General features: G+C 59.8%; 60 protein-coding genes (1 of these 60 cut by a window edge). 32 read left to right on the forward strand and 28 right to left on the reverse strand.

The window, feature by feature from the left end; all coding sequences use genetic code 11:
* The 7 genes in view from AEYBE204_RS25125 to AEYBE204_RS25155 are tightly spaced (at most 55 nt apart) and all read left to right on the forward strand, a layout consistent with a single transcriptional unit that may run on beyond the window.
* Nucleotides 1-517, forward strand: partial view of a hypothetical protein gene (locus AEYBE204_RS25125; protein WP_155908242.1) — the 3' portion only. Its footprint begins 230 nt before the window's first position; only the last 517 of its 747 coding nucleotides appear in the window; the start codon falls outside the window, past its left edge; its stop codon occupies nucleotides 515-517.
* On the forward strand, nucleotides 517-1,365 hold the full coding sequence (locus AEYBE204_RS25130) for a M23 family metallopeptidase (protein ID WP_023461175.1): 849 nt from the start codon (nucleotides 517-519) through the stop codon (nucleotides 1,363-1,365). Before AEYBE204_RS25125 ends, AEYBE204_RS25130 begins: the two co-directional genes overlap by 1 nt.
* 55 nt (nucleotides 1,366-1,420) lie before the next feature.
* On the forward strand, nucleotides 1,421-1,930 hold the full coding sequence (locus AEYBE204_RS25135; RefSeq protein WP_023461176.1) for a DUF805 domain-containing protein: 510 nt from the start codon (nucleotides 1,421-1,423) through the stop codon (nucleotides 1,928-1,930).
* A 7-nt stretch (nucleotides 1,931-1,937) separates the two neighbouring features.
* Nucleotides 1,938-2,435 (forward strand): DUF805 domain-containing protein, encoded by a 498-nt coding sequence (locus AEYBE204_RS25140; RefSeq protein WP_023461177.1) that lies wholly within the window; start codon nucleotides 1,938-1,940, stop codon nucleotides 2,433-2,435.
* 6 nt (nucleotides 2,436-2,441) lie between these two features.
* Nucleotides 2,442-2,927: a DUF805 domain-containing protein gene (locus AEYBE204_RS25145; protein ID WP_023461178.1), complete on the forward strand. Its 486-nt coding sequence runs from the start codon at nucleotides 2,442-2,444 to the stop codon at nucleotides 2,925-2,927.
* A gap of 36 nt (nucleotides 2,928-2,963) precedes the next feature.
* Nucleotides 2,964-3,611 carry a TIGR02466 family protein gene (locus AEYBE204_RS25150; RefSeq protein ID WP_023461179.1) on the forward strand — a complete coding sequence of 216 codons (648 nt, stop codon included), beginning with the start codon at nucleotides 2,964-2,966 and terminating at the stop codon, nucleotides 3,609-3,611.
* A gap of 7 nt (nucleotides 3,612-3,618) precedes the next feature.
* Nucleotides 3,619-4,647 carry an oxidoreductase gene (locus AEYBE204_RS25155; protein ID WP_023461180.1) on the forward strand — a complete coding sequence of 343 codons (1,029 nt, stop codon included), beginning with the start codon at nucleotides 3,619-3,621 and terminating at the stop codon, nucleotides 4,645-4,647.
* 51 nt (nucleotides 4,648-4,698) lie between these two features.
* Here the strand turns inward: AEYBE204_RS25155 and AEYBE204_RS25160 are convergent, their stop codons facing one another.
* From AEYBE204_RS25160 to AEYBE204_RS25180, 5 genes are all read right to left on the reverse strand, one after another.
* Entirely contained in the window at nucleotides 4,699-5,310 is a 612-nt protein-coding gene (locus tag AEYBE204_RS25160) for a DUF1134 domain-containing protein (RefSeq protein ID WP_023461181.1), read from the reverse strand.
* 181 nt (nucleotides 5,311-5,491) lie between these two features.
* A complete protein-coding gene (gene map / locus AEYBE204_RS25165) occupies nucleotides 5,492-6,262 on the reverse strand; it encodes a type I methionyl aminopeptidase (RefSeq protein ID WP_023461182.1) in 771 nt (256 codons plus the stop codon).
* Nucleotides 6,259-6,471, reverse strand: coding sequence for a ParD-like family protein (locus AEYBE204_RS25170; protein WP_023461183.1), 213 nt, complete (start codon nucleotides 6,469-6,471; stop codon nucleotides 6,259-6,261). Before AEYBE204_RS25170 ends, map begins: the two co-directional genes overlap by 4 nt.
* 63 nt (nucleotides 6,472-6,534) lie before the next feature.
* Nucleotides 6,535-7,203, reverse strand: a complete 669-nt coding sequence (locus AEYBE204_RS25175) for a hypothetical protein (protein ID WP_155908244.1) — start codon at nucleotides 7,201-7,203, stop codon at nucleotides 6,535-6,537.
* 277 nt (nucleotides 7,204-7,480) lie between these two features.
* Nucleotides 7,481-7,819 carry an MmcQ/YjbR family DNA-binding protein gene (locus tag AEYBE204_RS25180; RefSeq protein WP_023461186.1) on the reverse strand — a complete coding sequence of 113 codons (339 nt, stop codon included), beginning with the start codon at nucleotides 7,817-7,819 and terminating at the stop codon, nucleotides 7,481-7,483.
* Between the two features lie 68 nt (nucleotides 7,820-7,887).
* Here AEYBE204_RS25180 and AEYBE204_RS25185 point away from each other — a divergent pair, with 68 nt between their 5' ends.
* Nucleotides 7,888-8,805 carry an oxygenase MpaB family protein gene (locus AEYBE204_RS25185; RefSeq protein ID WP_023461187.1) on the forward strand — a complete coding sequence of 306 codons (918 nt, stop codon included), beginning with the start codon at nucleotides 7,888-7,890 and terminating at the stop codon, nucleotides 8,803-8,805.
* Between the two features lie 7 nt (nucleotides 8,806-8,812).
* Here the strand turns inward: AEYBE204_RS25185 and AEYBE204_RS25190 are convergent, their stop codons facing one another.
* Nucleotides 8,813-9,691, reverse strand: a complete 879-nt coding sequence (locus AEYBE204_RS25190; protein WP_023461188.1) for a hypothetical protein — start codon at nucleotides 9,689-9,691, stop codon at nucleotides 8,813-8,815.
* Between the two features lie 113 nt (nucleotides 9,692-9,804).
* Here AEYBE204_RS25190 and AEYBE204_RS25195 point away from each other — a divergent pair, with 113 nt between their 5' ends.
* Entirely contained in the window at nucleotides 9,805-11,064 is a 1,260-nt protein-coding gene (locus tag AEYBE204_RS25195; protein ID WP_023461189.1) for an SGNH/GDSL hydrolase family protein, read from the forward strand.
* Here AEYBE204_RS25195 and AEYBE204_RS25200 read toward each other — a convergent pair whose 3' ends face one another.
* The gene (locus AEYBE204_RS25200) at nucleotides 11,065-12,705 is read right to left on the reverse strand and encodes a M28 family metallopeptidase (RefSeq protein WP_023461190.1); all 1,641 of its coding nucleotides are present in this window, start codon (nucleotides 12,703-12,705) and stop codon (nucleotides 11,065-11,067) included.
* 205 nt (nucleotides 12,706-12,910) lie between these two features.
* On the opposite strand from AEYBE204_RS25200, the gene AEYBE204_RS25205 reads away from it, so the two are divergent.
* Nucleotides 12,911-13,549 (forward strand): fasciclin domain-containing protein, encoded by a 639-nt coding sequence (locus tag AEYBE204_RS25205; protein WP_023461191.1) that lies wholly within the window; start codon nucleotides 12,911-12,913, stop codon nucleotides 13,547-13,549.
* A 66-nt stretch (nucleotides 13,550-13,615) separates the two neighbouring features.
* Here the strand turns inward: AEYBE204_RS25205 and AEYBE204_RS25210 are convergent, their stop codons facing one another.
* Complete coding sequence (locus AEYBE204_RS25210; protein WP_023461192.1) at nucleotides 13,616-13,999, reverse strand: hypothetical protein; 384 nt, start codon at nucleotides 13,997-13,999, stop codon at nucleotides 13,616-13,618.
* Between the two features lie 168 nt (nucleotides 14,000-14,167).
* Between AEYBE204_RS25210 and lepA the strand changes: the two genes are divergently transcribed.
* Entirely contained in the window at nucleotides 14,168-15,970 is a 1,803-nt protein-coding gene (lepA, locus tag AEYBE204_RS25215; protein ID WP_023461193.1) for a translation elongation factor 4, read from the forward strand.
* Between the two features lie 49 nt (nucleotides 15,971-16,019).
* On the opposite strand, the gene AEYBE204_RS25220 is transcribed toward lepA, so the two are convergent.
* Together AEYBE204_RS25220 and AEYBE204_RS25225 are read right to left on the reverse strand one after the other, a co-directional pair.
* Nucleotides 16,020-16,430: a hypothetical protein gene (locus AEYBE204_RS25220; RefSeq protein ID WP_155908246.1), complete on the reverse strand. Its 411-nt coding sequence runs from the start codon at nucleotides 16,428-16,430 to the stop codon at nucleotides 16,020-16,022.
* A 21-nt stretch (nucleotides 16,431-16,451) separates the two neighbouring features.
* Nucleotides 16,452-16,922 (reverse strand): hypothetical protein, encoded by a 471-nt coding sequence (locus AEYBE204_RS25225; protein ID WP_155908248.1) that lies wholly within the window; start codon nucleotides 16,920-16,922, stop codon nucleotides 16,452-16,454.
* A gap of 188 nt (nucleotides 16,923-17,110) precedes the next feature.
* Here AEYBE204_RS25225 and AEYBE204_RS39355 point away from each other — a divergent pair, with 188 nt between their 5' ends.
* Entirely contained in the window at nucleotides 17,111-17,890 is a 780-nt protein-coding gene (locus tag AEYBE204_RS39355) for a response regulator (RefSeq protein ID WP_023461196.1), read from the forward strand.
* On the opposite strand, the gene AEYBE204_RS25230 is transcribed toward AEYBE204_RS39355, so the two are convergent.
* Nucleotides 17,887-18,312, reverse strand: coding sequence for a hypothetical protein (locus tag AEYBE204_RS25230; protein ID WP_023461197.1), 426 nt, complete (start codon nucleotides 18,310-18,312; stop codon nucleotides 17,887-17,889). The two genes, AEYBE204_RS39355 and AEYBE204_RS25230, sit on opposite strands and share 4 nt — an antisense overlap.
* 217 nt (nucleotides 18,313-18,529) lie before the next feature.
* On the opposite strand from AEYBE204_RS25230, the gene AEYBE204_RS25235 reads away from it, so the two are divergent.
* Nucleotides 18,530-18,937: a response regulator gene (locus tag AEYBE204_RS25235; RefSeq protein WP_023461198.1), complete on the forward strand. Its 408-nt coding sequence runs from the start codon at nucleotides 18,530-18,532 to the stop codon at nucleotides 18,935-18,937.
* Here the strand turns inward: AEYBE204_RS25235 and AEYBE204_RS0119925 are convergent.
* From AEYBE204_RS0119925 to AEYBE204_RS25280, 10 genes are all read right to left on the reverse strand, one after another.
* A complete protein-coding gene (locus AEYBE204_RS0119925) occupies nucleotides 18,934-19,320 on the reverse strand; it encodes a DUF6491 family protein (RefSeq protein WP_023461199.1) in 387 nt (128 codons plus the stop codon). The two genes, AEYBE204_RS25235 and AEYBE204_RS0119925, sit on opposite strands and share 4 nt — an antisense overlap.
* Complete coding sequence (locus AEYBE204_RS25240; protein WP_023461200.1) at nucleotides 19,317-19,760, reverse strand: DUF6491 family protein; 444 nt, start codon at nucleotides 19,758-19,760, stop codon at nucleotides 19,317-19,319. Before AEYBE204_RS25240 ends, AEYBE204_RS0119925 begins: the two co-directional genes overlap by 4 nt.
* A gap of 90 nt (nucleotides 19,761-19,850) precedes the next feature.
* Nucleotides 19,851-21,557 (reverse strand): tRNA (5-methylaminomethyl-2-thiouridine)(34)-methyltransferase MnmD, encoded by a 1,707-nt coding sequence (gene mnmD / locus AEYBE204_RS25245; RefSeq protein ID WP_023461201.1) that lies wholly within the window; start codon nucleotides 21,555-21,557, stop codon nucleotides 19,851-19,853.
* 79 nt (nucleotides 21,558-21,636) lie between these two features.
* Nucleotides 21,637-21,855, reverse strand: coding sequence for a hypothetical protein (locus tag AEYBE204_RS25250; protein WP_023461202.1), 219 nt, complete (start codon nucleotides 21,853-21,855; stop codon nucleotides 21,637-21,639).
* A 305-nt stretch (nucleotides 21,856-22,160) separates the two neighbouring features.
* Nucleotides 22,161-23,027, reverse strand: a complete 867-nt coding sequence (motA, locus tag AEYBE204_RS25255; protein WP_023461203.1) for a flagellar motor stator protein MotA — start codon at nucleotides 23,025-23,027, stop codon at nucleotides 22,161-22,163.
* 93 nt (nucleotides 23,028-23,120) lie between these two features.
* Nucleotides 23,121-23,624, reverse strand: coding sequence for a hypothetical protein (locus tag AEYBE204_RS25260; RefSeq protein WP_023461204.1), 504 nt, complete (start codon nucleotides 23,622-23,624; stop codon nucleotides 23,121-23,123).
* The gene (locus tag AEYBE204_RS25265; protein ID WP_023461205.1) at nucleotides 23,624-24,949 is read right to left on the reverse strand and encodes a lytic murein transglycosylase; all 1,326 of its coding nucleotides are present in this window, start codon (nucleotides 24,947-24,949) and stop codon (nucleotides 23,624-23,626) included. Before AEYBE204_RS25265 ends, AEYBE204_RS25260 begins: the two co-directional genes overlap by 1 nt.
* A 92-nt stretch (nucleotides 24,950-25,041) precedes the next feature.
* Nucleotides 25,042-25,341, reverse strand: coding sequence for a transcriptional regulator (locus tag AEYBE204_RS25270; RefSeq protein WP_023461206.1), 300 nt, complete (start codon nucleotides 25,339-25,341; stop codon nucleotides 25,042-25,044).
* A 2-nt stretch (nucleotides 25,342-25,343) separates the two neighbouring features.
* Nucleotides 25,344-25,973 carry a hypothetical protein gene (locus AEYBE204_RS25275; RefSeq protein WP_023461207.1) on the reverse strand — a complete coding sequence of 210 codons (630 nt, stop codon included), beginning with the start codon at nucleotides 25,971-25,973 and terminating at the stop codon, nucleotides 25,344-25,346.
* Nucleotides 25,970-27,181: an acyltransferase family protein gene (locus AEYBE204_RS25280; RefSeq protein ID WP_023461208.1), complete on the reverse strand. Its 1,212-nt coding sequence runs from the start codon at nucleotides 27,179-27,181 to the stop codon at nucleotides 25,970-25,972. The genes AEYBE204_RS25275 and AEYBE204_RS25280 overlap by 4 nt, the downstream gene beginning before the upstream one ends.
* A gap of 266 nt (nucleotides 27,182-27,447) precedes the next feature.
* Between AEYBE204_RS25280 and ykgO the strand changes: the two genes are divergently transcribed.
* The 5 genes from ykgO (at nucleotide 27,448) to AEYBE204_RS25305 (ending at nucleotide 30,178) form a co-directional block, all read left to right on the forward strand.
* Nucleotides 27,448-27,573, forward strand: coding sequence for a type B 50S ribosomal protein L36 (gene ykgO / locus AEYBE204_RS25285; protein WP_013479043.1), 126 nt, complete (start codon nucleotides 27,448-27,450; stop codon nucleotides 27,571-27,573).
* A gap of 191 nt (nucleotides 27,574-27,764) precedes the next feature.
* On the forward strand, nucleotides 27,765-28,028 hold the full coding sequence (locus AEYBE204_RS25290) for a DUF2312 domain-containing protein (protein ID WP_023461209.1): 264 nt from the start codon (nucleotides 27,765-27,767) through the stop codon (nucleotides 28,026-28,028).
* Nucleotides 28,029-28,138: 110 nt separating this feature from the next.
* Entirely contained in the window at nucleotides 28,139-28,552 is a 414-nt protein-coding gene (locus tag AEYBE204_RS25295; RefSeq protein WP_023461210.1) for a hypothetical protein, read from the forward strand.
* A 74-nt stretch (nucleotides 28,553-28,626) separates the two neighbouring features.
* On the forward strand, nucleotides 28,627-29,316 hold the full coding sequence (locus AEYBE204_RS25300) for a hypothetical protein (protein ID WP_023461211.1): 690 nt from the start codon (nucleotides 28,627-28,629) through the stop codon (nucleotides 29,314-29,316).
* A 283-nt stretch (nucleotides 29,317-29,599) separates the two neighbouring features.
* On the forward strand, nucleotides 29,600-30,178 hold the full coding sequence (locus tag AEYBE204_RS25305; protein WP_023461212.1) for a DUF3833 family protein: 579 nt from the start codon (nucleotides 29,600-29,602) through the stop codon (nucleotides 30,176-30,178).
* Here the strand turns inward: AEYBE204_RS25305 and AEYBE204_RS25310 are convergent.
* Together AEYBE204_RS25310 and AEYBE204_RS25315 are read right to left on the reverse strand one after the other, a co-directional pair.
* Complete coding sequence (locus AEYBE204_RS25310) at nucleotides 30,175-31,659, reverse strand: sigma-54 dependent transcriptional regulator (protein WP_023461213.1); 1,485 nt, start codon at nucleotides 31,657-31,659, stop codon at nucleotides 30,175-30,177. The genes AEYBE204_RS25305 and AEYBE204_RS25310 overlap by 4 nt on opposite strands.
* A gap of 148 nt (nucleotides 31,660-31,807) precedes the next feature.
* Nucleotides 31,808-34,195, reverse strand: coding sequence for a hypothetical protein (locus AEYBE204_RS25315; protein WP_023461214.1), 2,388 nt, complete (start codon nucleotides 34,193-34,195; stop codon nucleotides 31,808-31,810).
* A gap of 218 nt (nucleotides 34,196-34,413) precedes the next feature.
* Between AEYBE204_RS25315 and AEYBE204_RS25320 the strand changes: the two genes are divergently transcribed.
* Together AEYBE204_RS25320 and AEYBE204_RS25325 are read left to right on the forward strand one after the other, a co-directional pair.
* A complete protein-coding gene (locus AEYBE204_RS25320) occupies nucleotides 34,414-36,465 on the forward strand; it encodes an AsmA family protein (RefSeq protein ID WP_023461215.1) in 2,052 nt (683 codons plus the stop codon).
* Nucleotides 36,466-36,714: 249 nt separating this feature from the next.
* Complete coding sequence (locus AEYBE204_RS25325) at nucleotides 36,715-38,523, forward strand: M3 family oligoendopeptidase (RefSeq protein ID WP_023461216.1); 1,809 nt, start codon at nucleotides 36,715-36,717, stop codon at nucleotides 38,521-38,523.
* A 31-nt stretch (nucleotides 38,524-38,554) separates the two neighbouring features.
* On the opposite strand, the gene AEYBE204_RS25330 is transcribed toward AEYBE204_RS25325, so the two are convergent.
* Nucleotides 38,555-39,211 (reverse strand): YitT family protein, encoded by a 657-nt coding sequence (locus AEYBE204_RS25330; protein WP_023461217.1) that lies wholly within the window; start codon nucleotides 39,209-39,211, stop codon nucleotides 38,555-38,557.
* A gap of 182 nt (nucleotides 39,212-39,393) precedes the next feature.
* Between AEYBE204_RS25330 and AEYBE204_RS25335 the strand changes: the two genes are divergently transcribed.
* From AEYBE204_RS25335 to AEYBE204_RS25370, 9 genes are all read left to right on the forward strand, one after another.
* Nucleotides 39,394-39,636 (forward strand): aa3-type cytochrome c oxidase subunit IV, encoded by a 243-nt coding sequence (locus AEYBE204_RS25335; protein WP_023461218.1) that lies wholly within the window; start codon nucleotides 39,394-39,396, stop codon nucleotides 39,634-39,636.
* A gap of 53 nt (nucleotides 39,637-39,689) precedes the next feature.
* Nucleotides 39,690-40,496 carry a DUF817 domain-containing protein gene (locus AEYBE204_RS25340; protein WP_031229913.1) on the forward strand — a complete coding sequence of 269 codons (807 nt, stop codon included), beginning with the start codon at nucleotides 39,690-39,692 and terminating at the stop codon, nucleotides 40,494-40,496.
* 90 nt (nucleotides 40,497-40,586) lie between these two features.
* On the forward strand, nucleotides 40,587-41,156 hold the full coding sequence (locus tag AEYBE204_RS25345; protein ID WP_031229915.1) for a DUF4287 domain-containing protein: 570 nt from the start codon (nucleotides 40,587-40,589) through the stop codon (nucleotides 41,154-41,156).
* Nucleotides 41,157-41,317: 161 nt separating this feature from the next.
* Complete coding sequence (locus AEYBE204_RS25350) at nucleotides 41,318-42,448, forward strand: Re/Si-specific NAD(P)(+) transhydrogenase subunit alpha (protein WP_031229917.1); 1,131 nt, start codon at nucleotides 41,318-41,320, stop codon at nucleotides 42,446-42,448.
* Nucleotides 42,445-42,855 (forward strand): nuclear transport factor 2 family protein, encoded by a 411-nt coding sequence (locus AEYBE204_RS25355; protein WP_023461222.1) that lies wholly within the window; start codon nucleotides 42,445-42,447, stop codon nucleotides 42,853-42,855. Before AEYBE204_RS25350 ends, AEYBE204_RS25355 begins: the two co-directional genes overlap by 4 nt.
* Nucleotides 42,842-43,177 carry a proton-translocating transhydrogenase family protein gene (locus AEYBE204_RS25360; RefSeq protein WP_023461223.1) on the forward strand — a complete coding sequence of 112 codons (336 nt, stop codon included), beginning with the start codon at nucleotides 42,842-42,844 and terminating at the stop codon, nucleotides 43,175-43,177. The genes AEYBE204_RS25355 and AEYBE204_RS25360 overlap by 14 nt, the downstream gene beginning before the upstream one ends.
* Nucleotides 43,177-44,595, forward strand: coding sequence for an NAD(P)(+) transhydrogenase (Re/Si-specific) subunit beta (locus AEYBE204_RS25365; RefSeq protein WP_023461224.1), 1,419 nt, complete (start codon nucleotides 43,177-43,179; stop codon nucleotides 44,593-44,595). Before AEYBE204_RS25360 ends, AEYBE204_RS25365 begins: the two co-directional genes overlap by 1 nt.
* 79 nt (nucleotides 44,596-44,674) lie before the next feature.
* On the forward strand, nucleotides 44,675-45,430 hold the full coding sequence (locus AEYBE204_RS39830; protein WP_081724575.1) for an endonuclease NucS domain-containing protein: 756 nt from the start codon (nucleotides 44,675-44,677) through the stop codon (nucleotides 45,428-45,430).
* A gap of 172 nt (nucleotides 45,431-45,602) precedes the next feature.
* Nucleotides 45,603-46,010 carry a hypothetical protein gene (locus tag AEYBE204_RS25370; RefSeq protein WP_023461226.1) on the forward strand — a complete coding sequence of 136 codons (408 nt, stop codon included), beginning with the start codon at nucleotides 45,603-45,605 and terminating at the stop codon, nucleotides 46,008-46,010.
* A gap of 386 nt (nucleotides 46,011-46,396) precedes the next feature.
* Here the strand turns inward: AEYBE204_RS25370 and AEYBE204_RS25375 are convergent, their stop codons facing one another.
* From AEYBE204_RS25375 to typA, 4 genes are all read right to left on the reverse strand, one after another.
* Complete coding sequence (locus AEYBE204_RS25375) at nucleotides 46,397-48,220, reverse strand: DUF885 family protein (RefSeq protein ID WP_023461228.1); 1,824 nt, start codon at nucleotides 48,218-48,220, stop codon at nucleotides 46,397-46,399.
* Nucleotides 48,221-48,336: 116 nt separating this feature from the next.
* Nucleotides 48,337-48,879, reverse strand: a complete 543-nt coding sequence (locus tag AEYBE204_RS25380; protein WP_023461229.1) for an OmpA family protein — start codon at nucleotides 48,877-48,879, stop codon at nucleotides 48,337-48,339.
* Nucleotides 48,880-48,980: 101 nt separating this feature from the next.
* A complete protein-coding gene (locus AEYBE204_RS25385) occupies nucleotides 48,981-49,370 on the reverse strand; it encodes a VOC family protein (protein ID WP_023461230.1) in 390 nt (129 codons plus the stop codon).
* Nucleotides 49,371-49,459: 89 nt separating this feature from the next.
* Complete coding sequence (typA, locus tag AEYBE204_RS25390; protein WP_023461231.1) at nucleotides 49,460-51,295, reverse strand: translational GTPase TypA; 1,836 nt, start codon at nucleotides 51,293-51,295, stop codon at nucleotides 49,460-49,462.
* A gap of 351 nt (nucleotides 51,296-51,646) precedes the next feature.
* Between typA and AEYBE204_RS39835 the strand changes: the two genes are divergently transcribed.
* From AEYBE204_RS39835 to AEYBE204_RS25395, 3 genes are all read left to right on the forward strand, one after another.
* The gene (locus AEYBE204_RS39835) at nucleotides 51,647-52,873 is read left to right on the forward strand and encodes a DUF262 domain-containing protein (protein WP_081724576.1); all 1,227 of its coding nucleotides are present in this window, start codon (nucleotides 51,647-51,649) and stop codon (nucleotides 52,871-52,873) included.
* Nucleotides 52,857-53,489 carry a HEPN domain-containing protein gene (locus AEYBE204_RS40230; RefSeq protein ID WP_155908250.1) on the forward strand — a complete coding sequence of 211 codons (633 nt, stop codon included), beginning with the start codon at nucleotides 52,857-52,859 and terminating at the stop codon, nucleotides 53,487-53,489. The genes AEYBE204_RS39835 and AEYBE204_RS40230 overlap by 17 nt, the downstream gene beginning before the upstream one ends.
* Nucleotides 53,490-53,742: 253 nt before the next feature.
* The gene (locus AEYBE204_RS25395) at nucleotides 53,743-53,967 is read left to right on the forward strand and encodes a nucleotidyltransferase family protein (protein ID WP_023461232.1); all 225 of its coding nucleotides are present in this window, start codon (nucleotides 53,743-53,745) and stop codon (nucleotides 53,965-53,967) included.
* Nucleotides 53,968-54,105 lie beyond the last annotated feature (138 nt).

The following is a 54,105-nucleotide window of genomic DNA, read 5'->3' on the forward strand; positions in this document are numbered from 1 at the left end:
CGCCGCGCCGATCAATACGCTCAACCTCAAGGCCGCGCGCGATCCGAAAGCGCCGACGATCCAGCCGCTCGCCGCGCGTTTGCCACGTCAGGAACTCGACAAGACGCGCCTGCCCATGCTGATGCCGAAGACCGGTGGGATGATCAAGATCGACAAGGCCAAGGTCGTCTCCTTCGGCGACGCCTATTCGCTGAACCTGCCGCAGGACAAGGGGATGCAACTGACCCTGATGGGCAACCGCTCGATGATCAAGGCCGACCGCGGCATGATCTCGGCCAAGGCCCGCGCCAAGGTCAACGGCGTCGCCGAGACCGTGCGCATCACCAAGCTCGAGGACGGCTGGACGGCCAGCTTCCGCCGTTACGGCGTCCTCTATACGGTCGACCTTCTATGCGAAGACCTGCAAAGCGCGTCTTGCGCCACCGACGGTTATCTGCGCGCCGCCATCGCCGACATCAGCGAAGTCAGTCTGGGGGCCGAAGCGATGAAAGAGGCTCAGGCCGCGGGGGTCAAGTGATGAAACGTCTTGTCCTCATCCCCCTGCTTCTCCTCGCGGCCTGCGATCAGACCGGGACCGGTGGCGGCACGTCGTCGTCTTCCGCCTCGTCGTCCTCCTCCGAAAGCAGTGCCGCGTCGTCCTCAAGCGCGTCCTCATCATCAGAGTCCTCGTCGTCCATTGCTCTGCCCGACTTCCCGCACGACCCGGCCACGCAACTGGCGGCCGGTTCGGGTTCCGGCTACGCAGACCTGTCGAACTGGGCACCCGGCATTTGCTTCCCGCTGGCCGACACCCCGGCCTACGCCAATTCGCAGGTCTATCGCCCTGGCGGTAGCGCCCGCCCCTCCGAGCCCAGCCAGTGCGCGGCGGAGAATTACAGCTACCCTTGGCAGGATAATTTCTGCGAAAGCCGCAGCTGGTCGAACCCGCTATGTAATTCAGGCCAGGGCCATCAGGGGCAGGACATCCGCCCGAAAACCTGTAAATCGAACCTCTACTGGGCCGTGGCTCCCGAAGACGGCGTGGTCACGCAGATGGGCTCGATGACGGTGGCCATTACCGGCAATGCCCCGCCGCACCGCGTCTATCGCTACCTGCACATGCAGAGATCGAGCCTGCGCGTGGCTCTGCACGACACCGTCGTGCGCGGTCAGAAACTGGGGCTGGTCTCCAACAATCTCGGCGTGAATTCGCAGGGCCAGCAGCAATATACGACCATCCACCTGCATTTCGAGATCCGCGTGGGCCAGACCGAAACCCTGTCGGACGGCACGGTTTTGAGCGCCGACGATTTCGTGCCGCCCTATACGGCGCTGGTCGATTCCTATCAGCGCAAGCTGGCCGGCGACTGCCCGACGGTGGAATAGCCTGTAGCCAAAGCGCAGGGTTGCCTTTAGGTTGATCCCAAACGGGGGATTAATCATGCTTGATAAGCTTGTGTCGACCAAAGGGCGTCTGGCGCGTTCGCCCTATGCCCTGTTCGTTTTTTGCCTGACCGTCGCCACCTTCATTTCGGCTCAGCTTTCCGACGCCCTGACCCTCAACATTTTAGGCGTTTCCCCCACTCAGGCGTCCCTTGCCATGACGCTGGCGGCCCTGTTCGAACTGGCCTTTGTCTGGCTGATTTATGCGGCGACGGTGCGCCGGTTGAACGATATGGACGGTCCGCGCTGGCCCGTCTGGTTGTTCCTGTTGCCTTTTCTTCCCGTCGGCGTCAGCCTTTTCCTACCTTGGGTATTTCCGCCCTTTTATAAGGACGGTTTCGAATTTAATCAGGACTTTCTGACGTATAGCTCTGCGCTACAAACGATCTCGGTCATCCTAAGTACAGCCAAGCTGATCACGGCACTTGTCGTTAGTCTTATCCCCGGCACCAAGGGTGATAACCGCTTCGGCCCCTCCGGCCGTCAGCCCGCTGAGATTTTCGAATAGGTTCACCATGCTCAAATTTCTCTTCTCGACCAAAGGCCGCACCCGGCGCATTCCTTATGCTGCGTTTGTCGTGCCACCGATCATCGTTATTTGGGGCATCGGTGAAGTCCTTGCTGGATTAGCCTCCACCATGCACATGCCCGCCTACAGCCTGTCCTTGATGAGCCTGGGTGTCGCACAACTTCTGCTGGTCTGGCCGACCTATACCCTGTCGATCAGACGTCTTCACGATCTGAACTGGCCGGAGTTTCCCGCCCTGCTCATTCTGTCGTCGCTTGTCATGGCTGTTTTATACCTGCTCACGCCGCTCGTGGTTCCGATGGTTGAACTGGAAACGGGGGTGTTCAGCGAAGGCTATCGAACGGCGAAGGCGGGTCTGGACACGATAGGCAAGGCGTTATGGGCCGCGCGGTTGGCCTTTATAGTCGTTCTCTGCCTGATTCCCGGTACCAAAGGCCCCAACCGCTTCGATCCGGTGCAACCCGACGACAGCGTTTTTGAATAGCCCGCCATGCTGAAATTCATTTTCTCGCTGCAAGGTCGGATCGCACGCCTTTCCTTTCTGTGGGGCATGTTAGCCGCCTATGGCTTTATGATCTTCGCCTTCGGCAGCCTCTATTATTTCGTAGGCACACTCGACATAGACATCGATCTGTACATGGATGTGATGCCCGGCATAATGATCGGGTTCGGCTTCCTCATGTGCTGGGTGTTCTTTTGTCTGACGTCGAAACGATTACACGATGTCGGCGCTCCGGGATGGCCTGCCGTTTTGCTGTTTGCGCCGGTCGCTTCCGCGCTTTTTATGTATGGACGCCACTATTTAGGCATGGGAGTGACATCACCCACGACAAGCCAGGTTTTTCAGAGCGTATATAATGGCCTGTGGGCATTGGGCTTTCTGATACTTCTGTTTTGGCCCGGTCAGAAACGCGCCAATCGCTACGGTCCGCCGCCGGGGCAGAGGCCGATGACGGACGTGGCGGTCTTCGAATAGGCTTGCCCCCATCCCGCCTTTGCGCGACAAGAGCGCATGAACACCACGCCCAAAGCCGCTAACGACGCTTCCGTCACGTCCCTGTTCGTGTCGGAGGTTTATCGCGCCGACCTGAGCGCCATCCCCGATTTCGAGACCCTGCTCGAAGACCTCGACGACACCTGCCGCGCCTTCGCCGATGAGGACGAGGCCGGTCAGAACTGGTCGCAGCAGAAGGCCTATCTTGGCTATACCTCCTATGGCTCGCTCAACGACCTGCCGCTGCTGGCCAGCGTGTTCGAAGACCTGAAAACCCACCTCGACGCCCACGCCGCGCGCTTTGCCGAGGCGCTGGAATACGACCTGCCCGATGGTGCGCTCAAGCTCGACAATATGTGGATCAACATCCTTGAGCCGATGGGCACGCATTCCGGCCACATCCACCCGCACAGCCTGATTTCAGGCACCTTCTACGTCCATGTCCCCGACGGGGCCAGCGCGCTGAAATTCGAAGACCCACGCCTGACCTCGTTCATGAACGCCCCACCCCGCAAGGCGGGAGCCCGCCGCGACCATCAGGCCTTCGTCTACGAAGCGCCGCAGCCCGGCACGCTCCTTATGTGGGAAAGCTGGCTGCGCCACGAAGTTCCGATAAACTTAAGTGAAGATGTCCGCATAAGCATCAGTTTTAATTACAGTTGGTGAGGAAACCATGACGCCTGTCAATACCGCACTCATAGGCTTCGGTCCGGCGGGGAAAATCCTGCATACACCTTTGATCAAAGCCGCCGGGCTTAACCTAAGCACCGTCGTGTCCAGCCGCCCCGACGACGTCCATGCCGACCTGCCCGGCGTCAAGGTCTGCGATTTTGACACCCTGCTGGCCGATCCGGCAGTCGAACTGGTCGTCGTCGCCACGCCCAACGATCTGCACGCGCCGCAGGCCATCGCCGCACTAAAAGCCGGTAAGCACGTCGTCATCGACAAGCCCTTCGGCACCAGTATAGTCGAGGCCGAAAGCGTCGTCGCCACGGCCAAGGCCGCCAACCGTCTGGTCACCGTGTTCCATAACCGCCGCTGGGACGGCGATTTCCTGACGGTCAAAACCCTCGTCGAAAGCGGTACTCTGGGCGAGGTTTCGTTGCTGATTTCGCGCTTCGACCGCTTCCGCCCAATCTTGCGCAACCGCTGGCGCGAAGAGCCTGCACCGGGTGCGGGCGTATGGTACGATCTGGGGCCGCACCTGGGGGATCAGGCCCTGACCCTGTTCGGTCAGCCCGACGCCGTCTCCGCCGACATGGTGGCGCAACGTGATGGATCACAGGTCACTGATTATTTCCATGTCACGCTGCATTACGGGGCGCGCCGGGTCCGCCTGCAAGGTACCTGCCTGACCCCGGCCCCGGGACCGCGTTTCGAGGTCCACGGGAATCTGGGCAGCTACGTCAAGTACGGCCTGGATGCGCAGGAGGACCATCTGCGCGCCGGGATCGCCATCGGCGACGAACGCTGGGGCGTCAACAGCGACGGGGTGCTGACGCCGGTGTCGGGGATCGATCCGCAAGCGTCGCAATCCTATCCGACCGAACGCGGCCGATGGACGACCTTTTACGAAGGCGTCGCCGCGGCCGTGCGCGGGGTGGCGCCCCTGCCCGTCCTCCCCGAAGAAGCGCTCAACGTCATGCGCCTGCTCGATACCGCACGCGAAAGCGCCGAACAGGGCCGGGTGATCCGGTTATAAAAAAAAACGCTGCGGTTGTAGCCGCAGCGTTTTAGACATCGTGGGTGCGGATCAGGCCGGGAACCACTTGCGCGTCTTGGAATAGGCCAGATAACCGACGCTGGCCCCCAGACGGAAGCCGACACCGGCGCGGATCGGGGCGACGATCAGGTCGTCGGTCTGCTGGTAGTTCACACCCAGACCACCGACGAAATAGGCCGAGCCTTCGACGCCGGGGATACGCTGGTAAATCTCTTGCAGATCGGTCAGCTGATAGACCAGCGCAAAGACGCGCGAGGCGTTGCCGCCGGTATCGAACCCGACCGACGGGCCGCGCCAGAAGATCTTTTCCGGGCTGGCCAACGACTTCATGTGGATAAGGCCCTTGCCGTAACGCAGACCCACAACGACGGCACCCGACACTTCTTCACCGGCGATATAGGCGGTCGGACGGTCACCGTAGTCGGCAAAAATCTTCTCGATGGCCCCGCCGAGCGCCTCGACCGTCACACCGAGGAAGTCCGACCCGGCGCGCAAAATCTCATCGCGTTGATAGGTCGAATCGGTCGGCGCAGGGGTTTTCGCGGTCGTAGCGGCGGCCTGCGCGATAGACGGGATCAACGAGGTGACGAGCGGCGCGGCGGCGGTCGAGGCTGCGCCCAGAAGGAAGTGGCGGCGTTCCATGATGTAAGCACTCCGGCAAAAGCAAAACTGTGGTCGCGATATCGCGCTATAAGGCTTTATTAACCCTAAAGGCATGACCAAAGTCTTACCGTCCGCGTCAGCCCCGGTTCAGAGTCCCACGCACCGGTGACCGGATTGCGGCGAATTTGCGCCCGCTTTTGCCATACAGATGAAACAATGATTACCGGCCCCGCCCCTGCTCTTCATGGCGCAGAGTCAACACCTTTACACCCTGCCTTGTCACGGCGACCGTGTGTTCCCACTGTGCCGACAACTTGCCGTCCTTGGTGACCACCGTCCATTCGTCGTCGAGCGTCACGCCCTTGGCCGTCCCCTGATTGATCATCGGCTCGATGGTAAAGGTCATACCTTCCTTGAGGATATCGCCCGTGCCTTGCCGCCCGAAATGCAGGACCTGCGGCGCTTCATGCATTTCCCGACCGATGCCGTGACCGCAAAAATCGCGCACCACCGCGTAACCATGCGCCTTGGCGTGCTTTTCGATAGCGTAGCCGACATCGCCCAGACGCGCGCCGGGTTTGACCTGGGCTATGCCCTTCCACATCGCCTCATAGGTGACGCGCACCAGCCGACGCGCGGCTGCCGGCACATTACCGATGAGATAGGTCTTGCTCGAATCGGCGATGAAACCGTCGTTTTCCAGCGTGATATCGAGATTGACGATATCGCCGTCTTTCAGGATCTGCGTCGCCGACGGCACGCCGTGACAGATGACCTCGTTGATCGAGCTGTTCAGCGCGAATTCATAGCCGTACTGCCCCTTGCTGGCCGGTCGCGATTTCAGGTCTTCGCTGATGAACCGATCGACCAGATCGTTGATGGCCATTGTGGACATGCCCATCAGCGGCACGGTGTCGAGCTTATGAAACACCAAAGCCAGCAGACTCCCGGAATGCGCCATCTTTTGCAGTTCGTCGTCGGTTTTGATCACGACGGCACCCGCATGTAGGTTTTCGCGTCCATCCCTGCCTCTGCGAACTGCCGCTGGACGATCTCGTTGAAGCTCAGGGTCGGATTGGATTCGGCGATCATGCCGATCTTCATCCAGAACTCCGCCTGCGCGTTGATCGAGCGGCACATGATACGTCCGGCCTTGCGCACCTCCTCGTGGAGCGCGTCGTCTATGTTCACGATACCCATGAGCACACCATATGAAAAATATATGATTCATATACGATACATATAGTCCCCACGGCAAGCGGGTTATTCGTCGTCGTCCCAGCCCTGACGGCATTTTTTCTTGCCACTGATCATGTCGCCCAGCCCCGGATAGGCTCCGGTGCCGTTACGATATTTATCCCACTGGCGTTCGCGCTCGGCCAGACACAGCTTGGTTGGGCGTTTCTCCGGCGGCTTAAGCGGCAGGTTGAGGTCCTTGGGCGGCGAGACCGGGCAATCCTTGTCCATAACCTTGCCCGCATTGCGCTGCTGAATGCACAGATCGCGCTTAAGCAGCGCCCGGGTCAGGCTGGCGCGGCCTTTGTCGCCACCTTCGGGATAGGCGCGCGGCGTCACACCGGCACTGCCCGTGCCGGTCTCAGCCATGGGCGGCGCTGGCGGTGCGGGCGGGGATGGGGCGATCGGCAACGGATCCGGGGCCGGTCGGTCGATCACGTGGACCGGGTTGACAACGGCCTGCCGAGGCCGGACCTTTGCGGGGGACGGCGTCTCGGATTCGACTGGCGCTGCCTCCGGTTTCGGCTGGGTCTCCAGCCGCGGCAGATACCACAGTTCGACCGCAACGGGTTCCGGCAAGACCTCGTGCGGCGGCGGCGCACTCAGCCAAAGGACCAGCAGGAAAAGGCCGTGGACGCCCAGCGCCACGCCTGTGCCCCCTATCAAACGTCCTGTTCCGGCCTTGCGTCGCGTCATCGGCGGCACTTAGGCAGGCCACCGTGTCGGCATTGCGGCAGCGGCAAACCCATACAGGAATAATTCCGGCGCCTTCACGACAAGGTGTAGGTGTGTCCACCCCGTAAGGGCGTATAATTACAGCGTTATCACATCGGGAAGGAGGTGCATTTCAATGCGTATCCTAAAAAGGCACCCCAGGGCCGAGTCCATCATGGACGACGTCGTGTCTCTGGCGCTCGCCGGCACCATGCTGGCGGCCTTCGTGGCGGCGGTTATCGCGCTGGTCTGAAAGGCTTTATCTGGCGTCCCAGGCCTTTAAAGTCGTCTTCTTGACCTGGGCGCGCCAGACGCGCTCGATATTAGCCTTGACCCAGTCGATGTCGACCTTGTCGGGCCGTGCCAGTATCAGCGGCCACGGCTTGTGATGATCGGTGGTGAAGAAGGTTTCGGGATCGACCTCCAGCAGGAAGTCGCGTTCTTCATACGGCACCTTGAATACCGGACAATCATGAGTCGGATTCCAGAAAAACATGACCTTCTTGTTGACCTTGAACGAGCGGGCGTCCCACGACATCGTCTCTTCCGTGTCGGGATAGGCAAGCGTGATGTCGCGCAACATTTCAAAGGTCAGCATGACGGTCTCCGTGACGCCTCATCCTATCACGGATTCAAAACTTATGCCCAGACCGGCATTCTGAACCTATGCCCACGCCCCTGTCCTTGCCTGAGTTCATTGGCCGCCGCATCGATTCAGCGGCTGGAGATTTATTCCGCGCCGAAGGGGCCTATGCCGCGATCGACTTTACACAGCCACCGGGCGAAGCCGCCCTGGTGCCACCCGATTCGCTGTCGTGGCGAATTTTCAAGAACCCGGTCAGTCTTTACATCGGCGGCGTGGCGGCGGTGATTCTGGAACTGGCCGAACCCGGTGTCCGGACCGGCGTGTGGGAGCATTCGAGCTTTCGTACGCAACCCGTTCAGCGCCTGAAACGTACGGGTCTGGCGGCCATGATCACCGTGTATGGGGCGAAAAGCGTGGCAACGCGGATGATCGAAGGCGTCGTGCGGCGGCATGATCGCGTGACCGGCCAGACCCCCGACGGCAAGCCCTATCATGCTAATGATCCCCATCTTCTCGACTGGGTTCAGGCGACAGCGTCGTTCGGATTTGCCGAAGCCTACAGCCGCTACGTATCGCCGCTGTCGCACAGCGAGTTCGACCGGCTTTACACCGAATCCGCACCCGCCGCACAGGCCTATGGCGCCGTCGGCGCGCCGACATCTCAAACCGAAATGGAAGCCATTTTCGCGCGGATGGCGGCACGGCTTGAGCCCTCGCCCATCGTGTTCGAATTCCTCGACATCATGCGCGAAGCCCCCGCCTTTCCGGGTCTGTTGCAAACGCTTCAGCCGATGCTGATCCGCGCCGCCGTATCGATGACACCGGAGGGGATACGTGACCGGTTAGGTCTTGGCGCGGTTCAGGGTTTAAGGGCGTGGGAAGCGCCGCTGGTCCGGCAGGCGGGCGCCTTGAGCGATCGCATCGTCATCCGCTCAAGCCCCGCCGGTCAGGCCTGCCGCCGGATGGGACTGCCCGAAGACTATCTCTATCGCTCTTAAAAACACGTCAGGTCGCGCGCCCAAGCCAGCGCGCGGCATTGCGCGCGAAGGTTTCATTATCGAGCCCGGCGACGTTCATGCCCATCTCTATCCGCCCGCCGTCCGGGCGATTGATGACCTGAGCCGACAACATGCCCGCCTCGCCCTGCCCGATCAGCCGCCCCTGACCGTAGTCCATAGCAAAGCCCTGATAGCGGTCCGTAAGCACCGGCAAGCCACGGTCGCCGATCTGATCCGGCGTTGCGGCTTCTCGCGCCTCCGGCCCCAGTTTCAGCAGGCCCGTTGCGCCTTTGGGCAAGGTCAGCGATTGTCCGGTAAAGGCGCGCACCCGTTTCAGGCCTTGCGTGATCGGATGCGGCATAAGACCCGTCGCGGACGTATAGTCGATCACGCTGGGATTATTTCGACCCGGCTCGAAAACCCAGCCCTTGCCCATTTCGAAACCGAAGGCCTGTGCCAGAGACGCGGCGGCGGCCCCAAACGGCGCATGGTCGGCGATAAGCCACAAAGCGCCGCCGCTGCGCACCCACTGCGTCAGGACGTCGCCTTCTTCGGGCGTAAAGGCGGGCTTGCCGTTCTGACCGGCATTGGCGATGACCAGCAAACGCACACCGCTGAGGCTCTCCGCCGTGAACGAAACCGTCCCGGTCTGAACGTCCCAGCCGTCCGCGGCCATGACCGCCGCAAAGGGGGCATAACGACCGTCGCGGGTGTGGAAATTGCCATGCGCCTGATCGATCACCAGACGCGGGCGGTCCGTGAACGCCGGGGTCACAGGCTGAGGTTTGAAGCGCGGATCGCTGGTCTGAACCTGAGCCGCCGCGCCGCTGGCCAAGGTCAGACCGGTCAGAGCGGCGGCACCGGTCATCATGTCGCGTCGGTTCATCGTAATTCTCCGTGGGTTCAGAGGCTCCTATCATTATTCACGCGTCCGGGCATCTCATACTTGACATCCCGCCGTTTGCCTCGAAGGTGAGCCCGCACAACCGGAACCCAGCCATGCGCCCTATGATATCTCTCGACCGCCGCGCCCTGCTGGGCGGACTGATTTCTACCGCCGCCATAAGCGCCCTTCCGGCCTCCGCCGACGCCATGTCTTTCGGCAGATGGGTGGGGGCGTGGGCGGCGTCGCAGATGGTGCCCAATCCGGACACGACCCTGCCGCCCGACATCGCCGCTGACGTGACGGTTCGCCAGATTGTCCGCCTGACTCAGGGCGGTCGGCAGTTCCGCGTGCGGCTTTCCAACGTCTGTGGCACGAAACCGCTGCGGATCGGCGCAGCCCATGCGGCGATCTCGGCAGATCAGATGACCTCGCGCATCGACCCGTCCAACGCGCGCGGTCTGACCTTTGGCGGTCGCACCGCAATCACCATTCCTGCCGGTGCAGAATACGTTTCCGACCCGGTGATCCTGACCGTCAAGGCCTTCACCGACCTGACCCTGTCGCTCTATCTGCCCGAAGCCGCCACGCCTCAGACCAGTCACCCCGGCGCCCGCATGATCTCCTATTTTGCCAAGGGCAACCACGTCACCGACACGGCTCTGGAGGGGGCAAGGACGATGGAGCGCTGGTTCCATATTTCCGGCGTCGATGTGATGAGCGGTCAGGGCGCGGGGTCCATCGTGACACTCGGTGACTCGATCACCGACGGTTACGGCGTCAAGCCGGGGACGAATGCCCGCTGGCCCGACCGGTTGGCCGAGCGGCTTCAGGCCACGCCGGGCAAGCGGCACCTGTCGGTGCTCAACCACGGGATTGGCGGTGGACGGGTGCTCAATGACGGTACCGGCCCCAATGCGCTCGCCCGGTTCGAGCGCGACGTGCTGAGCCAGACCGGCGTCAAATATCTGATCATCCTCGAAGGCGTAAACGACTTGGGCAGCCTGACGCGCGATGCCCCGGCGAGCGCAGCGGCCCATGCGGCGCTGGTCGAGAGCCTGATCGGCGCCTATCGTCAGATGATCCGCCGCGCCTGGGATCGCGGCATTACCGTCTATGGCGCGACCATCCTGCCGTTCATGGGCTTCTCGCTCTATCACCCCGACGCCCTGAACGAGGCCGACCGTCAGGCGGTCAATCACTGGATCAGAACTTCGGGCGAATTCGACGCGGTGATCGATCTCGACAAGGTGATGGCCGACCCAACGCGCCCGGAGTGGCTCAGCCCCGAATACGATTCCGGCGACCATATCCACCCTTCCCCCGCCGGTTACAGGGCGATGGGCGATGCGATAGACCTTAATTTATTCAAATAACTATTTTCGGGTCATAGCCGATTTATCTCGTTCGGCCTTGAACTCCGAACCCGGCTTCCACTCCGGCCAGACCTTGGCTGTCGCCAGCTTACGGCCCAGCGCGTAATAGGCCTCAAGGTCCTGCAAGCCCCCGGTCATATTCCAGCTTGGCTCGTATTCGTCGGACGGCTGATGATAATGATCGCGGATATAGGCCTCTGAGAATTTCTTCCCGGCCTCAAGCCCGCCGTCGACCATATCAAGGCCCCACGCGCCGAACAGCATCGGCACGCCGCGCTTGGCCATCGGGAAATGGTCAGAGCGGTAGAACAGCCCCGCCTCGGCGCGCTGATCCGGGGTCACCACGCGTTTCTGCGTTTTCAATGTTTCGGCCAGCATGTCCTCCAGTGTCGATTGCCCGTAGCCGGTCAGCTCGATATTGCGAGTCGGTCCGGCGATGTTCAGCCCGTCAATATTGACCCCACCGACCGTCTTATCGAGCGGAAACAAGGGGTTGGAGGCATAATATTCGGACCCCAGAAGCCCGCTTTCCTCGGCGGTGAACGAGATCATGACGATCGAGCGATCGGTGCGCGGCGCCTTGGCAAAGGCGCGCGCCAGTTCCAGTATACCCGCCACGCCGGTCGCATTATCAAACGCGCCATTGAAAATCTTATCGCCCGTTGCATCGGGATTACCGATCCCCAGATGATCCCAGTGCGCCGAATAGAGGACATATTCATCAGGCTTTGTCTTGCCCGGTAAAACGGCCACGACATTGCGGGTATGAATCTCGTCGGCGGCGACCTTATAGGTGCCGCTCAAGGTCACGCCTTTCAGCTCAACCGGTTTGAACGTCTTAGACAGCGCCTGAACGCGCAAAGCCTTGAGATCCAGTCCCGCCGCCGTGAACAAGGCCTCCGCCGTATCGGCCTGAATCCATGACTCCAGGACCGGATTGACCTTGAGCGGATCGGGCCGAACGATGTCGAAGCGGTCGCGGGTATTGGAGTTCTTGACCGTCGCCCAGCCATAGGCCGCGGCATCCGTGTCGTGGATGATGATCGCGCCCAGCGCCCCGCGCCGCGCGGCCTCTTCGTACTTGTAGGTCCAGCGCCCGTAATAGGTCATGGCCTTGCCATTAAAGGTCTTCAAGTCCGGCTCGACGAAATCGGGATCGTTGATCAGGACGACGATAATCTTGCCTTTGACATCGACGCCCTTGAAATCGTCCCAGCCGCGTTCGGCCGCGGTTACGCCGTACCCCACGAAAACCAGCGGTGCGTTGAGCGTGACATCCGCCGTCGCGCCGCGTGTAGCGACCGTCATGTTCTCGCCTTGCACCACCGGCACGGTCTTGCCGTCCGGCAGGGTAAATTTGAGCTCCGGCGACGACACCCGGAACCGGCGCAGCGCTACGTCCTGATAGTAGGATGGCTTGCCCGCCGAGTCTTTCGCACCCGGCAGGAAACCCGCCGTTTTGAACCCTTCGACGATATAGGCGACCGTCTTGTCCTCGGCGCGCGTGGCAACGCCGCGGCCCTCGAATTCGTCGGAGGCCAGCACTTGCACGTCTTTCAACACGCGTTGCTGACTGAGGGGCTCGGCGCTCGCTGTTCCGACTCCCATCAGGCACATCGCCACCCATATCATCCGCTTCATCACTGACTCCTTTGATTACGCGATAGTCGCCCCTGAAACCGCGTAAGGCAAGGCGAATATAAGACCGGGATGGCGATAGCCTGCCCACATATAAGGTCTGTATAAATCATTGAATTTAATAACATCTGGCACGTCACAGACAGCGTAAACACCTTGAGTAACCGCTCAGCCGGACGCCCGGCCCCTTTGCACCCAAGGACTTTCCATGACCACGCTTCGCACCCTTTGCCTGTCGGCTGCCCTGATGGCGTCGCCTTTGCTCGCCAACCACGTCCTCGCGCAGGACACCGGTTCCGTTCAGGCCCGCCAGAAGCTGACCGATCCCAATCCAAAGCCGATGACCGACACCATGACCGCTAAAAATCCGATGGTCGGCGGCGCGGAAATGTTCGCCAACAAGACCATCGTCGAAAACGCCATGATGTCGAAGGATCACGAAACCCTGGTCGCCGCCGTCAAGGCTGCCGACTTGGCCCACACCCTGTCAGGACCCGGCCCGTTCACGGTCTTCGCGCCGACCGACGACGCCTTCGCCAAGCTGCCCGCCGGCACGGTCGACAGCCTGCTGATGCCCGCCAACAAGGCCAAACTGACGACGATTCTGACTTGCCACGTCGTCGCCGGGAACATTACGGCGATGGATTTGATGGACTGGATCAAGACCAGCGACGGTAGCTACACCCTGACGACGCTGGGCGGCTGCAAGCTGAAAGCGACGATGATGGGCAAGACGATCATGCTGACCGACGAGACCGGCGGCATGGCCCACGTCACCATCGGCAATGTCACGCAGTCGAACGGCACGATCCACGTCATCGACACGGTTCTGATGCCGAAGATGTAGTAGAAAACACCTCTCCTAAAAAAATCAGGGGAGGTGTTTTCAATTTCGCCTCAAAGCGCGCCTTTGTCAGGATATGGTCCACCTATAAACATAGATGAACCGATCGCCGACCTTTACACCCGATTTGTTGAGATCGACAGTTACCGTTCTATAAAATTTTAAAGTCGCCGCGCCAAAGCCATACTTTTCAGGTGTTTCGGCCAACAGCTTACAGTCTAAACGCCCTTTTTCCAGCACTATGCATTCGATTTGCGCCCAGCCCTCGGCAGAATCCTCCATGGCCTTCTCAGGGTAATAGGCGTATCCCGGCCTGTTGAATTTGAACTTTATAGTCGGCTGTACCGGAGTCTCCGGAGGCGGTGGCAAATCCGCGAGCTTAGGCCCCGCATGGGACGGCAAGGCCGGCATCACAATCATGGCCGCCACGCAAAAAATACCGATTTTACGCATCAGAATCTCCCACCCTTCCAGAAACCAGACCAAACTAGCCCGGTTTCGGTTAATTTCAACGAATAAACATGTGGTGCAGGGGCGCCCCAATGCCTCACCAACCTTCCACCTGCCTCTTTACCTGCCACCCTCTTTCACTGCCTTACGGTTCATGCTATCGCGCAGCGCATGACCGATCTTTCCCAAATCCGTAACTTTTCCATCGTGGCCCATATCGACCACGGCAAATCGACCCTGTCCGACCGCCTGATCCAGTTCACCGGCGGCCTCACCGCGCGTGAGATGAAGGAGCAGGTCCTCGACAATATGGAGATCGAGCGCGAACGCGGCATCACCATCAAGGCCCAGACCGTCCGCCTCAACTACAAGGCCAAGGACGGCAAAACCTATATCCTCAACCTGATGGATACGCCGGGCCACGTCGATTTCGCCTACGAAGTGTCGCGCTCGCTGGCCGCCTGCGAAGGCTCGATCCTCGTGGTCGATGCGTCGCAGGGCGTCGAAGCCCAAACGCTCGCCAACGTCTATCAGGCCATCGACAACAACCACGAGATCGTCCCGGTTCTCAACAAGGTCGACCTGCCCGCCGCCGAGCCCGAGCGCGTGCGCGCTCAGATCGAGGACGTCATTGGCATCGACGCGTCGGACGCCGTGCTGGCCTCGGCCAAGTCCGGTATCGGCATCGAGGACGTGCTGGAAGCCATCGTCACCCGCCTGCCCGCCCCGAAGGGCGATGTCAGCGCGCCGCTGAAGGCCCTGCTGGTCGACGCGTGGTACGACGCCTATCTGGGCGTTATCGTTCTGGTGCGCATCTTCGACGGCGTCATGAAGCCCGGTCAGCAGGTCAAGCTGATGAACGCCGGCGCGACCTACAAGATCGACAAGCTGGGCGTCTTCCAGCCCAAGGCCACCGATGTCGAGGCCCTCGGCCCCGGTGAAATCGGCTTCTTCACGGCGCAGATCAAAGAAGTCTCCGACGCCGCCGTCGGCGACACCATCACCGACGAGCGCAAGCCTACCGCACAGGCCATGACGGGCTTCAAGGAAGTCCAGCCGGTCGTCTTCTGCGGCATCTTCCCGGTCGATGCGGCCGATTTCGAAGACCTGCGCGCGGCGATGGGCAAGCTGCGCCTGAACGATGCCAGCTTCTCTTATGAAATGGAAACCTCCGCGGCTTTGGGCTTCGGCTTCCGTTGCGGATTCCTCGGCCTGCTGCACCTCGAAATCATTCAGGAACGCCTGTCGCGTGAGTTCAATCTCGACCTGATCGCCACGGCCCCGTCGGTCGTCTATCAGATCTATATGAACAACGGCGACGTGATCGACCTGCACAATCCGGCGGACATGCCCGACGTCGTCAAGATCGACCACATCGAGGAGCCGTGGATCAAGGCGACCATTTTCACGCCGGACGACTATCTGGGCGCGGTGATCAAGCTGTGTCAGGACCGTCGCGGCATTCAGCTCGACCTGTCCTATGTCGGCTCGCGCGCCATGATCGTCTATAACCTGCCGCTCAACGAAGTCGTCTTCGACTTCTACGACCGCCTGAAGTCGATCTCGAAGGGCTATGCCTCGTTCGACTACACGATCGAGGAATACCGCGAAGGCGATCTGGTCAAGATGTCGATCCTCGTCAATTCCGAGCCGGTCGACGCGCTTTCCATGCTGGTCCACAAGGACCGCGCCGAAGCTAGAGGCCGCGGCATGTGCGAAAAGATGAAGGACCTCATCCCGCAGCACCTGTTCGTGATTCCGATTCAGGCGGCCATCGGCGGGCGCATCATCGCGCGCGAAACCGTCCGCGCCCTGCGCAAGGACGTCACCGCGAAATGTTACGGCGGCGACGCCACGCGGAAGAAGAAGCTGCTGGAGAAGCAGAAGGAAGGCAAGAAGAAGATGCGGCAGTTCGGCAAGGTCGAAATCCCGCAGGAAGCCTTCATCGCCGCGCTCAAGATGGATAACGACTGACGTAACGAAAAAGGCCCGGATCGCTCCGGGCCTTTTGTTTGAGATGGCGTTAGCTGCGGAAATAGCTCCGTGCCTCGTCCTTTGAGATCGGCGTAAAGCTTTCGACCTCGCAGAACATATTATCGCCGTCCGGCTTGCGCGCTACGATCACCCGGATATCGTCGCCGCTACACACCGGATTGCGACCATTCATCTGCTCCAGCCGGAAACTGTCGTTCTTACGCAGATTGCAGCCCGACACGCGGATCAGCGCCGTCCGGTTGTCGGCGTCGCGCACCGCCAGCGTATCGTCGCCGGCGACCTTGCTGTCTCTGATATCGAGCGCCCGTCCGGCTTTCGAGGCCAGACACTGACCGGCTGGATCGGCCTTGACCGTTTCTTCGCGGGCGGCAACCGCAAAGGCCGACCCCAGCGCGACCGTGGCCGACAGAAGCATAACGCTTAAAGTTCTCTTACGCATTTCACCCTCCTCGTTTTGATATCAGCTTTCCAACGGCGTCACGCCGACCTTGTCCGTACTGTACAAACCTTTCAGCCGCACATGACAGGCCTTCGTCGCCATGCCGGGCTCGCCATACATCAGTACGGCTGCCTTGCCGGGACACATCTGCTGGCCGTTCATATATTGCAGGCTGACTTCGCCCGCCGACATCAGCCCTTCGCAGGCTTCGCCTTTGCTGAAGGCGAACTTCAATCCGGAGTCAGGTGACTTGATAGCGCCCGCTGGCGTGGCCAGCACGACGACCGTATTGGATTTGACGAACAGCACACCCTGAAAATCGCCCGGCGTCAGGCAGAAGGCCGGTTTGATCACCACGCCGTCGCGGATCATCGCATCGGGTCGGTCGTCAGGATTGGCCTCGGGCTTCACACGGACGGTCACCTGAGCCAGAGCGCCCGTCGCCGCGATCATGAATCCAACGACCGCCAGCGGTTTCACTATACCCGACACATCGCCCCCCCCTTAAAGTTGCATAGGCTGAGATTTCGCCCCAATTCAGGCAATTTTGCGACGCCGCGTTTTAAAAAATGTGATCACACGCATCTGTGCATAAGTACATTTCCAAACATTTCGAGCTTGCCAGTACACTATTGAGAGGCTTACGGTTTGTTTCAATTTGTTACAAAGCGTGACCCGCCATGCCGAACACCATTCTCGTTCTGGAAGATTCCAAGACTCAGGCGCGCATCGTCACCGCCCTGTTCGAGAAAGCCGGCTTCACAACCGATATCGTTCACGACCGCTTCGATGCCTGGCACAGGCTCAAGACGCGGCGCTACTTCCTGATCGTACTGGACGTGTTTATCGGCGAGGACAATACGCTCGACTATATCAACGATTACAGGGCTCTGGCCGGTACAACGCCTATCGCCATCATGACCGCCGGTCAGCGCGAACGCCCCTTAGCTGCCAGTCGCGCACTCAACGAGGCCCGCCGCGCCGAGGTCGAATTCCTGCTGCCCAAACCTTTCGACCTCAATGACGTCAAACAGGTCTGTGCCGAAACCGAGCGCATCCGCCGCCGCAAGGGGCCGATGCAGCGCGTACTGGTCATCGACGACGATGCCCATTCGCGGATCATCTACCGCAATTTTCTCGAAGAGGAAGGCTTCTACGTCGCCGAAAGCGCCTCGGTCGAAGACGCTCTCGTGCGCCTTGAGATCACACGCGTGGACGCTATACTCACCGACATCATCATGCCGGGGATCGGCGGCATGACCGGCATCAAGGTCTTCAGCGCGACATGGCCCGAGGTGCCGATCATCGCGATGACCGGCTACACCAAAAACACCCAGCATCTGGAGGACGCCTTGACGCGCGGCGCCACGCACGCCCTGGCCAAGCCGTTCAACAAGGCGCAACTGATGGACGTGATCCTGAAAGCCCTTCCGCAGGATCAGACCACAGTCCTAATCTAACTCGCCTTGCGCTTAAATTCCTGCTTGGCCAGCACCTTGGCCTCGGCGGCACCGACCGGCGTCACCGACTGCACGAAACAGTGCGACCTGAACCCGCCGGTCGATCTGACCGACAGCTGAATATCGACCGGATCGCAGATTTGCTGCGTACCGTGCCACTCGAAAACCAGAATGTCGTGCGGATTAAGACGGCAGCCGTCGACCTTGACCACAAGCCCGCTACGACCGTTGTCCTGCACCAGAAGCGTTTCCTCGTCCAGCACGTGCGTGTCGAGCCCCGGTCCGTTGACGCAACGGCGAACCTTTTCCGACGGCGGCGCAGCATCCTGTGCATCCGATACCTGAGGCACCAGAGCCAGAACCCCCAGACCGAGCACAGCCGCCCCCGCCACGCCCAAAACCTTGCGATCCAGCTTCCACATCACGAAATTCCTTATCCGGCCACGTTTTCAAATCCACATACGCCTATATTCGGGCTGAATTGGGACCGCACGACGGCGTGATCTTCATATACAAAACGTTACGTCTCGCAAAAGCGAAAGCCCCTTTTAATCTTTTGACCTTAAGGTTAGCTTTCCCGCGTTCGTTATCCCTACATGCCCCGTTCGGGCCTAAAGCCAAAAACATCGACGCTCGCTCATGACCAAGACCGTTCTCATCCTCGAAGACAGCCGCACCCAGGCGACGATCATCGGCAAGCTGTTCGAGCGTGCGGGATATACTCCGACCATCGCGATGGATCGTAGTGCGGCGATGGCGCATCTGCGTGACGACCTGTGGTCCTTGCTGGTGCTGGATGTGTTCATCGCCGGGGAAAATACGCTGGAACACCTCGACGCCTACCGCAAACTGGCGAAGGATACCCCCATCGCCGTGATGACCGCCGGCAATCGCGACAATCCGCTGGCCGCCAGTCAGGCCCTCAATGCTGCCCGGCGCGCGCGGGTGCAGTTCCTCCTGCCCAAACCGTTCAATTTCGACGATATCCAGCAAATCTGCGCCGAAGCCGACGCGCTAAACGGCCCCCGCGACGCACTGTATCTCTAATATTTCGTCGCCTGTTCCTTGCTTAGCGGCGTCACGCTCTCCACAAGGCAGCGGATCGGGGCTTCGTTGAAACGCGAATAGAGAATCTTCACATCGCGCGGCCCGCAAATCTGAGTCGAGCCCTCGAATTCGAACCCGATGCGGTCCATGTCGTCGAGATTCTGGCACGGCCTCGACAATTTGAGCAGGGCCGCGCGGCCAAAACCGTCCTCGATCAGCACCGTCGTCTTGTCGACCACCATCCGACGGTCAAGATTACCGGCATTGACGCAGTGTTTCGGTGCTACCTTCGATGCAGCTGTCGTTTCCGGTTCGGCATTGGCCAGACTCAAGCCGCCGAACCCGACAGCCGCGACCGCCAGAAAGCTGAAGAGCGTCTTCATGTGTTACCGTTCGATTTGGAGGTCTTGCGGTCCTCGACGCCTTCGATCCGGTCAGCCTCTTCCTGAGTGATCGGCGTCACTTCGGTCACGGCGCAGCGCGTCACGCGACCTGAACCCATTTCGTTGTAGAGGATTTCGGCATCGAGGCCGCCACAGACATTGCTCAGGCCGTTGCGCGTCTTGACCCCGATGCGCAGCGCTTCCTCGATCCCCATACAGGCGCCCGACAGGGTCAGTTTATAGTGCTGATGGGCATAGGTTTCGATGATCATGGTCCGCGAATCGACCGGATTGAAGCGGTCGATATCGTCGCTGCGGAAGCACTTTTTCATCTCTTTTTGCGCCGGCGTTTCGGCTCTGGCCTGAGATTGCACCGGAACCAGGGTCAAGGCGGTCAGGCCCGCCGCCGCAACCGCCGTCAGGGACAGCAAGGTTTTCATTTCCACACCTCACGATTTATATTCACCGATTAGGCGAGCCAATTCGGGCCATTTGATGACGGGCCATTTGATGACGGGTCAGGATCGCGGTCAACCGACCTGAAAACGATCGACCCGCACCAGACGCGCCGACGCCGCGGATAAGGGCGACGGCAGACTCAATGCCTGAGCGACCAAAGCCCGCCCGAGCAAGGGTGCCAGACAGAACCCCCTCGCCCCCAGCCCCGTCAGAACATAGCTATCCGCGCTTAGCGATCCCGTCATTGACTCCATCAGCGGCCCCAATACTGGCAAATGGTCGCGCGTCGTGACGCGGATCGAGGCGCGCGACGACGTCTCCGCGGCGGCCAGAGCCGCTTCGTCCGGCAACACCGCACGCAGCGTATCGAGATTATGCGTCCGGTCGGCCTCTCTGACGTCCGTGCCGCGGTCGCCGCGCACATGGGTGGCGCCGAAAACAAAGCCTTCCGGCGTCGGCACATAGTAGCCGCCCCAGGCCTGAGCCTGAGGGTCGCGCGGTTGCGCGTTCGCCACCTCGATCTGACCGCGTACCGGGCGGAGATCGAGCGACCGGGCCACCTCCAGATCGAAAACGCCCTCGCCGCAGGTCATGAAGACAAGATCGTAATCATCGACAACCGCTTCCTTGACGGTAACGTCGGCCAGAAACGTCTGCACCACGGCGCGTGGATCGATCGCCAGCGCCCGTGGCATCCGCAGCCCTGTGTCTTCCACGCGCATATCCTGCGGATCGAAGGCCGCCTGTTCGGCGATTTTGGTAAAACGCGCCGCATCGCGGTCGGTGGCGGGGCGTTGCAACACGCCTTCCGACAGGATGGCCTCAGGCATATCCTGCCACAACCGGTCAGTAGCATAGTAGAAGGCGTCGGCGAACAGGTCGCTGATCGCGCCACCACCGGCGTCGAGACGCGGCGTCACAAGTCCCGCCGGATTGCCAGACGCGCCGCTACCCCGCGCCGGGTCGACCAGATCGGCGCTGTAGCCATAGTCGCGCAGGGCGGCGATCACCGAGGCCCCGGCTATGCCGCCACCGACCACGGCGATGCGTTGGGGTTCATCACGCGGCTCCGATTCGCCCGGAAAGACCGCTTCCAGCCGTTCGCGTTTGCGGCCAAAACCCGGCTGCTTGCTGACCGCAAAACCCGCGGCCTGAAGCCCCCGGCGCACGAAGCCCGCCACGGTGAAGGTCGCCAGTCTCGCCCCTGGCGCGGTCTTATCCGCCACCGCCAGAAGCACGTCGTCGGCCCACATGTCAGGATTGCAGGCGGGGGAAAAGCCGTCGAGGAACCAGGCATCGGCCTTGCCCTGCCACTGCGACAGGGCATTACGCACGTCCATAAGTGCCAGGGTCAGGGTCACGCCCCACTGCGGGAAGCGCATGATATGGAAACCCCGCCGTTGTGGCGGCCACTGCGCGATGATGACCTCGGCAAACGGCGCGATCTCCGGCCAGGCCGACAGAGCAGCGGCGGCGGCGGCGCGCGGCATCAGAAAGCCTTCGACGGAAAAGAGATGCAGGTGGCCGTTTTCAGGTCGGTGCGCCGCCCAAAGCTGAATGAGCGCGGCAATATTCAGGCCTGTACCAAAGCCCAGTTCGCCGACCGTAAAATGTCGTCGCCCCACCCAGATATCCGGCATCTGACAACCGCTGAGGAACACAGCGCGCGATTCGCTCAGGCCGTCCTGAAGGGAATAGTAGATGTCGTCGAACCGCGCCGACCGCGGATTGCCGTCGTCTGAGAAATAGAGTTGCGGATCGGTTTCGGGAGAGGTCATGTCAAAAGTAGAAAAGGCCGCTTCCCGGGAAGCGGCCTTTTCAGATTTTCATAATCAAGCGTCCAGAGGACGCGATTGATTAGTGAGCAGCAGCCGGAGCTTCAGCAGCCGGGGCTTCCACGGCGGCAGCCGAGGCAGCGTCGGAAGCTTCAACAGCAGCCGAGGCGTCGGCCGAGGCGTCAGCCGGAACGGTTTCTTCGGTGGCGGCTTCTTCAGCGGGCTTCGAGCAGGCGGCAACCGACAGAGCGGCGACGGCGGCGGCGGCAAGCAGGGCCTTGCGGACGATTTCAGAGGTCATGGGATCCAGATCCTTAGGTTCTAACGTTAGAGCGCCTAGCAACTGCGCCCGACTCTATTCATACGCAAAACCGGCGAGTCCCGCAAGAGGTGTTTTCACAAATATGTGATCAACACCGTCATTAAAGCGACTATTTTGGGCTGAAATACACCGATAAGGCGAAATATCCGCCTTTGAGCGGTCATATTTCCACAAATGGCCTTCGATTTGTCCCCGTATATCACGATGCAGGTGATACGACCAGAGGCGTTTCCGTTACGGAAAAGCGAATCGGAAACGGTAATATAGAACTTTTCGTCCTGTGATTACTCGTTCGGCATATTGTTGAGCGCCTCTTCCATCTCGGCAAAGGACGGCTGCGCGGTCGACGGGATATTGCCGCGGCCGATTTCGACTGAAATCTGCGCCGCATTGCCGTGCAGGTGCGCCACCAGCACGGCCTGAATGATTTTGTAGAAGGCGCCCTCTTCTTCGACCACGCCGTTCATGCGCGTGGCAAAAGGGCCGACGAGGCCGTAGGCCAGCATAACGCCCAGGAAGGTACCGACCAGCGCGCCGCCGATCATGCCGCCGAGAACTTCGGGCGGTTCGGTGATGGCACCCATGGTCTTAATAACGCCCAGAACGGCGATAACGATCCCCAGAGCCGGCAAGGCGTCGGCGACGCTTTGCATGGCGTGGGCCGGGTGCAGCGCTTCATGGTGATGCTTTTCGAGCTGTTTTTCCATCGCGTCCTCGACCTGATGCGGGTCTTCGAGGTTCATGGTCATCATGCGCAGGGTGTCGCAGATGAAGTCGATGGCGAAGTGATCCTTCATGATCTTGGGGAAGCGCGAAAAGATGGTCGAATCGTGCGGCTTTTCGATGTGGCTTTCCAGCGCGATAACGCCTTTCGATTTCATCGTCTTGGTCAGCAGGAACAGCAACGACAGCAGATCCTTGTAGTCGGACGCCTTCCATTTGGCGCCGCCGAACACCTTGCCCATGCCGCCACCCATGCCCTTGATGGTGTGCAGGTCGTTGGAAATCAGCACCGAGGCGACCGCCGCCCCACCGATCCCCATCATTTCGAAGGCCAGGGAGTGCAGAATCGGCGCCATCGAGCCGCCCGACATCAGATAGCTGCCGAACACGCAACCGAAGAGGACGACGATACCGATAATCTGAAACATGGAAGGGCCTGAAAAGCGTCTGAGTCGCGCTCAGGCTAGGGCCTAATCCTTAAGGGCAGGTTTCCGGTTAACCTTTTTTGTTAAGGATAAAGGTCAGGGCACCACTTCGGCCAGGAGACTTCGGGCATAAAGACGCTCGGCCAGCTTCTTGTTGGTAAAGCGGTTATCGTCTGCCGCGACCGCATGAATAATATGATCGGCAATTTCGAGCGGTACCTGATCCGGCGCGGCTTTAAAGCGCGGCAATTCGATTTCGGCCAGAACAAAATAGACCGCGCCCGCCTCGTCACGCAGGAAGTCGACGACCCATTCGCCGTCGTCGGTCTCTTTGATATAGCGCGTCTTGCGGATCGCCTCGACGCACAGAGGCCACAGCATGTTGAAATCGTCGGGGGCAATCGCCGTTTCGATCTCGACCAGCTCCTGAGCCTGCGGCACCCATTTCTTGTAGGTGAAGAGGTAAGTATCGCCGTACTGACGCAGGCGCGGGCCGTCGTCGAGATAGGCCTGACGGATGTCGATGGCCGACCAGTCCTTGAGCCGACCGGCGTCGAAGTCCGGCGACAGGACGTATTTGCGCTCGTTCTCGACCGGCATTATTGCGCGGTCGGACCGAGAATGGTGTAGCCGGTCGTCTTTGCCGATAGTTCATTGGCCAACTCATAACTGAGATAGCCGTCGGCGACGCGGCCATTGGCCTTTTGCCATTCGCGGAGCGCTTTCCGCGTACCGACGCCGATGACGCCGTCCACCGCCCCGACATTGAAGCCCGCCGCATTGAGCGCGGTCTGCGTGCCCTTGCGCTGGGCGATCGACAAGGGTTGCTCTTCGGGCCACGGGGTTTTCAGCGCGCCCTTTCCCGCCATGCCGTCGGCGTTCAGGCCCACCGCCAGCGCATAGGCCGTCGAATTGTTGTACTTACGGATGACATAGTGGTTCGGCAGGGCGAGGAACGCCGGACCTTTGGCCCCCGACGGCAGGATCAGCACGGCGGGCGCGGTCTTTTCCGACTCGTTCCACGTGCCCCCATCGGCGCGCACGACGCCTTTTTCGGCCCACCAGACCGGGTTTTGCGTCTCGGTTTCCGACAGATAATAGTCGAAGCCCGCCGGCAGGGTCACCTCGACCGCCCAGGCCTGACCGGGCCGCCAGCCTTCCTTGCGCAGCAGGTTCGCCGCCGAAGCCAGAGCGTCGGAATCGGATTTCCAGATGTCGACATGCCCGTTGCCGTCGCCGTCCTGCCCCAGCTTGAGGTAGTTTTCCGGCAGGAACTGCGTCTGGCCCATAGCGCCCGCCCACGAGCCTTTCAGCTCTTCGCGCGTCGCCTTGCCGGTCCTGATGATGGTCAGGACGGTCAGTAATTGCGTCTCGGCCCAGTCGCGGCGGCGACCGTCGAAGGCAAGCGTCGCGAAGGCCGTCACGACGTCGATATCGCCCTGAACGCGGCCAAAATCGCTTTCCATGCCCCAGATGCCGCCCAGCACTTCGCGCGGCACGCCGTACTTGGCTTCGATGGCCGGAACGTTGGGATTGGTGCTCAGCCGCGTCCGACCGCCTTCGACACGGGCCGCGGACACCGCGTTCTTCACATAGGCGGAGATCGGCTTGGAAAACTCCGGCTGCCCCGAGTCGGCCTGCACGATCGAAGCGCGCGGCTGCACGTCGGCGAGGATGTTTTCGACGAAGGCGCGATCGAAGCCCTGCGCCACGGCCTTGGTCACGAAGGCGGCGCGCCAGTCGGCGAAGGTCGCATAAGTCACCTGAGCCGGTTTCGGCGCAGGCACAGGCGCGGGCTTCACCTCACCCTTGGCCTCGTGCTGCGGCCTGGGCTTCGGCGGGGCGTTGTCGATCGGGGTCGGCACGCTGGTCGCGGTCGAACAGGCCCCGAGGAACAGGCACAGGCTGAGGATACGACGCTTCATCAAGGATTCCCTTCCGCTTGGCCCCAAGCTTAGCCTCGCAATTGTGACGAATCCAAGCTTAATCCGGTAAACAAGACGTTATGAAAGGGAATTCAGCCCTTATCCACCAGTCCCGACAGCACCTCTATATAGCTGGCGAAGGCCTTGCGACCGGCGGGGGTGATGTGGACGCGCGTCAAGGGCTTGCGGCCCTGAAAGGCCTTGACGATCTCGACATAGCCCGCCTCTTCCAGTTTGCGCAGATGTACCGAGAGATTGCCCTGCGTCGCCTCCAGCACAGCTTTCAGTTCGTTGAAATCGGCGGCCTCGGCGTCCATCAGATAGGCCATCACCCCCAGCCGCAGACGGCCGTGGATGGCGTCATCCAGTTTATTGACGTTGAAGCCCACCATACTCATGAACGCTTCGCCAGCCGCCACATGACGTAGCCCGGCACACCCATCAACCCGATGAGGGCCAGGGCCAGCCCCAGCAGGTACGACCCTATGTCATGGATGATGAAACCCAGCGTCGCCGCGGCGGCAAACCAGCCGACAGCGACCACCACCAGCCATAGCTTGCGCCGGATCATATAGGCGACGTACCACGCCCCGCCCTGCAAGGCGCAGATGACGATGGGGTAGATCAGCCAGATCAGCATGCTTTTTTCGCGCGTCGCTATGGTCCCGAAGACGAGGATCATCACCAGATTGACCAGCCCGGTCGAGGCATAGGCGGCATTCATCGCCCGCGTCGCGACGCCGGCGGCCTGTTGTCCGCGCTCCTTGATGATGACCCAGATCATCGGCACCAGAAAGATGACGATGGGCAGGATCGCCGTCAAAAGCCCTGCCAGCGGCGGCAAGGTGTAAAATCTGGCGATCTCGCCCCAATAGACCAGACACTGCACGCCGTAGGCCAAACCGCCGACCATGAACAGCAGACCCGCCGAACCCTGCGCCCTGGGTGCCTGATCGACCAGCGCCCGTACGAAGGCCAGATCGGCGCGGGTGGCCAGGCCATCGTCGTTTTCGTTCGTGCTCATAGGGTCTGCGCCTTCAATTTGGCCTTGGCGGGCTTCACGCGTTTACCGTTCAGAATCGTCCCGATAAAGCTGTACCTTACCAGAAGCTGATAGGTCGCGAGCGATATAAAGAGCGTGCCCATGACGACCAGTGAAAACTTGGCTTCCGCAGGCCAGTCGAGGTCGAGCGCCAGATATTGCAGCACCAGCAGCAGCGGCAGGTGGACGATATAGACCCAGTAGGACGAGTCCGCCACGTAGCGCCAGAACGGATTGGGCCGATCCAGAAATCGCAGGGCCAGACCGGTCAGGCCGAGGCACCACGCCCAGATCCCCAGCACGTAACTTGCCGCATAGAGCATCTGTGCCGGATAGCTGGCCATATCGAACTTCGGCACGATACCTTCCGACCACAGGCACCAGGCCGTAAACCCGATGGCCGAGACGATGCCGGTCAGCCACTGTTTCTTGATCGTTTCCAGCAATCCCACATTCCGGTGCAGCAGCCAGCCGACGCCGAACGCCGAACCGAAGGCGACCAGCGCCACGGCATTGGGGACGACGCCCTTGTCGGGAGTGGGCACGCCGAACCAGTACATCCACGTCTGCGGCTGCGCCATCAGCATAAGGAACAGCGGCAGGCCGAAGACCAGCGGGCTCAGGCCCGACTTGATGATAACGCTAAACACCGCATCCACCGCCCGGCGCAGAGAGCCGCCGCGGTCGATAAAGGCAAACAGCCCGCGCAACGGCACGAACAGCGCGTAGAGGATCAGCAGGACGTAGAGGAACCACAGGTGTGTCAGCGGAAAGGTCTCCGCCGTCAGGGGCGGTGGCGGCGCGGCGGGTTTCGACGCCAGTTCGGGGTTGGCCTTCAACGCCGCCATGATCAGCATAGTAATGATGATGGCCAGCACCGGCGTCCAGAAGACCGCCAGCGGCATCGCGATACGCTTAAGGCGGTTCATCGCAAAGGCTTTTGCGCCATAGCGTTGGTACAGCAGCCGCGCGAAAAACCCCGCCAGCAGGAAGAACAGGCTCATGCGGAACATGTGGATGGTGAAGAACACCACGCCCAGCCCCGGCTCGACCGCCGTGTCATTCACGATCCAGATATGCGGCTCCAGATAGGCCAGCGTCGTGTGAAACGCCACACCGAGAAATAGCGCTCCGCCGCGCACCGCATCGAGCGCGTGGAACCGCGCTCCGTTGATAAATTCAGCACTCATGAGCTTCCGCCCTCCTCCGGCGGTTCGCAATCCAATCGCGCCATATTTAAACCAGTTTATAATTTAAACTAGTCTAAAAATGACATTGTTATGAAAATCCGCAGGCCTGTGGCTGAAAATGTGCAAAAACCCTGTCACGGATTGTTGACTTGGGCCGAGGGTTCGCGTAGGAACCGCGCCTCACTTACGGCTTGCCAGTGGCGCTTCCCTTCCGGGTCGAGCGTTGACGTCACGCCTCAGGCACATTTTTTACAAAGGTTGGGACCATGAAAGTCCGTAGCTCGCTCAAGTCGCTCAAGACCCGTCACCGGGACTGCAAGATCGTGCGCCGCAAGGGCGTGGTCTATGTCATCAACAAGACCGACCCGCGCTTCAAGGCCAAGCAAGGCTAATAAGCGCCGCCGTCACGGCGTCGACAGAACTTTCAAAAGCGCTTGGAGCCTTGCTCTAAGCGCTTTTTCTGTTTGTCAGGCAGCCGATTTCTATCCACAGCAATCGAATCAAGCGCGAATCACCCTGCATTGAGCGACCGATTCGCTTCGGCTATGGTGCCGCCACATACCCCATTAAGGATACCCGGATCATGGCCGACGATCAGCACCCCGACGTTATCACCGCTGCCGCCCAGGGCCGCCTGCGCACGATCATCGAGCGCATCGAGCGTCTGGAGGAAGACAAGGCCGCCATCTCCGGCGATTTGAAAGAAGTCTATGACGAGGCCAAGGGTGAAGGCTTCGACGTGAAGATCCTGCGCAAGGTCGTGCGCCTGCGCAAGCAGGACAAGGTCAAGCGCGAAGAAGAAGAAGCGCTGCTCGACCTCTATCTGTCGGCCATCGGCGGGATTTAATCTTTACCGCCTCCCCGCGTAACAGGGCGGCGGTTTGCATCTTGACCTTTGAAACGTGCGCGCCTTTGATGGCCTGATGCGCAGCCTGCCCGCACATTCAGGCCTTCCCGATGGCGTTTAAATCGAAAACGCCCGCCAAAGGTTTGCGGCAAAAGACACCGCTTCAGACGAAAAAGCCGCTGCAATCTAAAGCCGGGTTCAACGCGAAACCGACAACGCCTGCCGCGCCGCCTTCCCCGCTCGACCAGAAAAAAGCCCTGCAACGTCAGACCCTCCGCGCGCTGGAACGCGCCAAGAAGGCTGCCGCCGAGGCCGGAGTCGATCTGTCGGACTGGGAGTCTGAATTTATCGACGGCGTGACCGAGCGCGTAAAAACCTATGGCCGCGCTTTCGCCGATCCCGATAAGGGTGCGATGAACGGCACCCTGTCGATGTTGCAGGGTCAGAAGCTACGCGAAATCCGTAAGAAGGTGAAGGACAAGGCATCTAAATCCGCGTTGGAATCAGATGACGAAACACGGTAATCTTCCGACCTGTCATTGACTGACTTGACCGGTCGTGTCCGTGTATGCCTTGTTTATCCAAGGGGGGATTATTTATGACCGCGATCCGATATATCCTGTGTGGCCTTGCGGCCAGTGCTGTGCTTTTCATTCCGATAGCCGGAAAAGCCGCCAATCCTTATGACGTAACGACAGATGAAAGCCGGGCTGTGGTTGAAATCAACGAACAGCTTTTGATTCCCGCCCTGCAGGCGATGAATGAGGCGATGGCAATGGCCCCCGACAACCCGACGGCCGCCTGCCAGAAAGCGAAAACTTCACGCACACTTTATGAAAATGCATGGCAACGTCTGGTGACTCTGAAGGCAGAGACAATCAAGAAGGGTCGCAACTCTGCGTCCGTCAACGACCTCAGCGATAAGACAGCCGCAGCCTTGCCGACAGTCATCGCTAACGAAAAAGCTATTTGTACACCCGGCGTGAAAATCCAGTCCGACCCCGAAATGCTTTCCGCCACAGAGGCCCTTCAACGTCATGGTCAAGCCCTAAACAATCTGTCGAAACAAATGCTCGATGCAGATGCCAAAGGCGATCAAGCCGCCATTTGTCGCATTGGTCGGCTAATCACGATCGAATACGACGGCATGAGCGCCGCCTTGAGAATCTTGCGCCGTATTGGTGACGAAAGAGGTCTCGACGTATCAAAGATTGATGCCGAACTGGAAAAGGGCAAAACCTTGCGACAGCTTAGTGATGATCAACTCACGCTTTGCCCAAAATCTTAACGGCAGAGATTTGCGCTTCACCATCTACGAGCGGAGGTGCGACAAAAGGAGCGCAGCGCTACCGACTGTGGATTACATCATCCTAACTTTTGTTTGGTCGCGATATTATCGTCGAAAACCGCTCCCACTTTTCGACATATCGCTTTAATGCCTACTGACTTCCTTCGAGACCTCAGTCGCGGACCTTGCGACAGAGCGTCGAACTGCCGATCCCGATGAGGCCTGAGAACCAATGTCCGGTTTCAGGCGTATCGGGTGTATTATTATTAGAGGGAATACTCAGATGCGCGCGCTTATGCTTGCCACGACCCTGCTGACCGCCCCCCTGCTCGCGTTGGGGCTTTCGTCCTGCACCACGCTGACCATGGCCAATAACAGCCTGCCTGAACCCAAAATGGTCATCGAGGACTACTTCGCCGGTGAAACCTACGCCTATGGCGTGTTTGAAGATCGCGGGCGCAAGTTGTCACGGACCTTTACTGTCTATATGCGCGGAACGACAACAGCCGACGGCTTCCGACTGGATGAGCGCTTTCTATGGAACGACGGCGAAAAACAGTCGCGCACCTGGACATTCAAACGCACGGGCACAGGCACCTATGAAGGTACTGCCGGTGACGTCAAGGGCGTCGCGACCGTGACGCAATCAGGCAATGCCGAGCGTCTGACCTACCTGTTGAACCTGCCTTATAAGGGCAAGCCGATCACCGTCAGGTTCGACGACTGGACACACCTGATCAGTGACGGCGTGGCGATCAATCGGGCCGATGTGTCAAAGTTCGGCCTGCACGTGGGCCGTGTGACCGTGACCTTCGTCAAGCCCGGTCAGGCACATCCCACCGCTGAAAGCCTTAAGCCCTAGCCGACTTCCTTGACCATGCCCTCAAGGCCGCAGTCGCGCACCTTGCGATACAGGGTCGAGCGGCCGATGCCGAGGCGGCGGGCGACTTCGGACATGTGACCGGCATAGACGCTGATCGCGTGTTCGATCAGGTCGCGCTCGATGTCTTCCAGCTTGCGCAGGTGACCTGCGCCGTCGAGGATCTTCACCGGTTGATCGGTCAGACCGGCATCGAGCGCCTCAAGCTGGCTGATCGCTTCCTGATGTTCGGCGATCACCGGCGGCACGGGCGCGGCGAACAGCGGCGTGGCGGTTGCGACCGGCAAACTCTGACCCGAAATGGCCGGGAAATCGAAGGCCTGAAGGTGCGGCGTGTCGCTGAGGACGATGGCGCGATAGACCGTGTTTTCCAGTTGGCGCACATTGCCGGGCCAGTCGTGGGCGCACAGAAGTTGCAGGGCATCGGGCGCGACGCCCGTAACGCGCTTGCCTTCTTCGATATTGAAGCGGCGGATGAAGTGCTCGATCAGGGCCGGGATGTCCTCGCGACGTTCACGCAGGGACGGCGCTTCCACCGGGAAGACATTGAGACGATAGAACAGATCTTCGCGGAAGGCGCCCGCACGGACCTGATCCGACAGGTTGCGGTTGGTCGCCGAAATGATGCGCACATCGACCTTGACCGGGCGTTTGGAGCCGACCGGATCGATCTCGCCTTCCTGAAGCGCGCGCAGCAACTTGACCTGCATGTCGAGCGGCAATTCGCCGACCTCGTCGAGGAACAGGGTGCCGCCGTGGGCCTCCTGGAACTTGCCCAGATGCTTGTCCGACGCGCCGGTGAACGAGCCCTTTTCGTGCCCGAACAGGATCGATTCGACCAGATTGGCCGGCAGCGCGCCGCAGTTGACGGCGACGAACGGCTTGCCGGCGCGATCGCTGGAGCCCTGAATGGCGCGCGCGATCAGTTCCTTGCCGACGCCGCTTTCGCCGAGGATCAGCACGGGGATTCCCGACTTCGCCGCGCGTTCGCCCAGACGGCGGACCATCGTCATGGCGGGCGACGTACCGACCAGATCGTCGAACGAGGTGCGATTGGCGGCGTGCTTCTTGAGGCGGGATACTTCCGCGACCATATCGCCCATTTGCAGGGCGTTTCTGACGCTGACCAGAATGCGCTCCGGCGAGGCGGGCTTGATGAAGAAGTCCTGCGCGCCGGCCTGCATGGCCTTGACGACCGTGTCGATGCCGCCGGATGCGGTCAGCACCACCACCGGCGTGCGTATGCCCGCGGCGCGGATGTCCTTGAGCGTGTCGATGCCCGACTGCCCCGGCATGACCAGATCGAGGATCACCGCGTCGATGCCCGAGGTCGTCGACAGGCGGTCATAGGCCTGAGGCCCGTTTTCGGCGTGCAGGACGTGGAAACCCTCGCGTTCCAGCACGGCCTGAATCAGGCGGCGTTGCGTGGGATCGTCGTCGCAGATCAGGATCGTCTTAGCCATTTCAGCACACCATCTCATCATCGGTTTCCGTCCCGCTGAGGTGCGGATACGGATTATTTTGAGACAGGTGTAACCCAACACCCTGAAAATCCCGTTGAAAGACAAGGTTAATGTCCCGTTGAGAGACGGCTTGCGGCTAAGGATGGCCTCAGGTGATCCACCGGCTCAGTTCCTTGACGCTGCATTTATCGCCCTTGCAGCGGACAATGAATGACCCTCCGACCCATGAGGCCGACCAGTCGACGTAAAACGCCGAGCCGTCGGGCGACGCGAAAATCGTCGTTACCTGCGGCGGATAGAACGGCACCTTGCCGCGCCCCAGATGGTCGAGGTCGGCGGGCGAATAGACGATCAGCCGGAAGGGTGTCTGTACGATACCGGAAAATATGTCCCTGGCCGATACGATGAACATCGTTCCGCGCGGTCCTTCCGGCGCAGGGGTACCCAGGGTGGCGGACAGAATATCGTCCAATGCGTTCGACGCCGTCTTCCCGCGCGGCGCGACGACGATGGCCCCGGCATCGTGTCCCATCAACTGCCTGAGGATGATGCGGGCGATCTGATCGGTGCGGGAATCGCTGTTCGGGTGATAGGCCGTCAAAGGCAGGGAGTCGCGGCCGTCATCCACACCGTCGCCATCGCTGTCGTTCCTGGCGGGGTCAAGGCCGATGCGCCGCTCTTCAATATCGGTCAGGCCGTCGCCATCGCGGTCGGCGCGCAACTCAGCCAGCGGGATATCGAGATACAGGCCGTCCGCTTCACGCTTGAACTGCGTATTGACGGGCGGAAAGATGATCGTATCGGGATCGATCTCCCGCGCCCGGACTTCGAGTTGCAGATGGTCGTCCCGGATCAGCGGCAGATGTGACCCCGGCGTCACCACATAGGGAAAATGCTGCTGCATCCCCAGATAAAGCGGCGCCTCCCACCTGCCCTTGCGTTTAAGCCCCAGCCACAGGCCGAACGCCGGAATCTCGCCCGACATATCGTATTCGCCCGAGGCAAAGACAACGGCCGCATCTTCGCCCGACGCCTCGTATCTCAGGACATAGTCCATGCGTTCGGGCAGCTGCGCGGATTTCGGCACCTCGGGCCCTTCGTCGCCCTGCCACGCGGCGACACCCTCCGGCAGGGGTTTCTCGGCCCAGACCACCGGCGCGGGCGCCGCGACGTGGATCGGACCGGCGACGGCGGCTTTCAACCGTTCGGTTTCGGCAGTGCGTGCCGCTGCGATACGTTCGGCCCACGCCGTCTGACGCACACGGACCTTGTCGGGAATCTGCGCCTCGCGTCCCTGCCAAAGAGACGGGTCCTCGCTGATGTAACGATACTCGCCTTGCGACCTCAGCCACGCCGCCATATCGCCGTAACCGGCCGCCTGAAGGCGACGGGCGACGATTTCGCGTTCGGACGCGGAATGCTGCGCCATTTGAAACAGAACGCCACCACCCTGAAGGCCGCCGATTTCATTCCCGCAGGTATCGGTTCCCTTTTTCTGCCCGCGGCGCTCGTCGAGATAGAGGGTAAACAGGGCGCCGTCCTTAACGGTGGGATGAAGGGCTTCGCGCACCGGATCGAACCCTGATACCGGCGACGCCTTGCGCCATCCCGCCGGCAGGGTAAAGGCCCACAGGGCGCGCGCCTCGGCTTCATGCCCCTCGACCCACAAGGCCGCCGCCATCCGATTGGCAAAGGCCAGACTGTCCCCGGCCTGACGGCACTGATCGGCCGGCGCCCAGCCCACCGGCAGGAACGGCAGCCGGTTGCGCACCGCGTCGGGATAGGCGAGGTACCGCTCGACGGCCGCGTGGGTCAGCCCCAGCCGCAGCATCTCGTCCAGCAACTGCTGGGCGATCTGGAGACGCCACATCTGACCGGCGGGCGTGTCGGCCATCCGCGCTTCGGTGGTTTCCAGCACGGCATAGACCAGACCGCTCATTTCATCCTGCGTGCCTGAGAAACTCGCCTGATCGAACAGCAAGGGCGGAAGTCCCGTCGGATCGTCGGGCACCTTGAGCAGGGCGGCGGCCAGAAAACCGGTGTCCGCGCCGTATTCGTAAAAATGCCGCAACAGGGACAGGGCGGCGGGATGCGCCTCGATCAGCGGGATTTGTCCGGCCACCTCGCCCCGCAAGGCCGCCGTTTCCAGAATGGCCGACAGCAGTCCGCCCGTCGCCTCGGTCGGGGTCAGTTGCCGGATGCGGTCGTAAAGCGGCGTCCCGGGCGCGAAGACGCAGGAGTCCGCGGACTCGCAGCTATGGAAATAAAGCACGCTGTCGACGATCAGTTCGGCATAGTCGCCCGCGCGGGCCGGATCGAGCCTGAGGCGGCGGCCGAAGTCCGCTACCGCGACCTCGCGCGTGGGGGCTGTTTTGGCGGCGGCGTAAAGCTGGTCTTCAAAATGCCCCGCCTCCACCTTGCTGTAGGCAGCGCTGCTTTCTTCCAGAAAGGCCTGCCACGATTTCGGCAGTTCCGCCGCGGCAGGCGTCGCCGTCAAGGCCAGGATGAGCCACGGTAAAACGAATTTGAGCTGCATCTTCCCCCCGATATCATGCCTCACCGGGCAAGATTTACCACGAAACATTGCGTTGTAAACCGGGCTTGCAAACCGGGCGTTGCAACAAATCGTCGGGCACCAGCGACAGTCTATAGAGAAATCAGCGGCAAACCCTGATCGATTCCTGATGCCGACCGTGGCTAGGTTACGGTCCCTCTTTATGCCCTCACTTCATGTAGGCGTAGGAAAGACAGACCATGCCCGCCTCTTCCTTCCGCGACCGCGCCACAGAGTTCAGCCGCAAGGCCCGCGACGGTGTCGTGGGAATCGGTACGGCGACGTGGGCCTGGATCAAGGCGACCCCAAAGCGGTTCCGGCAATTGTCCGCGCCGATCCGCTGGGCTATCGGCATCGTGCTGGCGCTGCTGATCGCGCTGATCCTGTTTCTGGCCAATCCCAACTGGGACTGGTTCCGCCCGACTCTGGCCTCGATCATCTCCGGCAAGACCCACCGCCCGGTACAGATCACCGGGCCGTTGCGCGTCCATCTGTTCAGCTTTACACCCAACGCCACCGTCGGGGGTTTGAAGATCGGTCAGCCGGAGTGGCACAAAGACCAAACCAACCTCGCCGATATCGACGGGCTGGCGGTCAAGGCCGAACTGATGCCGCTGTTTATAGGCCGCATCGTCCTGCAACGACTGGAGGTCACCCGCCCCAATGTCGCGCTCTATCAGGACAAGGCGGGACGGGCGAACTGGGATTTCAGCGACGGCAAGGTCAAGGGCAAGCCGACTAAACTGCCACCGATCAAGGATTTGATCATCACCGACGGCACAATTCGCCTGACCAGCCTTCAGCGCAAGATGGTCTTCACCGGCACGATCGACGCCCGCGAAAAGGCCGGGACAAGCCAGCAGGCGTTCAATGTCAGCGGCGACGGGACGCTGAACGGGCGCGAATTTGAATTGAAGGCCTTCGGCGGGCCGCTGCTCAATGTGCGGACGTCGCAACCCTATCCGTTCGACATGACCGTCCGCGCCGGATCGACGCGCCTGACCGCCAAAGGCCGCGTCATCCATCCGTTCAATCTGGGGCAGGTCGACGCCAGCGTTTCGGTCAGCGGCAATAGCCTGGCCGACCTCTATTACCTGACCGGCCTGACCCTGCCCAATACGCCGGCTTACAAGATATCAGCCAAGGTCACGCGCAACGAGCGCACCTACGATATCGCCGGGATCAACGGCAAGGTCGGCGGCAGCGACCTGCACGGCACACTCAAGGTCGATATTCGTGACGATGGACGGCCTTACCTGACCGGCGACCTGAACTCTAAAATGCTCGATTTCGAAGACCTCGGTTCGCTGTTTGGGGCGACCTCGGCCAATGCGCCCGCAGCTCCCGAACTCAGCGCCAATCCGCAGGCGACCAGCGGCCGCCGCGTCCTGCCCGACGCCACGCTCGATATCGAACGCGTGCGCGGCATGGACGCCAAGGTCACCTATAAGGCGGCGTCCGTACGGGCGCGTCCGAACCTGCCCCTGCGCGCCGTCAGCCTCGGCGTGTCGCTCGACAAGGGTCTCCTGACGCTCGATCCCATCGATATCGGTTTCCCGCAAGGTCGCCTGATCGGCACGGCGGAGATCAATGCGCGCACGGCCAATCAAAGCAATAAGGTCGATCTGCGCGTGACGGGTCTGGCGGTTCAACAATGGCTGCCCGATTTTCAGGGTTCCAAACCGCTGGAAGGTCGCCTGAATGCCCGTGTCCGCGCCACTGGCGGCGGCAATTCGGTCCACAAGGCGGCCGCGAACGCCGACGGTCAGGTGGCGGTCGTCATGTCCGGTGGCAAGGTCCGTCAGAGCCTCGCCGAACTGCTGGGGGTCAATGCGACCAAGGGCCTGTTCCAGCTTCTGTCGAAAGACCCGAAGGAAACGGACGTACGCTGCGCCATCGCCACCTTCAACGTCCAGAACGGCGTCATGCGCGCCGAACATATCGTCTTCGATACGGGCGTCGTGCTGGTCAACGGGTCCGGCACGATCAACCTCAATGACGAGAGTCTGAAACTGGTCTTCAAGGGCAAGCCGAAGAAATTCCGCCTGATCCGTATCAATGCGCCCATCGTCATCGGCGGCCATCTGTCGAAACCCACGGTCGGCGTACAGGCGGGTCCGGCGCTGCTGCAAGGGGGTATCGCGGCGACGCTGCAATCGGTGGTGCCGTTCCTCAGCCTCGATACGGCGGACGATGCCAATTGCGCGGGGTTGATTGCGGAGGCTCGTTCGGACGGCACGCCGGTGAAGTGATTTCTACTTATACCTCCCCAACTCGTTGGGGAGGGGGACCGCACGACGCGCGAAGCGCTAGATGTGGTGGTGGGGGTCTTGCTTACTTGCAACAGTAGTCGTTGAGCCTCCGCAAGACACCCCACCACCATTTGCTCCGCAAATGGTCCCCCTCCCCGCACTTCGTGCAGGGAGGTATGATAAAGGTTACATGCCTGCTTCTCTACAATCCCCCTCGATTTTAGATTTTGTTTTGGGTATGGGCAGGACATGACACAGATCACCCCGGCCCTCGCCATCGATTCGCCCGACACGCTTCCCATCTGGGACCTGACTGACCTCTATAGCGGCCCGGAAGACCCTAAGATCGCCGCCGACTTCGACGCTGCTGCTGCGGCCTTGAAAGAACTAGGCCGGTTGCAGGGCAATTTCGTCGCCTCGCGCGGCAATCCGGAGCGGCTCGGCCTGTCGATCGATCAGGCCGCGACGCTCTACGAGCGCGCCTCGGACCTGATGGGTGGAGCGCTGGCCTTCACCACCCTGTCGTCGACCATTGCCCGCGAAGACGCCCACGTCGCCAAGCTGGAGGCCGATCTGCGCAACAAGGCGGCGCTGATCTCGACCGACAGCCTGTTCCTGTCGCTGGAGTTGAACCAGCTTGAGGACTGGGAGATCGAGCAGGCCCTGCGCGCCACGCCCAAGGCGCAGAAGTGGCGGCCGTGGCTGCGCCGCATCCGCGCCAGCCGCCCGCACGAACTGTCCGCCGACCTCGAAAAGCTGCTGCTGGAAAAGATGCCCGGCGTGGCCCAATGGGTGCGCCTGTTCGACGAGACCCTGACCCGGCTGCGCGCCAAGGTGGGTAAGGAAACCCTGACGCTCAACGACGCCCTGACGCGGCTGGGCTCGCCCGACGCCAAGGTACGCAAGGCCGCCGCCACGGGTCTGTCCGAAGCGCTTAAAGACAATGCGCCGGTTCTGGCGCTGGCGCTCAATACGCTGGCGTTCGAGAAACAGGTCGAGGACCGCTGGCGCAAATATCCGACCCCCGCCGCCTCGCGCCATCTGGCCAACGAGGTCGATGCCGACGCGGTCGACGCCATGGCCGATGCGGTCGGCGAGTCCTACGCCGCCCTGTCGCACCGCTACTATGCGCTCAAAGCGAAGATCATGGGCCGCAAGTCGCTCGATTTCTGGGATCGCAACGCGCCGCTCACCACCACCGCGCAGAAAAAATACAGCTGGACCGAAGCGAAACAGATCGTGCTCGACTCGTTCGCCAAGATGGGACCGGAATTCGCCGCCCGCGCCCAGATCTTCTTCGACAGCCCGTGGATCGACGCCGCCCCGCGCGAAGGCAAGTCGTCGGGGGCCTATGCTCACCCGGTGTCGTCGAGCCACCACCCCTATGTCATGCTCAACTTCACCGGCGAGCGCCGCGAAGTCCTGACTCTGGCCCACGAACTGGGTCACGCGGTGCATCAGACCCTGGCCGCGCCGCTGGGCTCGATCCTTGCCGACACGCCGTTGACGCTCGCCGAAACCGCCTCGATCTTCGCCGAGGGTCTGGTGTTCGAATATCTGGTCGCCGACGCGACACCCGAAGAGAAGAAGGCCCTGCTGGCGGGCAAGATCGAAGACGGTCTGAACAGCGTCATCCGCCAGATCGCCTTCCATCGCTTCGAGGAAAAGTTCCACGCCCTGCGGCTTGAAGGCGAAGTCTCGATCGATCAGATCAACGCCCTGTGGCTGGAGATCATGGGCGAGAGCCTCGGGCCTGCGATCACTTTGAACGAGGGCTACGAATACTGGTGGGCCTATATCAGCCACTTCGTCCATGCGCCGTTCTACGTCTATGCCTATGCGTTCGGCGACCTGCTGGTCTCGGCGCTGATGGAAAAGCGCCGCGAAAATTCCGACGCGTTCACGCCGCTGTACGAGCAGTTGTTGAGCGCGGGCGGCACGAAAACCTATACCGAGGCTCTGGCCCCCTTCGGCATGAACCCGCGCGAAAAGGCGTTCTGGGAAATGGGCTGCGCGCGGCTGAAGGGCCTGATCGATCAGTTCGAGGCGCTGGTTTGACTTCCTTTTCCCCGTTTACGGGGAGAAGGAGTTAATGCCCGATATAGCGTTCCGGCTTGTGCCAGCTCATCATGACCCCGCTCATGGCGGCGGCTGAGAGGATCGAATAGAGCAACTGTTCGCCACTTAGAACGAAGAACGACGACCCTACGATCAGGGCGTCGATGACCAGTTGCGTCTTGCCCGCATTGATGCCGCGCGTCTTTTGCAGGTAGAGGCACAGGACCCCCGTCCCCCCGGCGCCGGCCCCATGACGCGCCAGCGACAATATCCCCATGCCGATGATCGTCCCGCCGAACAGGGCGGCAAACAGCGGCTGCACATAGTCGATATGCACCGCCAGCGGCATCAGCACCCCCAGCGCCATGATCGAGGCGGAGACGATGACCGTCTTGATCATGAACAAGCGGCCCATCCCCAGATAGGCAAAGACGAAGAACGGCACATTGATCAGCATGAACAGCACGCCGACCGGCAGCGGCACGAGGTAAGAGACCAGCAGCGCGATCCCCGCTACGCCACCGGTAACCAGCCCGACGGTCTTCAACAGCACGATCCCCAGCACGATCATCGAGCAACCGATGGCGAAGGCGTAGGCATCCTCCAGCGGCGTATGGCGGATACGCAGCTCAGACCCGTCGGAGGTATGTCCCGGCTTCAACCGGTTGAAAAAACTGCCAAAGGCCATGCCTGTTCCCGTATCCTGTGGTTGGAAACCGGCCCTGCCGTGCGTATCCTGCCCGCCTATATTCTTATCATTTGAAACCAGTTTTACGCTATTTCCAGCGCACCGTCCATCGCCCCGTTGACCGATCAACGCACCTTTTGTAAGAACGAATAACAAACCTATTTTCTTTCAGGAAACGCATCATGGCCGCAGATCATTCGGGCGACTACCACAAGGGTGAGATGGACATCCACGAACAGGCCGCAACCTTCGACATGTTCACCGGCATGGCCAAATGGGGCAGCCTGATCATCGCCGTCGGCCTCCTGTTCTTCACCGTCTGGTTCGCCGTCAAGGGTGCGGGCTTCATCCCCGCCGCGATCGCTGCCTTCGTCGTGGCCGTCGTCGGGTTCCTGGTCCTGAAAAAAGGCGCCAGCGCGCACTGATCACGGTGAGTGACAATCCAATCCGTGAAAGGCCCCATCCGCTGGGGCCTTTTTTGCAGGCGCCGCGCCGGTTCATCCACCGGATGCTGGATCACCTGCCGACGCCATTGGCCGAGTTCATCCTCTTCGGCCTGAAAATGGCGTGGTCGTGCCTGTTCGGTGCGGCAATGCTGGCTTTGCTGATCGTCACGCATCTCCTCTGGCCGCAAAACGCCCCGATCCATCGCTACGATTTCCTGTTCGGGGCGGCGGTGGCGATCCAGATCCTGATGCTGCTGACTCCGTTAGAAAGCTTCGAAGAAGCCCGCGTCATCTTTCTCTACCACGTGGTCGGCACGGTAATGGAAATTTTCAAGACCCATATGGGATCGTGGGAATATCCCGAAGCCGCCGTCATCCACATCGCCGAAGTGCCGCTGTTCACCGGTTTTATGTATGCCTGTGTCGGCTCGTTCATTGCCCGCGCCAGTCGCGTCATGGACCTGCGCTATACGCACTATCCGCCGCTGTGGGCGACGATCGGGCTGGCGGTGTTGATCTATCTCAACTTCTTTACCCACCACTATGTGTTCGATATCCGGTATCTGCTGTTCGCGGGAATAGGCTTGCTGTTCTGGCGGACATGGATCGTCTTTCGCGTCGATAGGATCGACCGGAAGATGCCCTTCCTGCTGGCCAATTTCCTGACGGCGTTTTTTCTGTGGGTGGCGGAAAATATCGGCACCATTACCAAAACCTGGGTCTATCCGGGACAGGAGACGTGGCATCTGGTCAGCCTGCACAAACTCGGCGCGTGGGCGCTGCTGCTGGTCCTCAGCTTCGTCATGGTCAGTCTGGTGATCCGGCCAAGGGTTCCGTAAAGAGGAAGGATGTAAGCGCCGCACCATAACGCGCACGTGACTGTCGTCTTGGCCAAACGCGGTTATAAAGAACGCAAACACGGGGCCCCCATGACGAATCTTACAGAACGCCAGCAGAAATGGTTCGCCTCGGTACAGGCGTCGCTGGAACGCGACACCGGCAAGACCCTGGCCGAATGGGTCGAAATCGTCAAAATCGAATGCCCCGAAACCAAACCGCGCGCCCGTCAGGTCTGGCTGAAAGACACTTACGGCCTCGGCATCAACCGCGCGGCGCAAATTCTCGACGCCGCCTACCCGTCGCCGGATAACTGGGACGAACCTCAGGCCCTGCGCGATGCCTTGTGGACCGATCCCGACGCGATAGCCATCCTGAACGCGGTCGAAGCCGCCGTCGCCGATTTCGACGGCCTCGTCCCCACTCAGCGCAAGGCGTTTTCCGCCTTTTCGAGCAAGGTTCAGTTCGCCGCCTTGCGCCCGATCAAGGGCGGTGGCGCATGGCTGGGTCTGGCCGTATCTGCCGATTCCGATCTCCGCCTCGAGCCCGCGGGCAAGGAGGGGTGGTCCGAGCGGTTGACCAGTAAAACGCGCCTTTCACGGCCCAATGACGTCGATAGCGCTATCATCGCCCTGCTCAAAATGGCTTACGAAAGATCGTAAATGCGCAAAGTCAATAAACGCCGCTTAATTTAGCCGAACTTCACAAGCTGACTTTACTTGATGCGCATTTACCCTTATTGGGCCACAAACCGTAAAAGCGTAATATGTTGCAATTGAAAGGATTTTTCTGAATTAATCAGACAAATCCGGGGAGACATACCTTGCCAGTGACGATAGGAATTCTGAGGGAGACCGTAGCCGGTGAAACGCGCGTCGGCGCGACTCCGGACACGGTCAAAAAGTGGGTGCAGAGCGGACAACGCGTCATTATCGAAAGCGGCGCCGGTGTGGCCGCTGCCTTCACCGACGACGCCTACAGCGCTGCCGGGGCAGAGATCGTCAGCACAGCGGTCGCCCAAGGGGCTGACATCGTGCTCAAGGTTCGCGCCCCGCAGGCCGCTGAGATCACCGGTTTCAAACCCGGCGCGACCCTGATCGCGCTCCTCGATGCCCACCGCGAAAAAGACACGCTCAACGCGCTGGCCGCTGCTGGGATCACGGCCTACGCGATGGAATTCGTGCCACGTATCACCCGCGCCCAGGTCATGGACGCCCTGTCGTCTCAGGCCAACCTCGCCGGTTACCGCGCGGTCATCGAGGGCGCGCATCTGTACGGCAAGGCCTTCCCGATGATGATGACCGCCGCAGGCACCGTCGCCCCGGCCAAGGTCTTCGTCATGGGCGTCGGCGTCGCGGGCCTGCAAGCCATCGCCACGGCCCGGCGCCTGGGGGCGGTCGTCACCGCCACCGACGTGCGTCCGGCGACCAAGGAACAGGTCGAATCGCTGGGGGCAAAATTCATCGCCGTCGAGGACGAGGAGTTCAAGAACGCCCAGACCGCCGGCGGCTATGCCAAGGAAATGTCGGCGGAATATAAGGCCAAACAGGCCGATCTGGTCACCAGTCACATCGGCAAGCAGGACATCGTCATCACCACGGCCCTGATCCCCGGCCGCGCCGCGCCGGTGCTGGTCACCGCTGTTCAGGTCGCCTCGATGAAGCCCGGTTCCGTGCTGGTCGACCTCGCCGCGCCGCAAGGGGGCAATGTCGAGGGCACGGTCGCCGATCAGGTCACCGACGTGAACGGCGTGCGTATCTACGGCCCGTCGAACATCGTCACGGCCATCGCCAACGACGCCTCGGCGCTCTATGCGAAAAACCTTCAGGCCTTTGTCGGCCTTCTGCTCACCAAAGAGGGCGAGATCGCACCCGACTTCGAAGACGAGATCCTCAAGGCCGCGCTGGTCACCCAGAACGGGGCCATCGTGCACCCGGCATTGAAAGCCCAATGAGCCTGAATGAAATGACCCTGACCAAGACCCAATACGAGAGCCTGAGCCGCGACTGGTTCGACGCGTGGAACAGCCATGATCCGCGCGCCATCGCGTCGCTCTATGCCGACGACGTCGTCTTCACCTCGCCGTTCATCGCCAAGATGGAATTGAGCGATGACGGCACGATTACCGGCATCGAGGCCTTTTTCAACTATCTGCAAAAGGCCCTGCCGCGCGTGCCGAACCTGAAGTTCGAGCCGGTCGCCAACTGTCTGGGGGTGAACGGCAATACGCTGGTCTACCGCAATCAGTCGAGCCACATCGTCACCGAAATCCAGACCCACACCGCCGACGGCCTGATCCAGTCGGCCGATGTCGCCTATTCCATCGCCCCCATCCGGAGGAACACTCATGGAAGCCGTTAGTCCTACCGTTTTCCACTTCGCCGTCTTCCTGCTGGCGGTCTTTGTCGGCTACTACGTCGTGTGGTCGGTGACCCCGGCCCTGCACACGCCGCTGATGGCCGTCACCAACGCCATTTCCTCGGTCATCATCGTCGGCGCGCTGATCGCCGCTGCCGCGTCGGGTTTCGGCGCGGGTGCTTGGGTCTCCAAGGGCTCCGGCGCGATCGCCTCGGCCCTGGCCGCCGTCAATATCTTCGGGGGCTTCATGGTCACCCGCCGCATGCTGGCCATGTATAAGAAGAAAGAACGCCCCGCTCAGGCCAAGAAAGAGGGAGCGCACTGATGTCTTTTGCTGATTTCTCCGCCCTCGCCTACCTCGTGTCGGGCGTGCTGTTCATCCTCGCCCTGCGCGGCCTGTCGTCGCCCGAAACCTCGCGTCAGGGCAATCTCTACGGCATGGTTGGCATGGCCATCGCCGTCGGCGTCACCCTGCTCGGCCTGTTCATCGGCGGCGACCTCGACCCCGTCACCATCGGCCTGATCCTCGGCGGCATCGCGGTCGGCGGCATCGCCGGGGCGACCATCGCCAAAAAGGTCTCGATGACCTCGATGCCGCAACTTGTGGCCGCCTTCCACTCGCTGGTCGGTCTCGCCGCCTGTCTGGTCGCCGTCGGCGCGCTCTATGCCCCCGAAGCCTTCCACATCGACTCAGGCCTCGGCATCAAGACGCAGTCGCTGATCGAACTGTCGCTCGGCGTCGCCATCGGCGCGATCACCTTCACCGGTTCGGTTATCGCCTTCGCCAAGCTCAACGGCAATATGTCCGGCGCGCCGATCCTGCTGCCCGCCCGCCACCTGCTCAACATCGTACTGGGTCTGGCCATCGTCGCCCTGATCGGCGTGCTGATCGCCACGGCGGGTCAGGCGACCTGGGCCTTCTGGGGCATCTTCCTGATCGCGCTGGTGCTGGGTGTCACCCTGATCATCCCGATCGGCGGGGCCGACATGCCGGTCGTCGTCTCAATGCTCAACTCCTATTCCGGCTGGGCCGCGGCCGCGCTGGGCTTCACGCTGGAAAACATGGCCCTGATCATCACCGGCGCGCTGGTCGGCTCCTCCGGCGCGATCCTCAGCTACATCATGTGCAAGGGCATGAACCGCAGCTTCATCAGCGTCATCTTAGGTGGTTTTGGGGCGGATACCTCGGCGGCTGCCGGTGGCGGCCACGTCGAAACCCGTCCGGTGAAACAGGGCTCCGCCGACGACGCCGCCTTCATCATGAAGAACGCCTCGAAGGTCATCATCGTCCCCGGCTACGGCATGGCGGTGGCTCAGGCCCAGCACGCGCTGCGCGAAATGGCCGACAAGCTGAAAGAGGAAGGCGTCGAGGTCAAATACGCCATCCACCCCGTCGCCGGTCGTATGCCCGGCCACATGAACGTCCTGCTGGCCGAAGCCAATGTCCCCTACGACGAGGTGTTCGAGCTTGAGGACATCAACAGCGAATTCGCCACGGCGGACGTCGCCTTCGTCATCGGCGCCAACGACGTCACCAACCCGGCGGCCAAGACCGACCCGACCTCGGCCATCTTCGGCATGCCGATCCTCGACGTCGAAAAGGCCCAGACCGTCCTCTTCGTCAAGCGCGGCATGTCGTCGGGCTACGCCGGGGTCGAGAACGAACTCTTCTTCCGCGACAACACCATGATGTTGTTTGCCGATGCCAAGAAGATGGTCGAAGGCATCGTCAAGGCGCTTTAAGAAGAAAGACAAGGCAAGGCAAGGGGCCTCAGGCCCCTTGACCCCAATCTATTGCAACCAACTCGTCAATTGAGGCTTTATGCAAGAAAAATTGTACAAGATGTGGCTGCAAGCGCAAAGTTACGATTCAGGTACAGTCACTGCTCAATTGCATCGGTCTCAGCGTGTAGAAAAATATCATGGTGATCTTGATCAACATTTCAAGCATGACAGGCTTGAAACCGTCATATCTCTGCTAACTTATTCAGCAGAAGATGCACGCCGAGGGCGAGCAAACCCCTCTAAAATCCCTTTGGACGCTCAGGCAAACATTCGTAATAATCTTGCCTCTTACAAAGATGCCATACGTCGATACGCACGGTTTCTGGATACAAAGACTTCCGACCCCAGCTTCGCTGGGCATGAAATTATTCCGGAAAACGATCCCGTTTCAACTGCGATACTGCATCAAGTCGAAGACGTTGAAGGTCAACGCATTGGCCTCGAAAGAGATATGCAATCCGCCTTGCGAAAGCACATAACCTCCTTAGAAGAGGGCTTGGTGCTTATCGATGATGGCGTCGAACGCATTGTTGAATCCGGACGAATTGATATCACTGCGCGAGACCAAAACGGCATTACAGTCGTCATAGAGCTTAAAGCTGGTCCAGCGGGGCCAAACGCCGTTGCTCAAATTCTAAGCTATATGGGCGATATCTCCTCCGAAGAGGAAGGACAGGTACGCGGCATTCTGGTTGCGTCGGAATTCACGGGTAAAGCAAAGTCGGCAGCCAAAATGGTCCCTCACTTGTCATTAACGACATATAAGGTGAAGTTTTTATTCAATTCAGTCTGATCCTTTCCAGTTCTGCATAATATCATTTCAAGCATCAACTATCTTCTGTTTTAACGCTACCATAGACGTTTGTCGTATGGACATTCCTCTCTTATCGCGGGACAGTCTCCGCACGCTGCAACGACAGCGCCGCCAATATTCTGCGGATCAATGACATCTAGGGAATGCACACATGAAAATTCACACGACCCTCGCCGTTACCGGCGCGCTGTTGCTGGCCGCCGGTGCCGCCACCGCCCAGACTGCCCTGCCCGAACACTTTGCCAAGATGGACAAGGACGGCGACGGCAAACTGAGCCCCGCCGAATGGACCCGCGATAAGCCTCAGACTTTCAAGAAGATCGATGCTAACGGCGACAAATTCGCGGATAAGGCCGAGGTCGAGAAATTCTACGTCGCTATCGCGCCGCTCGATGACCCCAAGACCGCCAAGCGCATCAGCGGCATCCTCAACGCCGACGCCAATGCCGACGGCAAGGTGACGATCGAGGAACTGACGGAATACAGCCTCGCGGACTTCAAGAAGCGCGACAAGGACGGCGACGGCTTCATCTCCGGCGACGACGCCGCGAAGAAGTAACCATCGGCCCCCTCAAAAGCCAAAAGCCCGCGTCATTCGGCGCGGGCTTTTTTATTGGTCAAGGACAGAGAATTCCACCCCTGGGTGCAAATGGAAATCATGCAATTCTTGATTTGCTTTACCAAGCATGGCTTAATTTTACCGTCAGGTAAATTCGCCTGATGCTCCTAGAGGAGAACGCCATGAAACTTCGGTTTCGGTTCTCTTTTAGAACGTCTCTCAGAAAGCTGATATTTGATTTGACCATCCAAATCAGCAAGCTGAGAGACCTCTTCTAAAGGCGGGGTGGGAGGCGTTAACGCTTCCTACCTTTCCCTAGGTGCTAACACAAAAACGTCCGAAAAGCAAGTTTACTCCTTAGACAGGTAGAATGCGCGGGCCTATCCTCAGATCATGCCTTTGTCCGCATAGAGCTGCTCCAGCACGGCCAGCGGCATGGCCCCGGCGGTCAGGCCGGTATCGTGGAAGGCCTTGATATCGAACTTCGCACCCAACTTTGTTTGCGACCGGGCGCGCAGGTCCTGCCACTTGATCTTGCCGATCATGTAGCCCAGCGCCTGACCCGGCCACACGCAGTAGCGCTCGATCTCGGTCGTGGTGGTGGCCACGTCATCGCCCATCTGGGTCGCCATGAAGTCGATCGCCTGCTCGCGCGTCCAGCGCTTGTGGTGCATCCCCGTATCGACCACCAGGCGGCAGGCGCGGAACAGGGCGTCGTGCAGGTAACCGATGCGCCCATAGGGATCGTCGTCGTACATGCCCATGTCCTTGGCCGCGACTTCCTCGGCGTACAGCGCCCAACCTTCGATATAGGCGTTGAAGCCCGAAATCTGACGCAGCATCGGCAGGTTCTTGTTCTCCTGCTGGATGGAAATCTGCATGTGGTGGCCGGGGATCGCTTCGTGATAGGTGAGCGTCGGCAGGGTCCAGCTTGGCACCTCCGCCGTGTCGCGCAGGTTGATGTAATAGGCCCCCGGCCGCGTCCCGTCGAGCGACGGCGACTGATAATAGCCGCCCGGCGCCCCCAGTTCGGTCGCCTTGGGGACGCGCTTGACCTCGACCTTCGCCTTGGGCAGGACGCCGAAATAGGCCGGCAGCTTGGCCTGAACCACGCCGATCTGGGCGTTCAGATGCGCCAGCAGCTTGTCCTTGCCCGCGTCGGTATTTTCGAAGACGAACTTCGGGTCCTTGGCCATCGCCTTCATGCGCTCGCCTGGCGTGCCCTTGGTCATCCCCAGCTTAGCCATCACCGTTTCCAGCTCGGCGTTGATTTCCTTGACCTTGTCGAGGCCGATCTGGTGGATTTCATCCGCCGTCATGTCGGTCGAGGTGCCCGAACGAACGCTGTAGGCATAGATCTCCGCACCCTGCGGCAGGCGCCACACGCCGGCGTCATGGGTGGCCTTGGGCAAGGCGGCCTCAAGCGCCTTGACCTGACGGTCAAGCGCCGTACGCACCGGACCTTCGTAGATTTTCGTGGCCAGTGCCGCCCAGTCGCCCGCGACCTTCGCCTCTCTGGCGCGACGCGCCAGCGACTGCACCAGCACCGAATCCGCGGCCTTGGTATCCCGAATGCCCGACAACTGTTTGATGGCTTTATCCATGGCGAAATCCGGCGGCACCACGCCCATGGCGGCATCGGCATTGAAGTTGTCGGTTTCCTCGTTCAGTACAACCGCGAATTCATTCAGCCGCGACAGATAGGCGTCGGCATCGGCCTTCGTCTCGATCATGTGCATATTGTCGAGGAAGTCCGGCGTTTGCAGATAGCTGCCCGACAACTGAGTCACCGTATAGGGCGTCCCCATGGTCTTGAAGATCGTCACGCCTTTCAGGCCGTTCTTCATATCCCACAGAACGGTATCGTAATTGACGCGGTCCATGCCCTGAAGCTTTGACCGATCAAGCCCTTCCAGCGCCTTGATGGTGCGCGCATAATAGGCGATCTGCTTGTCGCGTTCGGCACGCGTGGCGTGATCGAGCTTCGATTTTTGGTAGGCGTATTCGCCCTTGTCGAGCCCTAGATAGGTACTCATCGTCGGCGACAGAACCAGCAATTCGTTGAACGCCGTCTCGAAAATGACATTGAGCTTTTTGGCCTCAGCCGGATCGGAGTCCGCGGCCATCACGCGGGTTGTCAGAGCCCCTGACAGCACCGAGGTGGCCATCAGCGCCCCCGCCCCCATAAATACCGAACGACGATCCACCATAATCCTATCCCTTTTTGAAACTGCACCGGGCAGACTAGGAGGGATTTGTTACGTGAGCAACCGGATTATGTCAGGCAGGAAAAAGCCCGCGTCATCCCGACACGGGCTTTTTCCTTCTACGACAGAACGACGATGACCACCCTGCGGTTCTGCGCCCGGCCCTCAGCGGTATCGTTACCGGCCACGGGTTGCTCAGAGCCGTAGGACATGGAGGACATGCGGTTCAAAGCCACGCCCTGACGGTTGAGATACCGCCGCACACTATCGGCACGCTCGGCTCCCAGTTTGTAATTGACGGCATCGGTCCCAGTGGAGTCCGTATAGCCCTGTATTTCCAGATAGACGTTCTTGTTGTCGGCTTTCAGCCGTGACGCCAGTTGTGCCAAAGTCTGCTGGCCGGCTTCCGACAGAACTGCCTGCCCGGTATCAAACCTGATCGAGTCGTCGGTCAGGACGACCGAATAGACGAACTTGCCTTCCGCCAGCTTGCCCGCCGCCGTGGCGCGGGTCAGGGCCTCCTGCGTCGTCCGGTCGAGTCCGTCGATACGGCCATTGGCGGCGGCAATCCGGTCATCCACATATTTGTGGCTGGCGCAGGCCGACAAGGCCAGAACCAAAGGCAGCGCGACAATTAATGCGCGGGATTTCAAATGCTTCATCGAAACCTTCCTGTTTCCGTCCCCGGCCCTGCTGCCAGTTAAGGAGTCAAAATCGTCCGGAAAAAGGCGATTTCCTAAAGGAACGATGAGGCTTCGATCGCTTAGGCCCGATCCTGAGGGGCGTCGGGCCGCGCCTCGGCGACGTGCCACAACACGCCCGCCGGGTCATAAACATAGGCCAGCCGCAGCCCCCAGGCCTGCATTTTTGGCGGCGTCGGCGCCGGCACCCCGAACCGCCCGACCAGATCGAGGCCTTCGATATGCGCCCACCACGCATCGAGGTCTTCGACCATCAACTGCATCATGAAGTTCTCGGCCCAGTCCTTCACATAGTAGTTCTGAAGGATGAAGCCGCCCGCCCCGCCACAGGAGAAGATCGCCACCTGACTGTCGAGCGTCTTTTCAAACCCCAGCGCTTCGTAAAAAGCCTTGCTGAGGGCGAAATCCTTTGCGGGCAGAAACGGCCGCGCGACTATAGAGGACAAGGTCATGGCATATCTCCTGAACCGGCCCACCCTACGATAAACGCCGCCGGCGCGAAAGGCACCGACGGCGTTCAGGGTCTCACTCGGAAGGACGCTTAGTCGACCTTGACGCGCTTCTTGCGGAACGACGGGTTCAGTTCCTTCTTGCGCAGACGGATCGACTTCGGCGTCACTTCGACCAGCTCATCGTCTTCGATATAGGCGATGGCCTGTTCCAGAGTCGGACGGCGCGGCGGCGTCAGGCGGATGGCTTCGTCGGTGCCCGAAGCGCGGATGTTGGTCAGCTGCTTCGTCTTCATCGGGTTGACGTCGAGGTCGTCGGTACGCGAATTTTCGCCGATGATCATACCCATATAGGTCTTTTCACCGCCGCCCACGAACATGGTGCCGCGCTCTTCCAGCTTCCACAGGGCGAAAGCCGAGGTCTCGCCGTCGCCGTTCGAGATCAGCACGCCCTTACGGTTCTGGTCGATCAGGCCCTTATAGCCTTCGTAGTGCGAGAAGACGCGGTTCAGAACGCCCGAGCCGCGCGTGTCGGTCAGGAACTCGCCCTGATAACCGATCAGCGAACGCGACGGCGACTTCAGCGTGATACGCGTCTTGCCGGCGCCCGACGGGCCCATGTCCTTCAGTTCGGCTTTACGGGCCGACAGCTTTTCGATGACGACGCCGGTATATTCTTCGTCCACGTCGATCAGGACGTCTTCGATGGGCTCCAGACGCTCGCCGGTTTCCGGGTCGTTCTTGAACACCACGCGCGGACGCGAAATGGCGACTTCGAAGCCTTCGCGGCGCATGTTTTCGATCAGCACGCCCAGTTGCAGTTCACCGCGACCGGCGACTTCGAAGGCGTCCTTCTCGTCGGTTTCGGTGACGCGGATGGCGACGTTCGATTCGGCTTCGCGCAGCAGACGCTCACGGATAACGCGCGACTGCACCTTGGTGCCTTCCTTGCCCGCCAGCGGCGAGTCGTTGACCGAAACGGTCATCGAGATGGTCGGCGGGTCGATCGGCTGCGCGGGCAGCGCGTCGGTCAGGCTCATGTCGCACAAGGTGTCGGCGACGGTCGCCTTCGACAGACCGGCGATGGCGCAGATGTCACCGGCTTCGGTGCCTTCGTCGACCGGCTGGCGCTTGAGGCCGCGGAAGGCCAGCACCTTGGTGATGCGGCCGCGCTCGATTTCGACGCCGTCACGGTTCAGCGCCTTGATGGCCAGACCGGCAACCGCCTTACCCGAATTGACGCGACCCGTCAGGATGCGGCCCAGGAACGGATCGGATTCGATCAGAACGGCCAGCATCTGGAAGGGCTCGTTGACGTTCTCGATGACCTTGGGGGCCGGAACGTGGTCGACGATCAGGTCGAACAGCGGGCCGAGGTTGTCGGACGGCGTGTTGAGGTCCATCGTCGCCCAGCCGTTCTTGCCCGACGCATAGATGTGCGGGAAGTCGAGCTGGTCTTCGGTCGCGCCCATGGCGGCGAACAGGTCGAAGGCTTCGTTGTGGACGCGGTCCGGATCGGCGTGCGGGCGGTCGACCTTGTTGATGCACAGGATCGGACGCAGGCCCAGCTTCAGCGCCTTGCCCAGCACGAACTTGGTCTGCGGCATGACGCCTTCTTCGGCGTCGATCAGGATGACGCAGCCGTCCACCATGCCGAGGATACGCTCGACTTCACCGCCGAAGTCGGCGTGGCCCGGGGTGTCGATGATGTTGATGCGGGTTTCGCCGGCCTTGCCGTCCCACAGGACGGAGGTACATTTGGCGAGAATGGTGATGCCGCGCTCGCGCTCCTGGTCGTTGGAGTCCATGGCGCGTTCGACGGTGGCCTCGTTGGCGCGGAAGACGCCGGACTGCGCCAGAAGGGCGTCAACGAGCGTGGTCTTGCCGTGGTCAACGTGAGCGATGATGGCGATATTACGAAGGTTCATGTAATGCTCTGGTTAATCCCCTCGCCCCTGCGGGGAGAGGGTGGTCCGAAGGACCGGGTGAGGGGGCCTCTTTTCCACACGCACCCGACCTTAAAACCTTAAGAGCCCCGGAATACGCGCCGCCAAAACAAAAGCCCCTCGCAAGTGTGTGGGAGAGGCCAAAGTGTTCGGCGTGTTGGATTTGGCGCGCTCTATAACCGAATCTACGTCAAAGCACCACCCCCTCGCCCCGATTATTTTCGCGGGTGCGAAGGGGTAAAATTCATAGGAAAAAAGAAGTTAAATTTATAGTTGTGTAGCAATCCTGCTTAAATTATCAATTATATATACGAATTAAAAAATCGGTGCCCAATGTCTGATATAATTACTGAAGATTCAGAACACTTTATCGAGGACGTAGCCTTCGATGAGGATATCGTTATAGAAACACAAGACCCCATGGAAGATGAGGGCGAGACAACTGTCACTGGAGAAGATTTTTCACAATTAATTATAGCTCCGTCAGATTGGACAGTTCAAACTCTTCACTCTCAGATCGGAAAGCAAATTGATTTAGACCCTGAGTTTCAGCGAAGAAACGTTTGGAACAGCAAATCGAAATCTATATTCATAGAATCTTTATTGCTAGGAATTCCGATACCTCAAATATTACTTTCTTCAAAACCAAACCAAAAAAATAACTTCGTCGTCTTAGATGGAAAACAGCGCTTGCTTACCATTAAAGAATTTATAGACGGAAAACTTCCAAATGGAAGGATATTTAAATTAAGAAATTTGCGCGTTTTAAAAGACATAGAAGGAAAAAGTTGGAAAGATTTAGAAGATGATTCTGAATGGTCTTACCGATTATTGAATGAAACCATACGAACTGCCGTTATTAGAGGCTGGAAAGACGAACGAGTGCTCTATGAGATATTTTATAGATTGAATTCTGGATCTGTAAAACTTTCTCCAATGGAATTAAGAATGTCTCTACACCCAGGTGAATTCTTAAAATTCATTATAAAATGGACTGAAAAGCCAAAAAATCTACATAAAATTTTAGGCAAAAAGGCCTCCGACCCAAGAATGGCAGACGTGGAATTAGCCGTTCGATTTTTAGCCTTTAATATGTTTGATGGGGCTTATAGGGGCGACCTCAAAGCCTTTCTGGATGAGACCTGCATTGATTTTAACTCTAAATTTTCAGACAAAACGTTTTCAACTGCGGTGGAAACCGCGTTAGAATCTATGGAAGGTGCGATTGCCGTAGGAATTGAAGAGTTTGGCTTGAAAAAATTCTGCCGCAAAATTGTTGATGGAAATTTTGAAACTCGATTTAATAGAGCCATCTTTGATGTTCTTGTTGGGTCTATGCAAAATTCCGGCATCCGAAAGTTTGCTAAAGATCACCCCGGAGAACTTCTACGCGTCTTCACAGAAGTTTCATCTGATAACGATTTTACACGCGCCGTTGAAACCACCACTAAATCCACAAGCGCTACACATCTCAGATTTGAGCGATGGTATAAAGCCGTAGGACAATTAACTGGCATTCAATTGAATATACCGGATACGCAAAATGAAAGCGCCAACTGATGCCTATAAAAATTTAATTTCTACACTAACTCAAATAAAACCCATTTTATATAAAGTTCCTGATACATCATGCAATACAAAGATACATCACTTAAAAGTTCAATCATACATACTACTTACCCATGCCGCCTTTGAAGAATATCTTGAAAGATTAAGCAAAGACATATCCACAAAGGCAATAGAATTATACAACAGAGAGAGCATTATATCTAAGGCACTTGTGAGCATGACAGCCTATGAAACAATTGCTCAACTTGAGGAAAACAACGCTAGAAAGAAAATTTCTTCAGATGTAGCATCAAATTTTTCCACTTTTGCCAATTTGGCCAAGGTAAATTTACATAAGCAAATTGAAAAAAATCATGGTGTCAGAAAAGAAAATCAAAGATCATTGCTGGTCCCTATAGGAATAGAGCCTGATGATATCGATCCACTTACATCAAATGCGCTAGATGCTTACGGAGTTAAGCGAGGAGATATAGCGCATAAAGTTATTATAACAAGAAAAGAAACAAAGAGTTCAATAATAGGCGAAATAAAAATAATAAAAGATGGTTTAATAGAGTTTGATAAAGCTGCTTGCAAAGCTTTATCAATCGGCATGAAAAAAATGTAACTTATCCCTCCCCGTCCGGCGCGCCTATCCTGTGCCCATGTCACAGTACCCGCGCACATCGGAGAGGCTGACGCCGGAGGAACGGCGGGCGCGCTTGCGCGCCTTTGCCGACCGCATTCTGATGTAAGTCGAGCTATCCACCTAGCCGTCGTTGCCAGCCAGCACCGAATTGGGTACATTTTATACCCATGAAGCCGTCCGACGCCCTAGCCTATATCGTGGAGATATCCGAAGCCTGACACAGCGCTTTCGGTTGCTGAACCCGCGTGTGTTCGGCTCGGTGCTGAAAGGCACGGACACCGAGGCCAGCGATCTCGATTTGCTGGTCGATGCACCCTCGGGAACGTCCCTGTTCGATATCGCCGGTTTACAGGTCGAGCTTGAGGAGCGGCTGGGGGTGCGGGTTCAGGTGCTCACACCGCAAGACCTGCCGGTCAGCTTCCGCGATCAGGTCGTGCGCGAAGCCGCCGCTGTTTAACTTACTGCCCTTCCCCTCGCCCCTGTGGGGAGAGGGTGGCGCGAAGCGCCGGGTGAGGGGGAAGTTACACGCTCGGAGCCAGCCCCCTCACCCTAACCCTCTCCCCATAGGGGCGAGGGGATTTAGAGGCGAACTTAT

The sequence above is a fragment of the Asticcacaulis sp. YBE204 genome (assembly GCF_000495855.1).
Lineage (GTDB): Bacteria > Pseudomonadota > Alphaproteobacteria > Caulobacterales > Caulobacteraceae > Asticcacaulis.

What these genes read in the sequence shown, in the direction of transcription:
- AEYBE204_RS25300 (WP_023461211.1), top strand. Translation starts at nt 28,627, where the DNA reads ATGACCGCGATCCGATATATCCTGTGTGGCCTTGCGGCCAGTGCTGTG.
- AEYBE204_RS25175 (WP_155908244.1), bottom strand. Translation starts at nt 7,203, where the DNA reads ATGACGCGACGCAAGGCCGGAACAGGACGTTTGATAGGGGGCACAGGC.
- AEYBE204_RS25375 (WP_023461228.1), bottom strand. Translation starts at nt 48,220, where the DNA reads ATGGTGGATCGTCGTTCGGTATTTATGGGGGCGGGGGCGCTGATGGCC.
- typA (WP_023461231.1), bottom strand. Translation starts at nt 51,295, where the DNA reads ATGAACCTTCGTAATATCGCCATCATCGCTCACGTTGACCACGGCAAG.
- AEYBE204_RS25150 (WP_023461179.1), top strand. Translation starts at nt 2,964, where the DNA reads ATGAACACCACGCCCAAAGCCGCTAACGACGCTTCCGTCACGTCCCTG.
- AEYBE204_RS25370 (WP_023461226.1), top strand. Translation starts at nt 45,603, where the DNA reads ATGAAAATTCACACGACCCTCGCCGTTACCGGCGCGCTGTTGCTGGCC.
- AEYBE204_RS25140 (WP_023461177.1), top strand. Translation starts at nt 1,938, where the DNA reads ATGCTCAAATTTCTCTTCTCGACCAAAGGCCGCACCCGGCGCATTCCT.
- AEYBE204_RS25220 (WP_155908246.1), bottom strand. Translation starts at nt 16,430, where the DNA reads ATGCGTAAGAGAACTTTAAGCGTTATGCTTCTGTCGGCCACGGTCGCG.
- AEYBE204_RS25310 (WP_023461213.1), bottom strand. Translation starts at nt 31,659, where the DNA reads ATGGCTAAGACGATCCTGATCTGCGACGACGATCCCACGCAACGCCGC.
- AEYBE204_RS25280 (WP_023461208.1), bottom strand. Translation starts at nt 27,181, where the DNA reads ATGAGTGCTGAATTTATCAACGGAGCGCGGTTCCACGCGCTCGATGCG.
- AEYBE204_RS25365 (WP_023461224.1), top strand. Translation starts at nt 43,177, where the DNA reads ATGTCTTTTGCTGATTTCTCCGCCCTCGCCTACCTCGTGTCGGGCGTG.
- AEYBE204_RS25355 (WP_023461222.1), top strand. Translation starts at nt 42,445, where the DNA reads ATGAGCCTGAATGAAATGACCCTGACCAAGACCCAATACGAGAGCCTG.
- AEYBE204_RS25270 (WP_023461206.1), bottom strand. Translation starts at nt 25,341, where the DNA reads ATGGTGGGCTTCAACGTCAATAAACTGGATGACGCCATCCACGGCCGT.
- AEYBE204_RS39830 (WP_081724575.1), top strand. Translation starts at nt 44,675, where the DNA reads ATGCAAGAAAAATTGTACAAGATGTGGCTGCAAGCGCAAAGTTACGAT.
- AEYBE204_RS25325 (WP_023461216.1), top strand. Translation starts at nt 36,715, where the DNA reads ATGACACAGATCACCCCGGCCCTCGCCATCGATTCGCCCGACACGCTT.
- AEYBE204_RS25210 (WP_023461192.1), bottom strand. Translation starts at nt 13,999, where the DNA reads ATGCGTAAAATCGGTATTTTTTGCGTGGCGGCCATGATTGTGATGCCG.
- AEYBE204_RS25345 (WP_031229915.1), top strand. Translation starts at nt 40,587, where the DNA reads ATGACGAATCTTACAGAACGCCAGCAGAAATGGTTCGCCTCGGTACAG.
- AEYBE204_RS39355 (WP_023461196.1), top strand. Translation starts at nt 17,111, where the DNA reads ATGCCGAACACCATTCTCGTTCTGGAAGATTCCAAGACTCAGGCGCGC.
- AEYBE204_RS25160 (WP_023461181.1), bottom strand. Translation starts at nt 5,310, where the DNA reads ATGGAACGCCGCCACTTCCTTCTGGGCGCAGCCTCGACCGCCGCCGCG.
- lepA (WP_023461193.1), top strand. Translation starts at nt 14,168, where the DNA reads ATGACCGATCTTTCCCAAATCCGTAACTTTTCCATCGTGGCCCATATC.
- AEYBE204_RS25290 (WP_023461209.1), top strand. Translation starts at nt 27,765, where the DNA reads ATGGCCGACGATCAGCACCCCGACGTTATCACCGCTGCCGCCCAGGGC.
- AEYBE204_RS25235 (WP_023461198.1), top strand. Translation starts at nt 18,530, where the DNA reads ATGACCAAGACCGTTCTCATCCTCGAAGACAGCCGCACCCAGGCGACG.
- AEYBE204_RS25330 (WP_023461217.1), bottom strand. Translation starts at nt 39,211, where the DNA reads ATGGCCTTTGGCAGTTTTTTCAACCGGTTGAAGCCGGGACATACCTCC.
- AEYBE204_RS25335 (WP_023461218.1), top strand. Translation starts at nt 39,394, where the DNA reads ATGGCCGCAGATCATTCGGGCGACTACCACAAGGGTGAGATGGACATC.
- AEYBE204_RS25200 (WP_023461190.1), bottom strand. Translation starts at nt 12,705, where the DNA reads ATGAAGCGGATGATATGGGTGGCGATGTGCCTGATGGGAGTCGGAACA.
- AEYBE204_RS25170 (WP_023461183.1), bottom strand. Translation starts at nt 6,471, where the DNA reads ATGGGTATCGTGAACATAGACGACGCGCTCCACGAGGAGGTGCGCAAG.
- AEYBE204_RS25205 (WP_023461191.1), top strand. Translation starts at nt 12,911, where the DNA reads ATGACCACGCTTCGCACCCTTTGCCTGTCGGCTGCCCTGATGGCGTCG.
- AEYBE204_RS25240 (WP_023461200.1), bottom strand. Translation starts at nt 19,760, where the DNA reads ATGAAAACCTTGCTGTCCCTGACGGCGGTTGCGGCGGCGGGCCTGACC.
- AEYBE204_RS25275 (WP_023461207.1), bottom strand. Translation starts at nt 25,973, where the DNA reads ATGAGCACGAACGAAAACGACGATGGCCTGGCCACCCGCGCCGATCTG.
- ykgO (WP_013479043.1), top strand. Translation starts at nt 27,448, where the DNA reads ATGAAAGTCCGTAGCTCGCTCAAGTCGCTCAAGACCCGTCACCGGGAC.
- AEYBE204_RS25180 (WP_023461186.1), bottom strand. Translation starts at nt 7,819, where the DNA reads ATGCTGACCTTTGAAATGTTGCGCGACATCACGCTTGCCTATCCCGAC.
- AEYBE204_RS25265 (WP_023461205.1), bottom strand. Translation starts at nt 24,949, where the DNA reads ATGAAGCGTCGTATCCTCAGCCTGTGCCTGTTCCTCGGGGCCTGTTCG.
- mnmD (WP_023461201.1), bottom strand. Translation starts at nt 21,557, where the DNA reads ATGACCTCTCCCGAAACCGATCCGCAACTCTATTTCTCAGACGACGGC.
- AEYBE204_RS25380 (WP_023461229.1), bottom strand. Translation starts at nt 48,879, where the DNA reads ATGAAGCATTTGAAATCCCGCGCATTAATTGTCGCGCTGCCTTTGGTT.
- AEYBE204_RS40230 (WP_155908250.1), top strand. Translation starts at nt 52,857, where the DNA reads ATGAAAGCGCCAACTGATGCCTATAAAAATTTAATTTCTACACTAACT.
- AEYBE204_RS25305 (WP_023461212.1), top strand. Translation starts at nt 29,600, where the DNA reads ATGCGCGCGCTTATGCTTGCCACGACCCTGCTGACCGCCCCCCTGCTC.
- AEYBE204_RS25230 (WP_023461197.1), bottom strand. Translation starts at nt 18,312, where the DNA reads ATGTGGAAGCTGGATCGCAAGGTTTTGGGCGTGGCGGGGGCGGCTGTG.
- AEYBE204_RS25360 (WP_023461223.1), top strand. Translation starts at nt 42,842, where the DNA reads ATGGAAGCCGTTAGTCCTACCGTTTTCCACTTCGCCGTCTTCCTGCTG.
- AEYBE204_RS25250 (WP_023461202.1), bottom strand. Translation starts at nt 21,855, where the DNA reads ATGACCTCTGAAATCGTCCGCAAGGCCCTGCTTGCCGCCGCCGCCGTC.
- AEYBE204_RS25130 (WP_023461175.1), top strand. Translation starts at nt 517, where the DNA reads ATGAAACGTCTTGTCCTCATCCCCCTGCTTCTCCTCGCGGCCTGCGAT.
- AEYBE204_RS25145 (WP_023461178.1), top strand. Translation starts at nt 2,442, where the DNA reads ATGCTGAAATTCATTTTCTCGCTGCAAGGTCGGATCGCACGCCTTTCC.
- AEYBE204_RS25185 (WP_023461187.1), top strand. Translation starts at nt 7,888, where the DNA reads ATGCCCACGCCCCTGTCCTTGCCTGAGTTCATTGGCCGCCGCATCGAT.
- AEYBE204_RS25315 (WP_023461214.1), bottom strand. Translation starts at nt 34,195, where the DNA reads ATGCAGCTCAAATTCGTTTTACCGTGGCTCATCCTGGCCTTGACGGCG.
- AEYBE204_RS25320 (WP_023461215.1), top strand. Translation starts at nt 34,414, where the DNA reads ATGCCCGCCTCTTCCTTCCGCGACCGCGCCACAGAGTTCAGCCGCAAG.
- motA (WP_023461203.1), bottom strand. Translation starts at nt 23,027, where the DNA reads ATGTTTCAGATTATCGGTATCGTCGTCCTCTTCGGTTGCGTGTTCGGC.
- AEYBE204_RS25135 (WP_023461176.1), top strand. Translation starts at nt 1,421, where the DNA reads ATGCTTGATAAGCTTGTGTCGACCAAAGGGCGTCTGGCGCGTTCGCCC.
- AEYBE204_RS25155 (WP_023461180.1), top strand. Translation starts at nt 3,619, where the DNA reads ATGACGCCTGTCAATACCGCACTCATAGGCTTCGGTCCGGCGGGGAAA.
- AEYBE204_RS25260 (WP_023461204.1), bottom strand. Translation starts at nt 23,624, where the DNA reads ATGCCGGTCGAGAACGAGCGCAAATACGTCCTGTCGCCGGACTTCGAC.
- AEYBE204_RS0119925 (WP_023461199.1), bottom strand. Translation starts at nt 19,320, where the DNA reads ATGAAGACGCTCTTCAGCTTTCTGGCGGTCGCGGCTGTCGGGTTCGGC.
- AEYBE204_RS25195 (WP_023461189.1), top strand. Translation starts at nt 9,805, where the DNA reads ATGCGCCCTATGATATCTCTCGACCGCCGCGCCCTGCTGGGCGGACTG.
- AEYBE204_RS25385 (WP_023461230.1), bottom strand. Translation starts at nt 49,370, where the DNA reads ATGACCTTGTCCTCTATAGTCGCGCGGCCGTTTCTGCCCGCAAAGGAT.
- AEYBE204_RS25190 (WP_023461188.1), bottom strand. Translation starts at nt 9,691, where the DNA reads ATGAACCGACGCGACATGATGACCGGTGCCGCCGCTCTGACCGGTCTG.
- AEYBE204_RS39835 (WP_081724576.1), top strand. Translation starts at nt 51,647, where the DNA reads ATGTCTGATATAATTACTGAAGATTCAGAACACTTTATCGAGGACGTA.
- AEYBE204_RS25295 (WP_023461210.1), top strand. Translation starts at nt 28,139, where the DNA reads ATGGCGTTTAAATCGAAAACGCCCGCCAAAGGTTTGCGGCAAAAGACA.